Annotated in this window: 44 protein-coding genes, 1 tRNA gene and 1 riboswitch (1 of these 46 cut by a window edge); of the genes, 16 read left to right on the top strand and 29 right to left on the bottom strand. The window is 72.0% G+C overall.

Annotation, left to right across the window (positions count from 1 at the left end; genetic code table 11):
- Together ACZ6BG_RS24750 and ACZ6BG_RS24745 are read right to left on the bottom strand one after the other, a co-directional pair.
- Window positions 1–350 carry the 5' portion of a MurR/RpiR family transcriptional regulator gene (locus ACZ6BG_RS24750; RefSeq protein WP_469005050.1) on the bottom strand. It extends 484 nt beyond the left edge of the window, so only the first 350 of its 834 coding nucleotides appear in the window; its start codon is at window positions 348–350; the stop codon falls past the left edge of the window.
- Window positions 347–1,900 (bottom strand): aromatic amino acid ammonia-lyase, encoded by a 1,554-nt coding sequence (locus ACZ6BG_RS24745; RefSeq protein ID WP_469005048.1) that lies wholly within the window; start codon window positions 1,898–1,900, stop codon window positions 347–349. Before ACZ6BG_RS24745 ends, ACZ6BG_RS24750 begins: the two co-directional genes overlap by 4 nt.
- Before the next feature lie 272 nt (window positions 1,901–2,172).
- Here ACZ6BG_RS24745 and ACZ6BG_RS24740 point away from each other — a divergent pair, with 272 nt between their 5' ends.
- The 3 genes from ACZ6BG_RS24740 (at window position 2,173) to ACZ6BG_RS24730 (ending at window position 5,014) form a co-directional block, all read left to right on the top strand.
- Window positions 2,173–3,597: a purine-cytosine permease family protein gene (locus ACZ6BG_RS24740; protein WP_469005046.1), complete on the top strand. Its 1,425-nt coding sequence runs from the start codon at window positions 2,173–2,175 to the stop codon at window positions 3,595–3,597.
- A 126-nt stretch (window positions 3,598–3,723) separates the two neighbouring features.
- The gene (locus ACZ6BG_RS24735; protein WP_469005044.1) at window positions 3,724–4,497 is read left to right on the top strand and encodes a carbonic anhydrase; all 774 of its coding nucleotides are present in this window, start codon (window positions 3,724–3,726) and stop codon (window positions 4,495–4,497) included.
- Window positions 4,498–4,582: 85 nt separating this feature from the next.
- A complete protein-coding gene (locus ACZ6BG_RS24730; RefSeq protein WP_469005042.1) occupies window positions 4,583–5,014 on the top strand; it encodes a hypothetical protein in 432 nt (143 codons plus the stop codon).
- Window positions 5,015–5,344: 330 nt separating this feature from the next.
- Here ACZ6BG_RS24730 and ACZ6BG_RS24725 read toward each other — a convergent pair whose 3' ends face one another.
- Entirely contained in the window at window positions 5,345–6,736 is a 1,392-nt protein-coding gene (locus ACZ6BG_RS24725) for a cystathionine beta-synthase (RefSeq protein ID WP_469005039.1), read from the bottom strand.
- 266 nt (window positions 6,737–7,002) lie between these two features.
- Here ACZ6BG_RS24725 and ACZ6BG_RS24720 point away from each other — a divergent pair, with 266 nt between their 5' ends.
- The 3 genes from ACZ6BG_RS24720 (at window position 7,003) to ACZ6BG_RS24710 (ending at window position 10,712) form a co-directional block, all read left to right on the top strand.
- Window positions 7,003–8,016, top strand: coding sequence for an SGNH/GDSL hydrolase family protein (locus ACZ6BG_RS24720; RefSeq protein WP_468459831.1), 1,014 nt, complete (start codon window positions 7,003–7,005; stop codon window positions 8,014–8,016).
- 348 nt (window positions 8,017–8,364) lie between these two features.
- Window positions 8,365–9,585, top strand: coding sequence for an acetyl-CoA C-acetyltransferase (locus tag ACZ6BG_RS24715; protein WP_468482510.1), 1,221 nt, complete (start codon window positions 8,365–8,367; stop codon window positions 9,583–9,585).
- A gap of 311 nt (window positions 9,586–9,896) precedes the next feature.
- A complete protein-coding gene (locus ACZ6BG_RS24710; protein WP_469005033.1) occupies window positions 9,897–10,712 on the top strand; it encodes a hypothetical protein in 816 nt (271 codons plus the stop codon).
- Between the two features lie 13 nt (window positions 10,713–10,725).
- On the opposite strand, the gene ACZ6BG_RS24705 is transcribed toward ACZ6BG_RS24710, so the two are convergent.
- Window positions 10,726–11,037 carry a hypothetical protein gene (locus ACZ6BG_RS24705; protein ID WP_469005031.1) on the bottom strand — a complete coding sequence of 104 codons (312 nt, stop codon included), beginning with the start codon at window positions 11,035–11,037 and terminating at the stop codon, window positions 10,726–10,728.
- Window positions 11,038–11,138: 101 nt separating this feature from the next.
- Between ACZ6BG_RS24705 and ACZ6BG_RS24700 the strand changes: the two genes are divergently transcribed.
- Window positions 11,139–11,369 carry a DUF4287 domain-containing protein gene (locus ACZ6BG_RS24700; protein ID WP_030360679.1) on the top strand — a complete coding sequence of 77 codons (231 nt, stop codon included), beginning with the start codon at window positions 11,139–11,141 and terminating at the stop codon, window positions 11,367–11,369.
- Window positions 11,370–11,529: 160 nt separating this feature from the next.
- On the opposite strand, the gene ACZ6BG_RS24695 is transcribed toward ACZ6BG_RS24700, so the two are convergent.
- Together ACZ6BG_RS24695 and ACZ6BG_RS24690 are read right to left on the bottom strand one after the other, a co-directional pair.
- Window positions 11,530–12,453, bottom strand: a complete 924-nt coding sequence (locus tag ACZ6BG_RS24695) for a Bax inhibitor-1/YccA family protein (RefSeq protein ID WP_469005024.1) — start codon at window positions 12,451–12,453, stop codon at window positions 11,530–11,532.
- A 150-nt stretch (window positions 12,454–12,603) separates the two neighbouring features.
- Window positions 12,604–13,779 (bottom strand): 4-hydroxybenzoate 3-monooxygenase, encoded by a 1,176-nt coding sequence (locus tag ACZ6BG_RS24690; protein ID WP_469005021.1) that lies wholly within the window; start codon window positions 13,777–13,779, stop codon window positions 12,604–12,606.
- Between the two features lie 249 nt (window positions 13,780–14,028).
- Here ACZ6BG_RS24690 and ACZ6BG_RS24685 point away from each other — a divergent pair, with 249 nt between their 5' ends.
- Window positions 14,029–14,826: a VOC family protein gene (locus tag ACZ6BG_RS24685; protein WP_469005019.1), complete on the top strand. Its 798-nt coding sequence runs from the start codon at window positions 14,029–14,031 to the stop codon at window positions 14,824–14,826.
- A gap of 91 nt (window positions 14,827–14,917) precedes the next feature.
- Here ACZ6BG_RS24685 and ACZ6BG_RS24680 read toward each other — a convergent pair.
- Window positions 14,918–15,001 (bottom strand) — tRNA-Leu (locus ACZ6BG_RS24680).
- Window positions 15,002–15,473: 472 nt separating this feature from the next.
- Between ACZ6BG_RS24680 and ACZ6BG_RS24675 the strand changes: the two genes are divergently transcribed.
- Window positions 15,474–16,247, top strand: a complete 774-nt coding sequence (locus tag ACZ6BG_RS24675) for an ABC transporter ATP-binding protein (RefSeq protein ID WP_289949919.1) — start codon at window positions 15,474–15,476, stop codon at window positions 16,245–16,247.
- A 168-nt stretch (window positions 16,248–16,415) separates the two neighbouring features.
- Window positions 16,416–18,932: an ABC transporter permease gene (locus ACZ6BG_RS24670; protein ID WP_469005017.1), complete on the top strand. Its 2,517-nt coding sequence runs from the start codon at window positions 16,416–16,418 to the stop codon at window positions 18,930–18,932.
- A gap of 117 nt (window positions 18,933–19,049) precedes the next feature.
- Here the strand turns inward: ACZ6BG_RS24670 and ACZ6BG_RS24665 are convergent, their stop codons facing one another.
- The 15 genes from ACZ6BG_RS24665 to ACZ6BG_RS24595 form a co-directional block, all read right to left on the bottom strand.
- Window positions 19,050–20,411: a class I SAM-dependent methyltransferase gene (locus ACZ6BG_RS24665; protein WP_469005015.1), complete on the bottom strand. Its 1,362-nt coding sequence runs from the start codon at window positions 20,409–20,411 to the stop codon at window positions 19,050–19,052.
- A 234-nt stretch (window positions 20,412–20,645) separates the two neighbouring features.
- A complete protein-coding gene (locus ACZ6BG_RS24660; protein WP_385722961.1) occupies window positions 20,646–22,043 on the bottom strand; it encodes an NAD(P)/FAD-dependent oxidoreductase in 1,398 nt (465 codons plus the stop codon).
- A 556-nt stretch (window positions 22,044–22,599) separates the two neighbouring features.
- Entirely contained in the window at window positions 22,600–22,950 is a 351-nt protein-coding gene (locus ACZ6BG_RS24655) for a hypothetical protein (protein ID WP_469005010.1), read from the bottom strand.
- A gap of 183 nt (window positions 22,951–23,133) precedes the next feature.
- The gene (locus tag ACZ6BG_RS24650; protein WP_469005008.1) at window positions 23,134–24,108 is read right to left on the bottom strand and encodes a Ppx/GppA phosphatase family protein; all 975 of its coding nucleotides are present in this window, start codon (window positions 24,106–24,108) and stop codon (window positions 23,134–23,136) included.
- A gap of 233 nt (window positions 24,109–24,341) precedes the next feature.
- Complete coding sequence (locus tag ACZ6BG_RS24645; protein WP_469005003.1) at window positions 24,342–24,863, bottom strand: DUF501 domain-containing protein; 522 nt, start codon at window positions 24,861–24,863, stop codon at window positions 24,342–24,344.
- 85 nt (window positions 24,864–24,948) lie between these two features.
- On the bottom strand, window positions 24,949–25,440 hold the full coding sequence (locus tag ACZ6BG_RS24640; RefSeq protein WP_469005001.1) for an FtsB family cell division protein: 492 nt from the start codon (window positions 25,438–25,440) through the stop codon (window positions 24,949–24,951).
- Window positions 25,441–25,541: 101 nt separating this feature from the next.
- Window positions 25,542–26,828, bottom strand: coding sequence for a phosphopyruvate hydratase (gene eno, locus ACZ6BG_RS24635; RefSeq protein WP_469004998.1), 1,287 nt, complete (start codon window positions 26,826–26,828; stop codon window positions 25,542–25,544).
- Window positions 26,829–27,227: 399 nt separating this feature from the next.
- Entirely contained in the window at window positions 27,228–27,956 is a 729-nt protein-coding gene (locus ACZ6BG_RS24630; protein ID WP_469004996.1) for a transglycosylase family protein, read from the bottom strand.
- A gap of 4 nt (window positions 27,957–27,960) precedes the next feature.
- Window positions 27,961–28,144, bottom strand: a riboswitch (cyclic di-AMP (ydaO/yuaA leader).
- Window positions 28,145–28,347: 203 nt separating this feature from the next.
- Window positions 28,348–29,424 carry a LysM peptidoglycan-binding domain-containing protein gene (locus tag ACZ6BG_RS24625; protein ID WP_469004994.1) on the bottom strand — a complete coding sequence of 359 codons (1,077 nt, stop codon included), beginning with the start codon at window positions 29,422–29,424 and terminating at the stop codon, window positions 28,348–28,350.
- Between the two features lie 167 nt (window positions 29,425–29,591).
- Window positions 29,592–30,842, bottom strand: coding sequence for a cytochrome P450 family protein (locus tag ACZ6BG_RS24620; protein ID WP_469004992.1), 1,251 nt, complete (start codon window positions 30,840–30,842; stop codon window positions 29,592–29,594).
- 228 nt (window positions 30,843–31,070) lie between these two features.
- Window positions 31,071–32,060, bottom strand: coding sequence for a nucleoside triphosphate pyrophosphohydrolase (locus ACZ6BG_RS24615; protein WP_469004990.1), 990 nt, complete (start codon window positions 32,058–32,060; stop codon window positions 31,071–31,073).
- A gap of 83 nt (window positions 32,061–32,143) precedes the next feature.
- Window positions 32,144–32,806 (bottom strand): SurA N-terminal domain-containing protein, encoded by a 663-nt coding sequence (locus tag ACZ6BG_RS24610; protein WP_469004988.1) that lies wholly within the window; start codon window positions 32,804–32,806, stop codon window positions 32,144–32,146.
- A gap of 266 nt (window positions 32,807–33,072) precedes the next feature.
- Window positions 33,073–34,611 (bottom strand): serine/threonine-protein kinase, encoded by a 1,539-nt coding sequence (locus tag ACZ6BG_RS24605; RefSeq protein ID WP_469005278.1) that lies wholly within the window; start codon window positions 34,609–34,611, stop codon window positions 33,073–33,075.
- Entirely contained in the window at window positions 34,608–35,201 is a 594-nt protein-coding gene (locus ACZ6BG_RS24600) for a hypothetical protein (RefSeq protein ID WP_469004984.1), read from the bottom strand. The genes ACZ6BG_RS24605 and ACZ6BG_RS24600 overlap by 4 nt, the downstream gene beginning before the upstream one ends.
- Window positions 35,202–35,411: 210 nt before the next feature.
- Complete coding sequence (locus ACZ6BG_RS24595; protein WP_469005276.1) at window positions 35,412–37,610, bottom strand: N-6 DNA methylase; 2,199 nt, start codon at window positions 37,608–37,610, stop codon at window positions 35,412–35,414.
- Between the two features lie 343 nt (window positions 37,611–37,953).
- On the opposite strand from ACZ6BG_RS24595, the gene ACZ6BG_RS24590 reads away from it, so the two are divergent.
- Window positions 37,954–38,799 (top strand): hypothetical protein, encoded by an 846-nt coding sequence (locus tag ACZ6BG_RS24590; RefSeq protein ID WP_469004982.1) that lies wholly within the window; start codon window positions 37,954–37,956, stop codon window positions 38,797–38,799.
- 94 nt (window positions 38,800–38,893) lie between these two features.
- Here ACZ6BG_RS24590 and ACZ6BG_RS24585 read toward each other — a convergent pair whose 3' ends face one another.
- Window positions 38,894–39,637 (bottom strand): N-acetyltransferase, encoded by a 744-nt coding sequence (locus ACZ6BG_RS24585; RefSeq protein ID WP_469004980.1) that lies wholly within the window; start codon window positions 39,635–39,637, stop codon window positions 38,894–38,896.
- Between the two features lie 136 nt (window positions 39,638–39,773).
- Window positions 39,774–40,553, bottom strand: a complete 780-nt coding sequence (locus tag ACZ6BG_RS24580) for an HNH endonuclease family protein (protein WP_469004978.1) — start codon at window positions 40,551–40,553, stop codon at window positions 39,774–39,776.
- Window positions 40,554–40,793: 240 nt separating this feature from the next.
- On the opposite strand from ACZ6BG_RS24580, the gene ACZ6BG_RS24575 reads away from it, so the two are divergent.
- Both ACZ6BG_RS24575 and ACZ6BG_RS24570 read left to right on the top strand, forming a co-directional pair.
- Entirely contained in the window at window positions 40,794–41,225 is a 432-nt protein-coding gene (locus ACZ6BG_RS24575; RefSeq protein WP_469004976.1) for a nuclear transport factor 2 family protein, read from the top strand.
- 110 nt (window positions 41,226–41,335) lie between these two features.
- Window positions 41,336–42,712 (top strand): SGNH/GDSL hydrolase family protein, encoded by a 1,377-nt coding sequence (locus ACZ6BG_RS24570; RefSeq protein WP_469004974.1) that lies wholly within the window; start codon window positions 41,336–41,338, stop codon window positions 42,710–42,712.
- Between the two features lie 61 nt (window positions 42,713–42,773).
- Here the strand turns inward: ACZ6BG_RS24570 and mfd are convergent, their stop codons facing one another.
- From mfd to ACZ6BG_RS24555, 3 genes are all read right to left on the bottom strand, one after another.
- Entirely contained in the window at window positions 42,774–46,328 is a 3,555-nt protein-coding gene (mfd, locus tag ACZ6BG_RS24565; RefSeq protein ID WP_469004970.1) for a transcription-repair coupling factor, read from the bottom strand.
- Between the two features lie 275 nt (window positions 46,329–46,603).
- Window positions 46,604–49,189 (bottom strand): ABC transporter permease, encoded by a 2,586-nt coding sequence (locus tag ACZ6BG_RS24560; protein WP_469004968.1) that lies wholly within the window; start codon window positions 49,187–49,189, stop codon window positions 46,604–46,606.
- Window positions 49,186–49,974, bottom strand: a complete 789-nt coding sequence (locus tag ACZ6BG_RS24555) for an ABC transporter ATP-binding protein (RefSeq protein ID WP_030360651.1) — start codon at window positions 49,972–49,974, stop codon at window positions 49,186–49,188. Before ACZ6BG_RS24555 ends, ACZ6BG_RS24560 begins: the two co-directional genes overlap by 4 nt.
- A gap of 432 nt (window positions 49,975–50,406) precedes the next feature.
- On the opposite strand from ACZ6BG_RS24555, the gene ACZ6BG_RS24550 reads away from it, so the two are divergent.
- From ACZ6BG_RS24550 to ACZ6BG_RS24540, 3 genes are all read left to right on the top strand, one after another.
- On the top strand, window positions 50,407–52,086 hold the full coding sequence (locus ACZ6BG_RS24550; protein ID WP_469004966.1) for an MFS transporter: 1,680 nt from the start codon (window positions 50,407–50,409) through the stop codon (window positions 52,084–52,086).
- A gap of 111 nt (window positions 52,087–52,197) precedes the next feature.
- The gene (locus tag ACZ6BG_RS24545) at window positions 52,198–52,659 is read left to right on the top strand and encodes a DUF485 domain-containing protein (RefSeq protein ID WP_469004963.1); all 462 of its coding nucleotides are present in this window, start codon (window positions 52,198–52,200) and stop codon (window positions 52,657–52,659) included.
- 13 nt (window positions 52,660–52,672) lie between these two features.
- Window positions 52,673–54,247 (top strand): sodium/solute symporter, encoded by a 1,575-nt coding sequence (locus tag ACZ6BG_RS24540; protein ID WP_469005273.1) that lies wholly within the window; start codon window positions 52,673–52,675, stop codon window positions 54,245–54,247.
- A 224-nt stretch (window positions 54,248–54,471) separates the two neighbouring features.
- Here the strand turns inward: ACZ6BG_RS24540 and ACZ6BG_RS24535 are convergent, their stop codons facing one another.
- Window positions 54,472–55,431 (bottom strand): cellulose-binding protein, encoded by a 960-nt coding sequence (locus tag ACZ6BG_RS24535; protein ID WP_469004960.1) that lies wholly within the window; start codon window positions 55,429–55,431, stop codon window positions 54,472–54,474.
- A 303-nt stretch (window positions 55,432–55,734) separates the two neighbouring features.
- Window positions 55,735–57,083 (bottom strand): SUKH-4 family immunity protein (locus ACZ6BG_RS24530; protein ID WP_469004958.1); only part of this gene is annotated, 1,349 nt, incomplete at its 5' end.

Here is a 57,083-nt window from a genome sequence, read left to right as displayed (position 1 = left end):
CGCTCCACCGGCGCCGGGTCGGCGAGGAGTTCGGAGAGGTGGCGCAGGTTCTCGATCTCGGCCTGCACGGCCTGCTGGTACTCGTTGAGGTCGGCCTCCGCGCCGGCCTCGGCGGGGGCGACCTCCCGCAGGTGGCGGCGGAGCGCGGGGTAGCCGTCGAAGCCGAGGGCGACGGCGAACCGGGTCACCGACGGCTGGCTGACGCCGGCGAGTTCGGCGAGCTCGACGCTGGAGAGGAAGGGCGCGTCGGCGGCGCGCCGCACCATGCAGTGGGCGATACGCCGTTGGGTGGGCGTGAGCCGGTGCCCTTCGAAGAGCACCTGAAGCCGCGCCGCGGGACTGTCACTCATGCCGTACCTCGTCGCTCTGTCCACGTGAACCCCTCATCGCCGCCCGCGTCCCCGGTGTCCCCCGTGCCCAGGTGCTCCCACAGCTCCGTGAACCGGTCGAGGAGGGCGGCCGCTGCCGTCACATCATCCGTCAGCGAGCGGTCCGCGGTGTCCCGCTCCAGGACCTGGGCGGCGAGTTCGTACGCCCACGCCACCGGAAGCCCGGGCTCGAGGCGCAGCTCGCGCTGCCGCAACGCCCGTACCGCCGCGACCAGTTCGCACCCCACCACGAGCCGGTAGGCGCCGCACGCCCGCAGCGTCTGGCGCGCCGCGAGGGAGGCGAAGCTGGCCTGTTCCTCGACGCCCCGGGAGAGGACCGCGTGGCCGAGCGAGGCGGGGGCGGAGAACGCCCGCAGGTCGCCGAGGGCGGCGCCCGCCGCGTACTCCAGGATCATCACCCCGGACGAGGCGGGTTCCGCGTCGGCCAGGAAGGGGCGCAGACGGGTGAACGCCGGTTCGTTGAGGGTGGAGAGGCGGGAGCTGGACAGGCGCGCCGCCTGGGTCACCGCGAGCCTGAAGTGGTCGAGGGACAGGGCGAGTTGGGCCATGTAGAAGCCGCCGTGGTGATAGGCGGCCATGTCCGCGGGTGAGATCAGGGGGTTCTCGGCGGCCGCGTTGATCTCCACCGTCAGGACGTTCTCCAGGGCGTCGGCGGCGTCGTGCGCGGGCCCGTGGATCTGCGGGACGCAGCGGAATCCGTACGGGTCCTGGATCCGGCCGAGCGGCGGCGTCGGGCGGTCGGCGGCGCCGAGCAGTCGGCGCATGCGCTCGGCGACGGAGTAGGAGCCGGGGTGCCGCCGCGCCTCGTGGACGGGCAGCGCGTACGCCTCGTACGAGCCGTCGACCGCGAGCAGCGAGAGCGCCGCCACCACCAGGGTCGCGCCGAGCAGCCCGCGCAGCTCGTGCAGGGCGAGGGCGGACTGGCCGAGGGTGAGGGCGTTGCTGCTGATCAGGGCGAGCGCGTCGTTGTTGTCCAGGGGCTGGGGGTGGGGCGCCGCGCCCTGCCAGGGGTGTTCGCCGGCGAGGGCGAGGCCCATCTGGGAGAGGGCGGCGATGTCGCCGGTGCCGACGGACCCGAACTCGTTCACCTTCGGGTACGCCCCGGTCTCCAGCGCCTCGCACAGCGCGGTGACGACGCTCGGGCGCAGTCCGGCGCCGCCCGCGAGGAGCTGGTTGGCGCGCACGGCGAGCATCGCGCGGACCTCGCGGGCGGGCAGTTCGGCGCCGATGGCGCCCGCGTGGGAGCGCAGGAGCCTGAGGCCGTGGTCGGCGGCGGCCTCGGTGGGCACGTCCTCGGTGCGGTTGGCGCCGACGCCGGTGGAGCGGCCGTACACGCGGCCCCAGGAGGCGATCTGGCGGGCCGCGTGCCAGGACTCCTCGACGCGCTTCATGGCGTCGGTGCCCGCGACGGGCCGCGCGGCGGAGTCGGCGAGGCGGACGACGTCGACGACGGGCAGACCGAGCCCGTCGAGGACGACCACGTCCACGACTTGAGACGGCATCACGCGCATTTCCTCCTCAAACCGGACCGCCCATCTCGCCCGTCGAGCACTCGTTACCAGTGATTCACGCCGGAGCATTGACAACCTATTCAGGTACCGAGAACTCTGCATGACGATATACAGCCGGGCAAGGGACTCACACGTCGTGCCCCCCGACGCCGACCGCACGGCCGATCCGGCGGCCCACAAGGCCCGCACCCGCCTCGGCGACGTCCTCACGAAGAAGCAGCGAAGAAGCAGCGAAGAAGAACCGAAGCAAGAGGAACTAAGGGGTTACGAGCATGGCAGAGTCCCTGGTGGAGCGGCGCTCCATCGACGTGGTCCCCGACGCGGAGCGGCACGGCACCGCGTTCAGCCAGTTCACGCTCTGGCTCGGCGCGAACCTCCAGATCACGGCCGTGGTCACGGGCGCGCTCGCGGTCGTGTTCGGCGGGGACGTGGTGTGGTCGGTCATCGGCCTGCTGCTCGGCAACGTCCTGGGCGGCGCGGTGATGGCGCTGCACTCGGCGCAGGGCCCGAAGCTCGGGCTGCCGCAGATGATCCAGTCCCGGGCGCAGTTCGGGGTGCGCGGCGCCGTCGTACCGCTGCTGCTCGTCATCCTCATGTACGTGGGCTTCTTCGCGAGCGGCAGCGTCCTCGCGGGACAGGCCACGGCGGAGCTGACGCACACGAACGACACCACCGGCATCGTGCTGTTCGCGGCGGTCACGGCGGTGATGGCGGCGGTCGGCTACCGCGTGATCCACGCGCTCGGCCGGGTGGCCAGCGTGATCTGCGCGCTCGCGTTCATCTACCTCGGCATCCGCCTCCTGGACCGCGTCGACCTCTCCTCGCTCCTCTCCGACGCCCACTTCGACCTGCCGATGTTCCTGCTCGCGGTCTCCCTGTCCGCCTCCTGGCAGCTGGCGTTCGGCCCGTACGTCGCGGACTACTCGCGCTATCTGCCGCGGACGACGTCGGGGCGGGCCACGTTCTGGTGGACGCTGTCCGGCTCGGCGCTCGGCGCGCAGTGGTCGATGACGTTCGGGGTGCTCGTGGCGGCGAGCGCGGGCGGGGCGTTCATGGGCAACCAGGTCGAGTACGTCGTGGGGCTCGGCGGCACCGGTCTGGTCGCCTCCTTCCTGTACTTCGTGATCGCGCTCGGCAAGCTGACCATCAACGTCCTGAACACCTACGGCGGGTTCATGTCGATGGTGACGAGCGTCAGCGGCTTCCGCGGCCAGAAGGAGCTGTCGCCGCGCGGCCGTTCGGCGTACATCGCGCTCATCATGGTCGCGGGCACGACGGTCGCGCTCCTCGGCAAGGACAGCTTCCTGACGTCCTTCAAGGACTTCCTGCTCTTCCTGCTGACCTTCTTCACCCCGTGGTCGGCGATCAACCTGGTCGACTACTACCTGATCTCCAGGGAGCGCTACGACATCCCGGCCCTGTCCGACCCGCACGGCCGCTACGGCGCGTGGCGCTGGGACGCCCTCACCGTCTACGGCGTCGGCCTCCTCGCCCAACTCCCCTTCCTCGTCACGCACTTCTACACCGGCCCGCTGGTGGACCCGCTCGGCGGCGCGGACATCTCCTGGATGGTGGGGCTCGCGGTCCCGGCGCTCCTGTACTGGGCCGTGGCGCGGCGGAACACGGCGCACATCCCGGAGCGGACGCTGTACGGGACCGCGGCGCCGGTTCAAGAGCCGGTATCGCACACGTCATGATCTGACGCGAAATCAACAAAGCCCGGATCAAGGGGAGTTGGCGCCCCGCGGGTGCTGCGTACCCTGAACCGCCGCACGCCCCCGCTGCCGCCCGAGCCACCCCGCTCCGGACCCGAAGGACGCGTCATGCCCGCCACCACCCCGCCGATGTCCCCCACCACCCCGCCCAGATCCCCCACCACCCCGCCCAGACCCCCCGCCCCCACCCGCAGGTCCCCGGCCAACCGCCGGGCCTTCCTGACGGCGACGGCCGCCACCGTGCTCACCTCCGCCACCGCCGTGGCCTCCGCGGCCCCCGCCCCCGCCCGCCCGGCCTCGGACCGGACCCGCCCCGCCACCGCCCAGGACGCGCTCGCCGCCCTCCTCGAAGGGAACCGGCGCTGGGCGAAGATCCGCTCGCACCATCCGCACGAGGGCAGGGCGCGGCGCGTGGAGGTCGCCCACGAGCAGCACCCGTTCGCGACGGTCCTGTCCTGCGTGGACTCCCGGGTGCCGCCGGAGCTGATCTTCGACCAGGGGCTCGGCGATCTGCTGTGCATCCGCACGGCGGGCGAGGTCCTGGACGAGGCGGTGCTCGGCTCCCTCCAGTACGGGGTGGCCGAGCTGCGCATACCGCTGCTGCTCGTCCTCGGGCACGAGCGGTGCGGGGCGGTGGCGGCGACGATAGAGCAGTTGCGCACCGGCAAGCAGGTGCCCGGGCACCTCACCCGGCTCGTCGAGGGCATCGGCCCGTCCGCGTGGGCCTGCCGGGACGAGCCCGGCGACTGGGTCGACCACACCGTGGCCGCGCACGCCCGGCGCATGCGGGACGCACTGCGCGCGGACACCGCGTTCCGGCCCGCCACGGTCCTCGCCGCCCGCTACGACCTCGACTCCGGTCTGGTGCGCGTACTGCCCTGACCTGGGGCCCATAGGGCTTGGCCCAGTGCCGAAAGGGGGGCTACCCCCACTGTCGGCGCGGCGGACCTTGCGTACCGTATGGGCTATGGAAGCCCCACGTGACGCCGAACTCAAGAAGGAACTCGACGCCGCCTTGCACGCGCGCAAGGACCTCGGCGAAGAGTACGAGTCCGCGCTCGTCGACTCGTTCCTCGAAAAGGTCGAGAAGCGCCTCGACAGCACGATCGACCGCCAGATGCGCCGGCACCTGGCCGAGCAGCAGATGATCGTGGCCCGGGGCGCGCGCAACCCCGCCAGCGGCATCGACTCCTGGGGCGAGCGCTTCGGCTTCGGCGTGGTCTCCCTGATCCTCGCCATCCCGCTCTCCGCGATCGGCGTGGTCAACGCGGACCTGCCCGGCCTGTTCGTCACGTGGTTCGGCATCGTCGGCGTCAACGCAGTCCACGCGGCCCGGGGCACGGGCCTGCTCTCGTCGCTCCGCCGCTCACGCAAGTCGGAGTCGGAGTGGTCGGACTAGCTCCGAGCGCGAGCCGAGCCCGGACGGAGAGAGCGCGTAGCGCGGGGACCGCCGCACCCCCGGGGCGAACCCGGAGGGCGGGACGACGGCGGTCCCCGCGAGGGACACGGGCCGGGTCAGGACCGGGCGCCGCGTCCGGGGCGTCGCTGGAGGTCCGGGAGCCGCTCCGGAAGTCCTGACGCCGACACCCACCAAGGTGCCGTACGCGTGTTAAGCGGGTGCTGCGCGGACGTGTCGCCTTCGTACCGCTTCCGCGAAGTTCCCCCACCAGGGGGCCGGTTGCGGGCGGGGCCGACCCGCGACCGACCGCGCCCGCAGCCGGAGAACCGCCTACGCCCCCTGCTGCTCCGCGAGGAACGCCAGCAGGTCCTGACGGCTCACCACACCCGTCGGCTTGCCCTCGACGAGGACGATGGCGGCGTCGGCGGAGCCGAGGACCGACATCAGGTCGGCGACGGGCTCACCGGAGCCGACCTGCGGCAGCGGGTCGGACATGTGCTTCTCCAGCGGGTCGCCGAGCGAGGCCCGCTGGGCGAACAGCGCGTCGAGCAGCTCGCGCTCGACGACGGACCCGATGACCTCGGCGGCCATCACGTCCGGGTGACCGGCGCCGGGCTTGACGATCGGCATCTGCGAGACGCCGTACTCGCGCAGGACCTCGATGGCCTCGCCGACGGTCTCCTCGGGGTGCATGTGCACGAGGGAGGGCAGCTCGCCGCCCTCCTTGCGGCGCAGCACGTCACCGACGCGCGGCTGGTCGCCCGCCTCCTCCAGGAAGCCGTAGTCGTTCATCCACTCGTCGCTGAAGATCTTGCTCATGTAGCCGCGCCCGCTGTCGGGAAGGAGCACGACCACGACGTCGTCCGGACCGAGGCCCTCGGCGACCCGCAGCGCCGCGACGACCGCCATGCCGCAGGAGCCGCCGACGAGCAGACCCTCCTCCTTGGCGAGGCGCCGGGTCATCTGGAAGGAGTCCTTGTCGGACACGGCGACGATGTCGTCGGTGACGTTCCGGTCGTAGGCCGTCGGCCAGAAGTCCTCACCGACGCCCTCGACGAGGTACGGCCGCCCGGACCCGCCGGAGTACACCGACCCCTCGGGGTCGGCACCGACGACCTTGACCTTGCCGCCGGAGACCTCCTTCAGATACCCGCCGGTGCCGGAGATCGTGCCGCCGGTGCCGATGCCCGTGACGAAGTGGGTGATCTTCCCCTCCGTCTGCTCCCACAGCTCGGGGCCGGTGGAGTGATAGTGCGAGAGGGGGTTGTTGGGGTTGGAGTACTGGTCCGGCTTCCAGGCGTCCGGGATCTCGCGTACGAGGCGGTCGGAGACGTTGTAGTACGAGTCCGGGTGCTCGGGGTCGACGGCGGTCGGGCAGACGACCACCTCGGCGCCGTACGCGCGCAGCACGTTGATCTTGTCGGTCGACACCTTGTCCGGGCACACGAAGACGCACTTGTAGCCCTTCTGCTGGGCCACGATGGCAAGGCCGACGCCCGTGTTGCCGCTGGTCGGCTCGACGATCGTGCCGCCGGGGCGCAGCTCGCCGCTGGCCTCCGCCGCCTCGATCATGCGCAGCGCGATGCGGTCCTTCACGGAGCCGCCGGGGTTGAAGTACTCGACCTTGGCGAGGACCGTTGCCTTGAGGCCCGCGGTCACGTTGTTGAGCCGCACCAGCGGGGTGTTGCCGACGAGGCTGATCATCGAGTCGTGGAAATGCACCGTGGTCTCCGTTTTTCCGGGGTATCCGGGCTGCGATGTCGTGGACGCCCGCCGTGACGGACGAGCCGCGTGGGCCGCAGGTGTCGTACGGCCCCCACCGGCCCGCGCCCGGGGACGCCGCACGAGGTTTTCGGTGCCGTCAGCCTACGGCTCCGACTCGCCCGTTCACCTCCGCTCGCGATTGGCCGACCGGCCCGACGGGGCAATGACTGGATGTACGGGACGAAATGGGCTCCACACGACTTTGACTGGGGTGACGGCGGAGCATGTCGAGGGCGAGGGTGGCGCGGCGCATCGCCGCGGGCGCGGCGTACGGCGGCGGAGGCATCGGGCTGCTCGGCGCGGCCACGGTCGGGGTCGTCCTCGCCGAGGTGCAACTGGCCAAGCGATCGGTGGGCAACGGCGGGTACGGGGCGCCGCCGCGGGCGAACGGGCGGTACGGGGCGGCGTTCGCCGAGCGCTCCGAGTGCGGGGAGCCGCTGCGGTTCGCCATGCTCGGCGACTCCACGGCCGCCGGCCAGGGCGTGCGCCGGGCGCAGCAGACCCCGGCGGCGCTGCTCGCCTCCGGTCTTGCCGCGGTGGCGGAGCGGCCGGTGGACGTGCGGGTGGTGGCGCAGCCCGGGGCGCAGTCCGACGACCTGGAGCGACAGGTGTCGCTGGTCCTGTCCGACGAGACGGGCTGGGTGCCCGACGTGTGCGTGGTGATGATCGGGGCGAACGACGTCACGCACCGGATGCCCGCGACGCAGTCCGTGCGGTTCCTGTCCGCGGCGGTCCGCAGGCTGCGCACCGCCGGGGCGGAGGTGGTCGTGGGGACGTGCCCCGACCTCGGCACCATCGAGCCCGTCTACCAGCCGCTGCGGTGGCTGGCCCGCCGGGTCTCGCGGCAGCTCGCCGCCGCGCAGACGATCGGGGTGGTGGAGCAGGGGGGACGGACGGTGTCCGTGGGTGATCTGCTCGGCCCCGAGTTCGCGGCGAACCCGCGGGAGCTGTTCGGGCCCGACAACTACCACCCCTCGGCGGAGGGGTACGCCACCGCGGCGATGGCCGTCCTGCCCACGCTGTGCGCGGCGCTCGGCCTGTGGCCCGAGGAGGAGCGTCCCGACGTGTCCCGCCGCGAGGGCTTCCTGCCCGTGGCCCGGGCGGCCGCCAAGGCCGCCTCTGAGGGCGGCACGGAGGTCACCGGCGCCATGCCCACGGGCCCCCGCGGCCCCTGGGCCCTCCTCAAGCGCAGGCGCCGCCGCCGCATCCAGGAACCGGACCCGTCACCGATTCCGTAGTGGCCTCGCGGGTGCGCCCCAGTCCCGCCCCTTCCCGAAACCGGGGCTCCGCCCCGGACCCCGCTCCTCAAACGCCGGAGAGGCTATATATCTCGCCGGTGCGGCAAGATTTCAGCCCGTCCGGCGCTTGAGGACGAGGCGCGGAGCGCCGATCAGCCGGGTCCAGGGGGCGCAGCCCCCGGTTTCGGAGAAGGGGCGGGACCGGGGCGCCCCCGCGAGGCTGAGCGTGCGCTTAGAAATGCGGCCCGCGTCACAGCTCCCGCCCCGTGACCGACAGCGATACGTGCAGGTAACTTCCCAGGGAGTCCTGCCCTGCCCCCAGGGCGCCCCCGCCAGTAGGAGCCCGTGATGCCCGAAGCCGTGATCGTCTCCGCCGCCCGCTCCCCCATCGGCCGCGCCTTCAAGGGCTCCCTGAAGGAACTGCGCCCGGACGACCTGACCGCCACGATCATCGAGGCCGCCCTGGCCAAGGTGCCCGCGCTCGACCCGAAGGACATCGACGACCTGATGCTGGGCTGCGGTCTGCCCGGCGGCGAGCAGGGGCACAACCTGGGCCGGATCGTCGCCGTGCAGATGGGGATGGACCACCTCCCCGGCTGCACGATCACGCGCTACTGCTCCTCCTCGCTGCAGACCTCCCGGATGGCACTGCACGCCATCAAGGCGGGCGAGGGCGACGTCTTCATCTCGGCGGGCGTGGAGATGGTGTCCCGCTCGGTGAAGGGCACCAGCGACGGCCAGCCCGACACCCACAACCCGCTCTTCGCCGACGCCGAGGCCCGCACCGCGGCCCGCGCCCAGGAGACCGGCACCGACTGGCACGACCCGCGCGAGGACGGCCTGGTCCCGGACGCGTACATCGCGATGGGCCAGACCGCCGAGAACCTGGCCCGCGCCAAGGGCGTCACGCGCGCGGACATGGACGAGTTCGGCGTCCGGTCCCAGAACCTCGCCGAGGAAGCCCTGAAGAACGGCTTCTGGGAGCGGGAGATCACCCCGGTCACCACGCCCGACGGCACCGTGGTCAGCAAGGACGACGGCCCGCGTGCGGGCGTGACCCTGGAGGGCGTGGCCGGGCTCAAGCCGGTGTTCCGCCCCGACGGCCTGGTCACCGCGGGCAACTGCTGTCCGCTGAACGACGGCGCCGCCGCCCTGGTGATCATGAGCGACACCAAGGCCCGCGAGCTCGGCCTGACCCCGCTGGCCCGGATCGTGTCGACCGGCGTCTCCGCCCTCTCTCCCGAGATCATGGGCCTCGGCCCGGTCGAGGCCAGCAAGCAGGCGCTCAAGCGCGCCGGCCTCGGCGTCGGCGACATCGACCTGGTCGAGATCAACGAGGCCTTCGCCGCCCAGGTGATCCCCTCCTACCGCGACCTGGGCATCCCGCTGGAGAAGCTGAACGTCAACGGCGGCGCCATCGCCGTCGGTCACCCCTTCGGCATGACCGGCGCCCGCATCACCGGCACGCTGATCAACAGCCTCCAGTTCCACGACAAGCAGTTCGGCCTGGAGACGATGTGCGTCGGCGGCGGCCAGGGCATGGCGATGGTCATCGAGCGCCTGAGCTGAGCGGCGGCCCCGCCGGAGTGACGCCCTGAAGCGGCGGCTCCGGCACCCTGAGTGGCCGCTCGTCTCACGAGCCGGGACGCGGCGGCCACTTCGACCCCTCCACTCATTCGTGACCCAATCTCCCCCAGGATGTGACCAATCTCCTGGGGAAGGAACAACTGCCCAGGTCAGCACGGATGCGCAAATAAACACCGGGCCGAAAGTCCTGTCCAATTCGTGACGTAATGCACTGACAGCGGGATGGTGCAGGCTTCAAGCTGATGTAGGAAGTCGGGGGTCGACTTGAAACCGGGAGTACGTCAGTGAGCGCCATGCATCTTGCCTTGCTGCTCTCCGCGGCCGCTGCCACGGCCGTGGGCACCGCCACCCTGCACACCGTGCGGGGCCTGCGGCAGCAGATCACCGAGCTGCGCACCGAGCTGGCCGAGAGCCGCGGTGCGGCCGTCAGCCGCGTCTCCGTGCCCGCGGCCCGTACCGCGGTGGACACCGAGGAGATACGCGCGGCGGTCGCCGAGGCCCTCGCCGAGGAGCGCGAGCGCGAGCTGGCCGAGGCGCGCGCGTTCTGGGCCGCCCAGGAGGCGCGGGACATCGCGGACACGCCCTCGCTCCTCAGCGGCCTGCCCGAGGGCATCGCGGACGAGCTGTTCCTGCCGCGCCAGGCCGATCTCGCGGGCCTTGAGTCGGAGAGCCTGGAGCCGGTCGTCGAGCCCTTCGCCGACCCGGCCGGGGCCGCGGACGAGTTCGCCGCGGACTCCCCGGAGCTGGCCGCGGCCCGCCGCCGCCACCCCTCGCACCCCGACTTCGTGCCGGTGCAGTCCGTCGCCCACGGCGACCACGAGCGCACCGTGGCCTGCCTGGAGGAGCTCGCGGACGCCCGCACGGCGCTCGCCGACGTCCGCCCGGGGCCGCTGGGCACCCTGGACGTCTATGTCTTCACGGACGGCACGACGCTCTGCATGACCCCGGGCCACCGGGAGACCGCGGAGCTGCTCGCCGCCGCCCTGCGCGACGGCCAGGCCCCGGTCCTGCTCGGCGGCTCCGGCGTCTCGGGCGCGTACGCCCTGACGTTCGCGTGCGGCGCGGAGAACGTCTACATCCTGGCCGACCGCGTGATCGCCAGCGTCTGACGGCGGATTCCGGTCAGATCCCGGCCCGCCCCAGGGCCTGCTCCACCAGCTGAACCGCCTCCGCGAGTTCCCCCTCGTCGGCGAGCACAAGGGCCAAGTCCCGCCCCGCGACGGTGACTTGGTCGGCCGCCGCGAACATTCCGGCGTCCGGCATCCGGCGCGGCTCACTGCCCGGCGCCTCCCGCGCCTGGGTGCGCAGGGCCAACTCCCTCGCGAGCTCCAGCGCTTCGGCCGCCGCCCCGCGCTGCAGTCTGGACTGCGGGGCGGCCCGCAGCCGGTCCGCGAATCGGTCAACGGCCGTGATCAAAGGCGTCGTATCGAGCACTGTGCGACCCTACGCGTCGAGCAGGGACTGTTGCCAATACCCGAACGCTCAGGCACGGTGGCGTGAAGGACGGACCACATCGAACGCGTCCGGAGGCGCCGATGTCCCAAGTCTTCTCCGAGGAGACCCACCGAAATCTGCTCGCGCGAATCCCCCACTGCACAGGTCGTGAAGTCTCCGACTGGCTCCGCACCGTCGACGAGGGCCCCTCTCTCTTCCGCTTCGAGGAGAAGGTCAGCTGGCTCCGCGGCGAACACAACCTCGCGTACGGCCATGCCAAAGCGATCATCCACGAGTACGACCTGCGCCGCGCCGCACGCAAACTGCTCTGACCCCGACCCCTCGTTCCCCCGCGAAGACAGACAGACAGCGCAAGACCTCGAACGTGGACACTGACAACGCAGACAGCACGGACAACAACGAAGGGCCCGCGGAAGGCGTTCCGCGGGCCCTTCGGCCGTGCTCAGGACGTCAGCCGCCCAGGGGCGGCCGTCAGTCGTTGCCCTGCAGGATCGCGATGAGCCGCAGGAACTCCATGTAGATCCACACCAGCGTCATCGTGAGGCCGAAGGCGGCGAGCCAGGCCTCCTCACGCGGAGCGCCGTACGCGATGCCGTCCTCGACCTGCTTGAAGTCCAGGGCCAGGAAGCACGCGCCGAGCAGGATGCCGATGATGCCGAACATGATGCCGAGGCCACCGCTGCGGAAGCCGAGGCCGTCGCCGCCGCCGAACACGGCGAACAGCAGGTTCACCGCCATCAGCAGGACGAAGCCGAGGGCGGCCGCCATCACGAAGCCGTAGAAGCGGCGGTTCACGCGGATCCAGCCGGCCTTGTACGCCACGAGGACGCCGAGGAAGACCGCCATCGTGCCGAGCACGGCCTGCATGGCCGCGCCGCTCGCGATGCGGTTGTCGACGACGCTGGAGACGACGCCGAGGAAGACGCCCTCCAGAGCGGCATACGCCAGGATCAGCGGCGGCGAGGCCTTGCGCTTGAAGGCCTGCACGAAGCCCAGGATCATCGCGACGAGACCGGCGCCGACCGCGATGCCGATCGACCTGCTGAAGTTGGCGTCGTCCACGGGCAGCAGCGCCCAGGCGAGCGCGGCCGTGACGACGAGGACGCCGAGCGTGGTGGCCGTGCGCATGACGACGTCGTCCATCGTCATGCGGCCGGTGGTCACCGGGGTCTGGGGCGGGGCGCCCTGGAGGTCCTGCTGGGCGTACGGATTGTTGGCGTACGGGTTGGCGGGGGCCTGCTGGCCCGCGCCCGCGTACGGGTTGCCTTGCGCGTACGGATTGGCCTGCGTCCCGACGGCTGCGGCTCCCCCGGCCTGCGGCTGCGCGTTGAAGCCCGCATAGCCGTTGTCGCGGCTGAACCCCCGTCGCGAGAAGACCGGGTTACTGCTCCTCATCTCACTCCTCCATGGCCACCGTGCGTGGCTTTGGTTCAAGAGTAATGGGCTGGCAAAGATCCAACCCTAGTGCTCAGGGAGGATCTTTCCCCATCTGTTACGAGGAACGCTCGCCGAGGCTCCGGTGTTCCGGCGGCTCCCGGCGCCCGCTCAGTCGAACGGCAGGCCCGTGTAGCTCTCGGCCAGGTCCGTCGCCGCCGCCCGCGAGGTGGCGATCCGGTCCAGGTGGGCCAGCTGGAGCCGGTCGTCGAAGGGGGTGGCGTCGGGGTCGCGGTGCAGCAGGGCCGTCATCGCGTACGCGAACCGCTCGGCCTGCCAGACCCGGCGCAGACAGGTCGCGGAGTACGTGTCGAGGCCCGTCGGGTCGCCGCCGGCGTGATGGGCGACCAGGGCGCGGGCGAGGGTGACGACGTCGCCCACGGCGAGGTTGAGCCCCTTGGCACCGGTGGGCGGCACGATGTGGGCGGCGTCTCCGGCGAGGAAGAGCCGGCCGTGCCGCATCGGCTCGTGGACGTGGGAGCGCATCGGAGTGACGGACACGTCCGTGATCGGGCCGCGCGCGAGCCGCCAGCCGTCGTCGGTGGCGAGCCGCAGGTCCAGCTCGTCCCAGACCGCCCGCTCGCTCCAGTCGGCGGCCCGGGTGCCCTCGGGGACCTGGAGGTAGAGGCGGGAGACCGTCGGCGAGCGCATGCTCAGGAGGGCGAAGCCGCGGTCGTGGCGGGCGTAGACCAGCTCGTCGTGGGAGGGCGGCGCGTCGGCGAGGACCCCGAGCCAGGCGAAGGGGTACCTGCGCTCGTACGTCCGCGAGAGCGCGGCGGGCACCGCGGCCCGGGACACGCCCCAGTAGCCGTCGCACCCGGCGACGTACGCGCAGTCGAGGACGCCCTCACGGCCCTCGTGGCGGTAGCGCACCCGCGGCGCGTCGGTGTCGGCGTCCTCGACGGCGAGCGCCTCGGCGCCGAAGAGCAGCGGGCCGCCGCCGCGGAACCGCAGGGCGATCAGGTCCTTGCACACCTCCGTCTGGGCGTAGACGGTCACCGACCGGCCGCCGGTCAGGGAGGGGAAGTCGACGCGGTGTCTGCGGCGGTCGAAGCGCAGCTCGATGCCGGTGTGGCGCAGGCCCTCGCGGTCCATGCGGGTGCCCGCCCCGGCCGCGCGCAGCGCGTCAGCCGTGCCCTGCTCCAGGATCCCCGCGCGCTGGCGCCGCTCCACGTAGGCGCGGTCGCGGCTCTCCAGGACGACGGATTCGATGCCCGCGGCGTCCAGGAGACGGGCGAGCAGGAGGCCCGCGGGGCCCGCTCCGATGATCGCGACGGTGGTGCGCATCACGGGAGTGTCGGGCCGCCCGGGGCGGGTGTCAACGGTGGGTCGGCGCGCCGGGGCCGACTCCGCGCCCCCGGTGCCCCCTGCACTCGTGGCGCGGTTGTCAGTGGCTGCTGCCATGCTGAGAAGTGCCCAGGAACCCAGGAATCCACGGCCGCGGGCGGCGCGCCCGGGCCCGTGCGGAACGGCTCCCGCGCCCGGCACGGCGCGGCGCGGCGGGACGGTTCCACCGAACCTTCGAAGGGCAGGACCATGCTTTCCACCGACTTCGTCCCCGGCGCCCCGAACTGGCTGAATCTCGGTGTCCCGGACACCGATGCGGCGGTGTCCTTCTACTCCGCCGTCTTCGGCTGGGAGTTCCAGTCGGCGGGTACGGAGGGCGGTGGGTACGGCTTCTTCGTGCAGGACGACAAGACCGTCGCCGGGCTCGGCCCGCTCACCGAGGAGGGCGCGTCCCCGGCCTGGACGCTGTACTTCCACACGGCGGACGCGGACGCCACCGCGAAGGCCGTCGAGCAGGCGGGCGGCACGGTGCGGGTGCCTCCGGGGGATGTGTTCAGCTTCGGCCGGATGGGCCAGTTCAGCGACCCGGCGGGCGCGGACTTCGCCGTCTGGCAGCCGGGCGACACCAAGGGCGTGGACCTCGTCAACACGCCGAACTCGCTGACCTGGGCCGAGCTGTACACCACGGACGCGGCGGCGGCCAAGGACTTCTACCGCGCGGTGTTCTCCTGGCAGCTGACCGACATGGAGATGGGCCCGGACATGACGTACACCGTGCTGACCCCCTCGGGTGGCACGGAGGAGAACAGCCACGGCGGCCTGATGCAGCTCCACCAGGACAACCTGGACGCGGGCTCCGGCCCGGAGTGGCATCCGTACTTCGAGGTGGCCGACTGCGACGCGATCCACACCAAGGGGCTTGAGGCCGGGGGCACGACGCTCATCCCGCCGATGGACGCGCCGGGGATCGGCCGGATGGCCATGCTGACCGACTCCGCCGGAGCGCCCTTCGCGATCATCAAGAGCGAGCAGGCTCCGCCGAGTTGACGGGCCGTCATGCAGCGGCGCGCCCTGCGCGCGCCGCACGTGCGCGTACGGGACGCGCCCTGCCCGTGCGTGCGGGAAAGGAGGGCGGAGGTGCCCGGAACCGGACTTGAACCGGTACGCCCGCTAAGGGGCAGCGAGGTTTAAGCTCGCCGTGTCTGCATTCCACCATCCGGGCAGGTGCGTGGGCTCCGCAACAAGGCTTCGACCCTATCGGGAGGCATCCCCCGAACAGCGGAACGACAGCCCGACGTTGTCTTATTTTATTGACGTCTGAGGGTGCATCAGCACGCGGTACTGGCCGGTGGTACTTGCCATCGGCCTTGTGGGCGGGGGCACGTGCGGGTGAGGGAATTGACGGAATTTAGCCGTGCACGAGCGACACGTCCGCGCCGCGTCCCCGCGCCCCTTTAGCGCCCCCTCATGGCCCCTGCCGTGGCCCTTGCGCGAAGGCCTCGTGAACACCCGCGCAAGAGGGCCCGCCCCGATCCCGAGTAGGGGGCGCCCGTCATCCCCAGGTATGACATGCCCCCACCGAGTCCGACCGGAGTCGCCCCCAGGAACCGGAACAGCGGCTGACTCCACGGGGCCGTTCCGCCGTGACGATGGAGTACGTACCCCACTCGCCGTCCCGACAGGAGCCCCCGCCCGTGACCACCACCACTTCCTTCGCCGCCCGCGCCACCCAGGTGGCCGCCCGCGCCACGGATCTGTCCAAGGTGTACGGCCAGGGTGAGACCCAGGTGGTCGCTCTGGACCATGTCTCCGTGGACTTCGGACAGGGCGAGTTCACCGCCATCATGGGCCCCTCGGGCTCCGGCAAGTCCACGCTGATGCACTGCGTGGCGGGCCTGGACAGCTTCAGCGGCGGCTCCGTGCGCATCGGGGACACCGAGCTGTCCACCCTCAAGGACAAGCAGCTCACCAAGCTCCGCCGGGACAAGATCGGTTTCATCTTCCAGGCGTTCAACCTGCTGCCGACGCTGACCGCCCTGGAGAACATCACGCTCCCCATGGACATCGCGGGGCGCAAGCCGAACAAGCAGTGGCTGGAGCAGGTCATCTCCATGGTGGGTCTGGCCGGGCGCCTCTCCCACCGGCCCACCGAGCTGTCCGGCGGCCAGCAGCAGCGGGTGGCCGTGGCCCGTGCGCTCGCCTCCCAGCCGGAGATCATCTTCGGGGACGAGCCGACCGGAAACCTGGACTCGCGGTCCGGCGCCGAGGTTCTCGGCTTCCTCCGGAACTCGGTGCGGGAGCTGGGGCAGACCGTCGTCATGGTGACCCACGACCCCGTCGCCGCCTCGTACGCGGACCGCGTGATCTTCCTCGCCGACGGGCGGATCGTGGACGAGATGATCCAGCCGACCGCCGATGGGGTCCTCGACCGGATGAAGGACTTCGACGCGAAGGGCCGGACCAGCTAGCGCTGGTCGGCCCCGCTGGTTGCCTCTCCGCCGCGAGCGCTGCGCGTGTCTTCGGACTGCCGGTCCGTTGTGGCTGGTCGCGCAGTTCCCCGCGCCCCTCTGGGGCGCCACCTGGGCCTCGAACGCCCCGCCCTGACCTCCGATCGCCCCCCTCACCTGGATCTCACCATGTTCCGTACCGCCCTGCGCAACGTGCTCGCGCACAAGGCCCGGCTGTTGATGACCGTGCTCGCCGTCATGCTCGGCGTCGCGTTCGTCTCCGGCACCCTGGTCTTCACCGACACCTTCGGCTCCGCCTACAAGAACAAGTCCGCGAAGAGCTTCGACCACGTCTCCGTCGCCATCAAGCCCGACGGCGGCTCCCGGGACGACGGCCAGGAGGCCAAGCAGCCGGACCGGCTGACGGACTCCCTGCTCACGCGGGCCGGGAAGCTGCCCGGCGCCCAGTCGACGCTCGGCAGCGTCTCCGGCTTCACCGCCCTCGCCGACAAGGACGGCAAGCTGGTCGGCGGCGAGTGGGGCACCACGGGCTCCAACTACTTCCCCGGCAAGGACGGCAAGGACCCGCGCTACGACTTCGCCGACGGCGCGGCCCCGAAGTCGGCCGGTGACATCGCCCTGGACAGCCGTACCGCCGACCGCACCGGCTACAAGGTCGGCGACACGGTCCGCTACTCCACCGACGGACCGGTGAGGACCGCCAAGGTCAGCGGCATCTTCGACACCGACGACGGCAGCGTCGTCGCGGGCGGCAGCCTCGTCGTCTTCGACAACGACACCGCGCGCGAGGTCCTCGGCAAGTCCGAGTACGACGAGATCGACGTGAAGGCCGCCGCCGGCACCAGCGAGTCCGCCCTGAAGGCGTCCGTCGAGAAGATCCTGCCGAAGGACACCGAGGCCGAGACCGGCACCTCGCTGAAGGACGAGCAGGACCGCATGATCGAGCAGAACACCAGCTCCATGAGCCAGGTGCTGCTGATCTTCGCCGGTATCGCGCTGTTCGTCGGCATCTTCATCATCGCCAACACCTTCACCATGCTGGTCGCCCAGCGCACCAAGGAACTGGCCCTGATGCGCGCCGTCGGCGCGTCCCGCCGTCAGGTCACGCGCTCGGTCCTCATCGAGGCGTTCATCGTCGGCCTGGTCGCCGCCGTCGCGGGCTTCGCCCTCGGCATCGGCGTCGCCGTGGGCCTGGAGTCCCTGATGAACGCGGGCGGCGCCTCACTGCCCGACGGCCCCCTGGTCATCGGCCCGACGACGATCGTCACGGCACTGATCATCGGCGTGGTCGTGACCATGCTCGCCGCCTGGCTGCCCGGCCGCCGCGCCGCGAAGATCCCGCCGGTCGCCGCGATGAACAGCGTGCACGCCTCGCCCACGGTGCGCGGCCTGGTCGTACGCAACACCATCGGCTCGCTCCTCGTCGCCCTCGGCGTGGTCATGCTGTTCATGGAGGACAACTACGTGAAGTCCGGGGGCGCCGCGACGATCCTCGTCGGCGTCATCGTCCTCACGCCGCTGCTCTCGCGCCCGTTCATCGCCGCCGCGGGACCGCTCCTGAAGCCCTTCGGCGTCACCGGCAAGCTGGCCCGCCTCAACTCGGTCCGCAACCCGCGCCGCACGGCCTCCACCGCGTCGGCCCTGATGATCGGCCTGACCCTCATCACCGCGATGACCGTCGTCGCCGTCTCCATGGGCAGCGCCATCAACAAGATGGCCACGGACTCCCTGAAGGCCGACTACGCCGTCTCGATGGCGAACTTCCAGCCGCTGACCCCCAAGGTCCACGAGCAACTGGCCAAGCTGCCCGAGGTCGAGGCCAGCAGCGCCCTGCGCACCACCTGGGGCGAGGCCGACGGCCGCGACACCCGGATCTCCGGCGTCGACCCCAAGGCCTTCGACAAGCTCGTCGGCCTGGACTTCACCAGCGGCTCCGCGGCCGGACTGAAGGGCAACGCCGTCCTCGTCGACAAGGAGACGGCCGACGCCAAGGGCCTGAAGGCCGGTGACACGGTCCCGGTGAAGTTCGACGACGACAAGACCACCCGGCTGAAGGTCGCGGGCGTCTACAAGTCCAACGAGATGCTCGACGGCCTCTTCACGCCCACCCCCGTCGTCACCCCGCACCTGTCGAAGATCCAGGACCAGCAGGTCCTGCTGAAGATGAAGGGCGGCGCCTCCGACAAGGCCGAGGACGCCATCGTGAAGGCCCTCGGCGACAACCCGGCCATCAAGATCCAGGACAAGGACGACATCAGCAACGAGGTCGGCGGCGCCATCAACATGCTCCTGAACATGCTGTACGGCCTGCTGGCCATGGCGATCCTCGTCGCCGTCCTCGGTGTCATCAACACCCTGGCGATGTCCGTCTTCGAGCGGAAGCACGAGATCGGGATGCTTCGTGCGATCGGGCTCGACCGGGCGAAGATCAAGCAGATGGTTCGGCTCGAGTCGGTCGTCATCTCGCTGTTCGGCGCGGTGCTCGGTGTCGGCCTCGGTCTCTTCCTCGGGTGGGTCGCCGGAGACAGCATCTCCGGCACCGTGACCACGTACTCGATGGAGGTGCCCGTGGGCCGGATCGCGATCTTCCTCGCCATCGCGGGTGTGGTCGGTGTCCTGGCCGCGGTGTGGCCCGCGCGGTCCGCTGCGCGGCTGAATCCGCTGCAGGCCATCAAGTCGGAGTGACGCTTGCGCTGAGCTGGAGCGGCGTGGGGCCCGGGGTGAGTTTCACCCCGGGCCCCGCTGCCGTCATACGGGGGCTTCGCCCCCTGGCCCCCCTTGTTGCCGCTTCGCGGCTCGTCCTCAAACGCCGGACGGGCTGGGGTCTGCCTGCTGCGGGCTTGAGTCCTCGGCATGCGGGACAGGGGCACCTCGCCAGTCCCTGGCTCGCAGGGGCATCCCCGAATTGCCCTTCAGCGGTGTGCGGACCGCCAGGACCTGGTTGACCCCTATGCGGTTGTTCTCGAAGGCCAGGGCCGATGCCGCCATGTAGAGGCGCCAGATGCGGGCGCGGCCGGGGGAGGTCAGGCGGACCGCCTGGGGCCAGTGGGACTCCAGGTTGGCGACCCAGTGGCGCAGGGTGAGGGCGTAGTGCTCGCGGATGGACTCCACGTCGCGCACCTCGAAGCCCGCGCACTCCAGGAGGCCGACGGTGGTGCCGAGGGGGGCCAGCTCGCCGTCGGGGAAGACGTAGGCGTCGATGAACTCGTCCACGGAGTACGCCGACTCGTCGGCCTTGGGGCGGCGGGCGATCTGGTGGTTCAGGAGGCGCCCGCCGGGCTTCAGGAGGGCATAGAGCTCGCCCGCGTAGTCCAAGTAGCGCTCGGCGCCGACGTGTTCGGCCATGCCGATGGAGGAGATGGCGTCGTACGGGCCGTCGCGCACGTCGCGGTAGTCCTGGACGCGGATCTCGATGCGGTCGGTGAGGCCCTCCTGGGCGATGCGCTTCCTGGCGAACGCGGCCTGCTCCTGCGAGAGCGTGACGCCGACGACCCGCACGCCGTACTCGCGGGCGGCGTGGATGGCCATGGAGCCCCAGCCGCAGCCGACGTCCAGGAGCCGCATGCCGGGCTTCAGGTCGAGCTTGCGGGCGATGAGGTCGAGCTTGTCGCGCTGGGCGTCCGCCAGGGTCGCGTCCGGGGACTCCCAGTAGGCGCACGAGTAGACCATCGAGGGGCCGAGCACCAGCGCGTAGAAGTCGTTGCCGACGTCGTAGTGGTGGCTGATGGCCTTCTTGTCGCTGCCCTTGGTGTGCCGGTGCGGCCTGCCGGGCCTGCGCATCTCCTCGCGCGGCACGGGCGGCGGCACGAACGGCGCGGCGAGCGCGAGCAGGGCCCGCGCGGCGGCCCTGACCTGCGGGTCGCGCAGCTTCTCGGTGAGGCTCGGGGCGTCGTCGGAGCGCTCCCAGATGAACTCGGCGAGCAGGTCGAGGGCCGCGTACAGATCGCCCTCGACATCGATGTCCCCGGCCACCCAGGCCCGCGCGAGCCCCAACTCGCCCGGCTTCCACAACAGGCGGCGCAGCGCGCGGCGGTGGCGTACGACGAGGGTGGGGGCGCCCGGCGGCCCCGCTTCCGAACCGTCCCAGGCCCGGATCCGAACCGGCAGCTCGGTTCCCACCAACTGCTCGGCAAGATTCTGCAGCCGCAGTGCGGCGTCCTGCATGGCGCACACCTCCGTGATCACATCCCGGAACGGAACGGTCCAACACCACGTAAACACCAACGGGCGGCGCGCGCAGTCCCGTTGCACCGTTACGAATACGCAAAATGCATGTAGCAGGCATCTAGGGGCGGCAGGGAACGCCGAAAGGGCCCCCGCACCACGGATGGCGGGGACCCTTTCACGCTGTACTGCGGGTCTTGCTGCGGGCCGTCGGACGACCCTTGGCCCGAGCCGTCAGGAGGCGGCCTTCTCCTCGACCGGGGCGGCCGGGACCTCGGCCTTGACCGCGGGCTTCGGGGCCGGCTTGGCGGCCTCGTAGAACTCCTCGCGCGGCGTCTCCATGGCGCCGAGCGAGACGACCTCGCGCTTGAGGAACATGCCGAGCGTCCAGTCCGCGAAGACGCGGATCTTGCGGTTGAACGTCGGCATCGCCATGCCGTGGTACGCGCGGTGCATGTACCAGGCGAGACGGCCCTTGAGCTTGATCTTCATCTTGCCCATGACGATCATCGCGACGCCCTTGTGCAGGCCGAGACCCGCGACCGCGCCCTTGTTGGCGTGGCTGTACTCCTTCTGCGGGAAGCCCCGCATGCCGGAGATCACGTTGTCGCCGAGGACCTTGGCCTGGCGCAGGGCGTGCTGGGCGTTCGGCGGGCACCAGGCGTTCTCGTTGCCCGCCTTGCGGCCGACGACGTCCGGCACCTGGGCGTTGTCGCCCGCGGCCCAGATGTAGTCGGTGCCCTGGACCTGGAGGGTCGTCTGGGTGTCCACGTGACCGCGGGGGCCGAGCGGCAGACCGAAGCGCGCGAGGGCCGGGTTCGGCTTGACGCCGGCGGTCCACACGATGGTGTTGGAGTCGACCTCGAGGCCGTTGTTGAGGACCACGTGGCCGTCCACGCAGGAGTCCATGCCGGTCTTCAGGTAGACCTCGACACCGCGGCCCTCAAGGTGCTCCTTGCCGTAGGCGCCGAGCTTCGGGCCGACCTCGGGGAGGATCTTGTCGGCGACGTCGACGAGCAGGAAGCGCATGTCCTCGCGCTTGACGCTCTTGTAGTACTTGGCCGCGTCGCGGGCCATGTCCTCGACCTCGCCGATGGTCTCGGCGCCGGCGAAGCCGCCGCCGACGAAGACGAAGGTGAGCGCCTTGCGGCGGACCTCCTCGTCCGTCGTGGAGTCGGCCTTGTCGAGCTGCTCGAGCACGTGGTTGCGCAGGCCGATGGCCTCCTCGATGCCCTTCATGCCGATGCCCTGCTCGGCGAGGCCGGGGATCGGGAAGGTGCGGGAGACCGCGCCCATCGCGATGACCAGGTAGTCGAACGGCAGCTCGTACGCCTCGCCGACGAGCGGCGCGATCGTGGCGACCTTGCGGTCCTGGTCGATGGTGGTGACCCGGCCGGTGAGGACTTCCGCCTTGGGCAGCACGCGTCGCAGCGGGACGACGACGTGCCGAGGCGAGATGCTGCCGGCCGCAGCTTCGGGGAGGAAGGGCTGGTACGTCATGTACGAGCGCGGGTCGACGACCGTGACGGTCGCCTCTCCGTAGCGCATCTTCTTCAGAATGCGTCGAGCTGCGTACAGGCCTACGTACCCACCGCCTACTACGAGGATCCTGGGACGCTCCGTGGTGCTCATGCCATCGAGTATCCACCCCCTCCCCGGGGGTCGCTCGTGCGCCCCTTCACAAGCATGGGTGGGGCCTCTGCTACACTTCGCCGCCCACGTGACGGAGGTCATGACCGCACGAGGGAACCACCGCCCCACGCGAGTCGTTGTCAACCCCTCGTGAGCTGCCGCTCCTGGCTCCGGCGCCCGGTGGACCACCCTCTGGTTCACACCCCGGCAACACCCCGGAAGCACTCCCGGCGCCCGCCTTCGGGCCCGCACCCCGCCCGTTCCCGGGCCGAACTCCTCAAAACCTCGCCCAACAGGGCCGATTTCCTTGTGAAGAACTTCACGAACTTTCTCGACGGAACCCCGGAAGGAACCATTCCAACCCCCCTCCGGGCCGCTCAGAAGTAGTCCGACACGCTCAGCCGATCAAGGTACGGGCCCCTCTCGGGCGATCGACCGGGCGATCCCGTCGGCGGTGGACGCACGCTGCTCCCCGCCTCCGAGGGGGCTGGGAGCAGCGCCCTGTGCGAAAGAGTACTTCTGACTGCGGGTTCCGAACGGCCTACGGTTTTGGACCCTACTTCAAGAGGGCGACGAACAGCCCGAGGATTCCGGCGATCTCCGCGGCCACCGAGAGCCGCAGGCGCCAGGGGTTGTCCTCTCCCCGCGGCGGCGGTGAAGGAGAAGCGCTCCCGGCGCCGCCCTGGCCCATGCGCGGATAGCGGGCCGGTGGGGACGTTCTGGGGACGGCGCCATACCGCCGGAAGAAGTCCGCCGCGGACTCAGGCGAACGCTGCTGGCCGCGGCGCCCTTCTTGGATCTTCTTCGTCACTTCCCGCACGAGAAGCACCGTGGACGCGGCAAGCCAGACCACCACCGCCCACCACAACGGCACCGTGTAGACATGCGTCCCCACCGTCACTTCCATGGTTCCCCCGAAGCGCCGTCCGCGCCGCGCAGCCACTCCGTCGCAGCTGCCATCCCACCGACTATGCCCGCGCTGGGGTCACCCTCACGCCTGAAAGCGATTCCCTCCGGTAGCGATTCCCTCCGGTACATGACGACGGCCCCGATACGTTCAAAGAACGTATCGGGGCCGCGTAGCCGCAGGTCAGATCCCTCGCTTACCTGCCTCGACCTCTGCTGCCACTTCGAAGGCAATGCCGTCGAGGATGTCGTGCTCGCTCACGACCAGCTCGGCGGCCCCGGCCCGCTCCATGATCGCGAGCAGGACGAGGACGCCCGCGGCGATGACGTCCACGCGGCCCGGGTGCATCACGGGGATCGCCGCGCGCTCGGCGTGCGTGGAGCGCACCAGCATGTCGGCGATCTCCGCCACGCGGGCGTAGGGGAAGCGGGAGTGGTGGATCGCGGCGGAGTCGTACGCGTCCAGGCCGAGGGCGATGCCGGCGACCGTGGTCACCGAGCCCGCGAGGCCCACGAGGGTGTGGGCCTCGCGCAGCGGGACCGTCTCCTCCGCGAGGTCGAGGGCCGCCTCGATGTCCGCGCGGATCGCGGCGAGCTGGGCCTCGGTGGGTGGGTCGGCGGAGACCACGCCGTCCCGGACGAGGTGGCGCTCCGTCATCCGCACGCAGCCGACGTCCACGGAGCGGGCCGCGCGCACGTGGTCGTCGCCGACGACGAACTCCGTGGAACCGCCGCCGATGTCGACGACGAGGTACGGGCCCGGCATGTCCGCGTGGCCCTTCAGCTCCCTGGTCGCGCCCGTGAAGGAGAAAGCGGCCTCCTGGTCGCCGCTGATCACCTCCGGTTCGACGCCGAGGATGTCGAGGACGCCGCGGACGAAGTCGTCGCGGTTCTCGGCGTCGCGGGAGGCGGAGGTGGCGACGAAGCGGAGGCGCTCCGCCCCGTGTTCCTTGATGACCTCGGCGTATTCGCGGCAGGCCGCGAACGTCCGCTCCAGCGCCTCGGGGGCGAGGCGGCCCGTCTTGTCGACGCCCTGGCCCAGCCGGACGATCTCCATCCGGCGGTCCAGGTCGACCAGTTCACCGGTCCGCGGGTCGGCGTCGGCCACGAGCAGACGAATCGAGTTGGTACCGCAGTCGATGGCTGCCACGCGGGTCATCGGGGTTCTCCTTGTCGTTCGGGGCACCGTCGGCCGTGGGCTGTGCCCGTGCCGCCCCTGGCGGCCCAGTTGCCCACAGCGGGGAGGACGACAGCGACCCGGTCGCCCACGGCGAAGGTACGGCCCAGGGCAGGTAGTAAAGGCGGGTGGGTGGGGAATGCCCGCCGCGGAGCGGTGGGCCGGGGTGACCCCGGTGCCGGGCCGGTGCGGGCCGGGGGCGGGGCCAGGCCGAGCTAGTCCTGCGATGCGCCCACGCAAGGCCCCTTGCGCCACCACTCGGGCAGCATCGCGATGGCCTCGTCGCCGAGGGGGTTCACGCCGGGGCCCGCGGCCAGGGAGTGGGCCACGAGGACGTGCAGGCACTTCACGCGGTCCGGCATGCCTCCGGCCGAGGGGAAGCCTTCGAGGACCTCGATGGAGTCGCGCCGCGCGATGTAGTCCTCGTGGGCGGCCCGGTACGCGGCGGCCAGCTCGGGGTCGGTCGCGAGCCGCTCCGTCATCTCCTTCATGACGCCGTTGGCTTCGAGCGTCCCGATCGCGGACGCGGCCCGCGGGCACGTGAGGTAGTACGTCGTGGGGAACGGCGTGCCGTCGGGCAGCCGCGGCGCCGTCTCGACCACGTCCGGGTTGCCGCAGGGGCAGCGGTGGGCGATCGCGCGCAGACCGCGCGGCGGGCGCCCGAGCTGCTCCTGGAACGCGGTGATGTCGGCGTCCGTGGGCGCGGTGGGCTCGGTCTGGGGCGGGGGCGTCTGCATGCCTGTCTTTCGGTTCGTTCGGTTCTGCGGCGAGGTTCAAGGGTGGACAAGGTAGCGGGGACGGGCGGCGCGGCGGGCGGACACGTCAGTCGTCGCCCCGCTCGGCACGGTCGGCGCTGTCCACGCCGTCCCAGACGTTCGCGTACCAGGGCCGGTCCGCCGCCGCCTCGTCACCGCGGTGGTCCGCCGCGGCCGCGGGGTCGATGACGGTGAACCCGGTCTCGCCCGGCATCACATAGTGCAGCCGGTCCCGGACGCGCTGCTCGGCGTACGCGTCGTCCTGCCAGCGGGCCTTCTCGTCGCGGAGGCGCTCCACGTTCTCGCGGTGCTCGGACTGCTTCTGCCGCTGCTCGGCGATCTCGGCGCGCTGGGACACGTACTGCCTCATCGGATAGGCGAGCGCCACGACCAGCGAGCACACGACGAGCACGAGGAGCGCGGCCCGGCCGGTGAGCCGGGAGCGGCGGGCCTGCCGCTTGGTCTGCGAGCGGTAGACGCGCTCGGCGGTCTGCTCGCCGAGCAGCCGCAGCCGGGTCGCCGTGGAGAACCGGTCCTTGTCCCGGACTTTCCCGGCCATGTGTCTCGCCTCCCCAGTACGCGCGTACGTCCCCGCACACGGTACGGGACCGAGTACGGGGACGTACGTACGACTGGCTAGGGCTTGGCCTGCGAAGCGGCTCAGCCCTTGAAGCGGGGGAACGCGCTGCGGCCGGCGTACACCGCCGCGTCGTCGAGGATCTCCTCGATGCGAAGCAGCTGGTTGTACTTGGCGACGCGGTCCGAGCGGGCCGGGGCGCCGGTCTTGATCTGGCCGCAGTTCACGGCGACGGCGAGGTCGGCGATGGTGACGTCCTCGGTCTCGCCGGAGCGGTGCGACATCATGCACTTGAAGCCGTTGCGCTGGGCCAGCTCGACGGCGTCGAGGGTCTCGGTCAGCGAACCGATCTGGTTGACCTTCACCAGGAGGGCGTTGGCGGAGCCCTCCTCGATGCCGCGGGCCAGGCGCTCGGGGTTGGTGACGAAGAGGTCGTCGCCGACGATCTGGACCTTGTCGCCCAGCTTGTCGGTGATGACCTTCCAGCCCGCCCAGTCGTCCTCGAACAGCGGGTCCTCGATGGACACGAGCGGGTACGCCTCGACGAGCTCGGCGTAGTACTCGGTCATCTCGGCGGCCGAGCGGGACTTGCCCTCGAACTCGTACTTGCCGTCCTTGTAGAACTCCGACGCGGCGACGTCGAGCGCGAGCGCGATCTGCTCGCCGGGGACGTAACCGGCCTGCTTGATGGCCTCGACGATGAGGTCGAGGGCGGCGCGGTTCGACTCCAGGTTCGGCGCGAAGCCGCCCTCGTCGCCGAGGCCGGTCGACAGGCCCTTGGTCTTCAGGACCTTCTTCAGCGTGTGGTAGACCTCGGCGCCCCAGCGCAGCGCCTCGGAGAAGGACTCCGCGCCGATCGGGGCGATCATGAACTCCTGGATGTCGACGTTGGAGTCCGCGTGGGACCCGCCGTTCAGGATGTTCATCATCGGAACGGGCAGCAGGTGCGCGTTCGGGCCGCCCAGGTAGCGGAAGAGCGGCAGGTCGCTCGCCTCGGAGGCGGCGTGCGCGACGGCGAGGGAGACGCCGAGGATGGCGTTGGCGCCGAGCGAGCCCTTGTTGTCGGTGGCGTCGAGGTCGAACATCGCCTGGTCGATCAGGCGCTGCTCGGTGGCGTCGTAGCCGACGAGCTCCGGGCCGATCTGCTCGATGACGGCGAGGACGGCCTTCTCGACGCCCTTGCCGCCGTAGCGGTTGGCGTCTCCGTCACGCAGTTCGATGGCCTCGAAGGCGCCGGTGGAGGCGCCGGACGGAACCGCGGCGCGGCCGGTGGACCCGTCGTCGAGGCCGACCTCGACCTCGACCGTGGGGTTGCCTCGGGAGTCCAGGATTTCCCGGGCTACGACGACGTCGATGGACGGCACGAGCATCTCCTTCTGGGATGTGACGCTAGGGGCGCATGGCGTGCACCACTGGGGGCGCGGGCTTGCGCATGGCTTGCATGGTCTTCATCGGCCCTGCGTCTCCTGAGCCTAACGGGCCCGGGAGCTTCGGCCAGCCGACCGCCCGCCCCGTGGGACGGCCATCGGGCCAATTCCCTGGGAATCAGGACGGAACCACAGGTTCTTACCGGCCGGTAGCTTCGCCCTGGGCGTACTTCGGGGTTGCCTGGGCGCCCGGCCGGGCCGCCCCGGACAGCACCTCGCCCCGGTGCGTACGGGGGATACGCGCACCGGGGCGAGGGAGACCCGTGGGGACGGGGGCGCTCCGCGGGACGGAGCGGGGGCCCTGTCCGGACGGGCCGGACAGGGCGCGGGCCGGGCTCGGCCTCAGCTGAGGTGCAGCTGCTGGCCCGGGTAGATCATGTCGGCGTCGGAGATGATGTCGCCGTTGAGCTTGTACACCTTGTGCCAGCCGCCCTTGACGTCGTGCTCGTCGGCGATCTTGGAGAGGGTGTCGCCGGTCTTGACCTTGTACTCGCCGTCGCCCTTCTTCACGACCTTGCCGGTCGGGGTCTGGACGGTCTTCTTCGACTCGGTCTGCGGGGCGGCCTGCTGCGGCTTCGGCTGCGGCTTGGCCTGCTGCTGGGGCTGCGCCTGCTGCTGCGGCTGCTGCTGGGGCTTGGCCTGCTGCTGCGGCTGCTGCTGGGGCTTCTCGGCGGCGCCGCCGTTGTACGCGGCGCCCGTGAGGCCCACGCCACAGCTCGGCCAGGCACCCTTGCCCTGGCCCGCGAGGACCTTCTCGCCGATCTCGATCTGCTGGGCCTTGGTGGCCTGGTTGGCGGTCGCGGCGTACTTGGTGCCGCCGTACGCGGCCCAGGTGGAGGCCGAGAACTGCAGGCCGCCGTAGTAGCCGTTGCCGGTGTTGATGGACCAGTTGCCGCCGGCCTCGCACTGGGCGACCCGGTCCCACTGGTCGGCGGTCGCGGCGTTCGCGGTGCCCGCGGCCATCAGCGGGGCGGCGACAGCGGCGCCGGTGACACCGACGACGGTGGCCGCGCGGGTGGCCTTGTCAACAGCGGTCGGACGACGGTGCTTGCCCTTGCCGGAAAACAGCATGGAGTGATCCCCTCACCGACGCCTGCGAGGTGAGCTGTCGGGTTCGGGCGGGTGAGTGCCCGGCCGTACGGCTTCCGTACGACTTCACCCCTAGCCGGTCCTGCGCGTCGCGCGGCCGCTGGCCGCTCAACGCGTGGGCCCGGCGCTTACCTTGGGTCCCCCGCTCCTGCCTTCGGCGCTCGAAGCGACGACTGTTCCCGTCCGGCCGTTGGCAGGATTCGGCGTACCGACCGGCGGGGCCCGCTGTGGCGAGCGGTCACGACCGTAGACAGGCAATCACCGGAATTTCAAAGACGATCAGGGCTTCTGAGACCCATCTCTCACTTGCCTCTCACCGTCTTTAAACCGGACATTCACCGCGAACTGCCAGTCAATTTCCGCTCCGCGACGCCTACTTCCGGTCCGCCTCCGCGGCCTGTTCCTCGCTCAGGTCGAGTCGCTGACCGGGGAGGATGAGATCCGGGTCACCGCCCACGGTCCGCTTGTTCTCGGCGTAGAGGGTGGACCAGCCGCCGTCAAGGTCGTGCCGGTCGGCGATCTGCGAGAGGTTGTCGCCGGAGCGGACCGTGTAGGTGCCCGCGGGGTCATGGGCGTCACGCGCGTCGCGCCCTTCACCACGCGACGCGTGGCGGCCCGCGGAGCCCGCGCCGCCCTTCTCCGCCTCGTCGGCGCTGGAGCCGCGGTGGCGGCCCGACGGGAGGCCGGAGGAGTCCTCGGAGCCCTCCGCGGAGCCGTCGGCGCCCGACGGCTCACGGCCCGCTTCGGACTCGGCGTCGGGCGAAGTGGTGCCGCGGTCGCCGGACTTGCCGTCCTCGTCCGCCGAGCCCTTCTCGCCCTTCTGTCCGCCCTTGTCGCGTTCGTCACTCTTGTCGGCCGAACCGTCGCTGTCGGGCTTGCGGTGCTTGCCGGTCTCCTTGGACTTGCCGTCCTCGGCGTCCGCGCCGCGCTCCTCGCCCTTCGCGTCGGCGTCCTTGTCGGCCTTCCCCTCGCCCTTCTCGCCGTCCTTGTCGCCCTTGGAGTCCTTGGCGTCGCCGGACGGCTCCGCGGGCTTCGACGGGGCGACCGGGAGGCCCGGGTCGACGTCGGCGGCCGCGCCGCCCTTGCTGAGGCCCGCGGCCGGGCCGCAGTTCGGCCACGCGGCGGGGCCCTGGTCGGCCAGGACCTTGTCGGCGACGGCGATCTGCTGGGAGCGGCTCGCCTGGTCGGCGCTCGGCGCGTACGCGAGGCCGCCGTAGCTCTCCCAGGTCTCCTGCGTCAGCTGCAGGCCGCCGTAGTACCCGTCGCCCTTGGCGCTCCAGGCGCCGCCGCTCTCGCACTCCGCGACCTTGTCCCACGTCGAGGCGTCGGCCGCGTGCGCGCCCGTGGCGCCGAGCAGCGGGATGGCGATGGCGGATCCGGTGACGCCCGCCGCGACGACGATCGCCGGGGCCTGGCGGGGACGGCGGTGACGGCCTTGGCCGGAGAGCATGCACGTGCCTTTCGAGCGACGACAAGAACAGCTGCGACACGTGGTGCCAAGGGGTGCCGAGCCGTCGTGAACGTAGCCGCAGTCGAACGTCAGTCACAAGTCGATGCAGCGCAGATCACGTGAAAGTCACAGTCTTGACGGTACGTCAGGAACGTGCCGGTCCCCCGTCAGCGGCCGGGCGGCGTGAACGTCACCGGCAAGGTCCGCAGGCCACGCATGATGAGCCCGCCGCGCCACCTCAACTCCTCCGGATCGACGGCGAGTTGCAGGTCCGGCAGCCTGCGGAGCAGCGTCGCGAGCGCCGTCTGGCCCTCCAGGCGGGCCAGCGGGGCGCCGAGGCAGTAGTGGATGCCGTGGCCGTATCCGAGGTGCTGGTTGTCGCTCCGGGACAGGTCGAGGAGGTCGGGGTCGGGGAAGCGGGCCGGGTCTCGGTCGGCGGCGGCGAGGACGACGAGGACGGGGTCGCCCGCGGCGATGTCCTGGCCGCCGACGCACAGCGGTTCGGTGGCGAAGCGCCAGGTGGCCAGCTCCACGGGCCCGTCGAAGCGGAGCAGTTCCTCGACGCCGGTCTCCAGGAGGCCGGTGTCCCCGTCGGCGAGGGACTGTTGCAGCCGGGCGCGCTGCTCGGGGTGGGTGAGCAGTGCGTACGTACCGTTCCCGATGAGGTTGACCGTTGTCTCGAAACCGGCGAAGAGGAGGATGAAGGCCATCGCGGCGGCCTCGTTCTCCGTGAGGTGCTCGCCGTGGTCGGAGGCGCGGATGAGACCCGAGATCAGGTCGTCGCCGGGGTCGTTGCGCTTGCGGTGGATCAGGTCGGCGAGATAGCCGCGCATCTTCTTGACCGAGCGTGCGACGCCGCCGCGCGGGCCGCCGCCGTGCCGGATCATCATGCCCGCCCAGTCCCGGAAGTCGTCCTGGTCCTCGCGCGGGACGCCGAGCAGGTCACAGATCGCGTAGATGGGGAGAGGGAAGGCGAACTCGTGGATGAGGTCGGCTTCGCCCTTCGCTGCGAACCCGTCGATGAGCTGGTCCGTCAGCTCCTGCACGCGGGGCGCGAACTCGGCCACCCGGCGGGGTGTGAACGCCTTCGACACCAGGCGGCGCAGGCGGGTGTGGTCCGGTGGGTCGATGTTGAGCAGATGCGTCATCAGCTCGGCCTTGCGTTCGCCCGGGATGCCCGTCTTGCCCTTCGCGTGCGCGGGTTCGTCGTGGTGCGCGGGGTTCTTGGACAGCCGCTGGTCGGCGAGGGCCTGCCGGGCGTCGGCGTAGCGGGTGACCAGCCAGGCCTCCACTCCGCTCGGGAGAGTGGTCCTGTGCACGGGGGCGTGGTCGCGGAGCCAGGCGTACGCGGGGTAGGGGTTGGACGCGAACTCCCACGTGAACAGGTCCGGGGCGGGGGGCTGGGGCTGGTCTTGCATGGGTCGACGGTATCCGGCTGCGGGCCTCGCGGGGCGCCCCAGTCCCGCCCCTTCTCCGGTCCCGGGGCTCTGCCCCTGGACCCCGGGGGTGGGACTCCCCTTCGGGTGGGACGGGGCGCCGCCGATCGGCCTTCGGCCTCGTCCTCAAACGCCGGACGGGCTGAAAACTTCGCCGGGGCGGGCCGATAGGTGACCGCCCGGGGCCGATAGGTGAGCGACGCGGGCTGGCTACTTGCCGGGGCGGTCGGCCTCCGCCGTCAGGATCGCGTCCCTGTATGCCCGGGCCGCCGCCCTCAGCGCCGCCTCCGGGTCCGTGCCCTCCGACTCTGCTCGGAGGGCCATCGCCAGGAGGTCGTATCCGATGCCCTCTCCTGTCGGCAGGGGGACCTCCAGGCCCGCTGCGCGGACTCGGGAGGACAGCTTCGCGGCCAGGGCCAGGCCGGGCTGGCCCAGGGGGATGCCCTCGGTGACGGAGTCGCGTTGCTTCTCCACCGCCTTGGTGCGCAGCCAGTGGGCCTTGACCTCTTCCGGGGTGGTCGCCGTCTCGTCGCCGAAGACGTGGGGGTGGCGGTGGATCAGCTTGTCCACGATGGTGCCCGCGACGTCGTCGAGGGAGAACGGCGCGTCCTCGTCCTCCTCGGCGACGCGCGCGTGGAAGACGACCTGGAGCAGGACGTCGCCCAGCTCCTCGCGCAGTTCGTCCGTGTCGCCGTCCTCGATGGCCTCGACCAGTTCGTACGCCTCCTCGATGCCGTACTTCGCGAGGCTCTGGTGGGTCTGGCGGGATGACCAGGGGCATTCGACGCGGATGCGGTCCATGACCTGGACCAGGTCGAGGAGGCGGGCGCCCGGCAGGTCGTACGAACCGGGGAGCAGCTCCAGGTCCGGCATCGAGACCCGGCCCGAGCCCGCGAGCCGCGCCAGACCGTCGGTGAGCGGGCGGTCGCCCTCGGCCGTGGCGATCACGAGAACCGTGCGGCCGCCTGCGCACGCGCGCACCAGCTCCTCGGCGGTCGGCGAGGCCTGCTTGACCTCGACGCCCGCCTCGCGGAGATACGGCAGCTGCGGGTGCGCGGCGTCGGCGCACAGGACCTCGTCGGCGTCGTGCAGCAGCCGCCAGGCCGTCCAGGACAGCAGGCCGGGGGCGACGCGGTGGCTGGTGGTGAGCAGCACGACTCGGCCGGTCTCGATCTCGTTCACGCCTCGAACGTAACCCATCCCACTGACAGTGCCGGCGGCGCTGACGACGCCGACAGCGGCGCCGGTCACCGTCCCGGTTCGGCCCCGCCCCGCGCCGGCGGCTAGACCTCCGCCCGCGCCGAGCCGCCGCCCGACACCTCCCGCACCCACGGCGTGCGCAGGTCCGCGCGCTTGCTGGTCTTGACGTCCCAGGTGCCGTACCGCGGGTTCAGGTCGACGTCGAGCTTCTTGGAGGTCTTGGACAGCGTGGCCCAGAAGGCGTTCTGGCCGTCCTGGGCGTTCATGTCGGCGCCGAGGGCGCGGGCGAGCTTCTGCGCCTCGATCTCCGTGCGGATGCTGTCGTCGAGGTGCTTGGGCGCGACGCTGTACTGCTGGAGCCAGCCCGCCTCCAGGGCCTTCCTGCCGCCCGCCTGCTTCTCCAGTTGGCCGCGCATGGTCTGGATCTCCTTGCGCGTGACGCCCACCCCGGCGTCCCGCGCGGCCCGGTGCAGGACCTTGTCGAGGACCATGGTGTGCAGGGTGCTGCGGGTCAGGCCGCCGGTCTTGGCGATGACCTGCTCGTACTGCTTGTCGTCCGGCAGGGCGGCCCGCTGTGCGGAGCGCACCTCGTTCACCCGGTTCTCCAGTTGCGCGACCGTGATGCGCTGGTCGCCGACGACCGCGGCGGCGCCGGGGTGCGCGTCGTTGCCGCAGGCGGTCAGGAGCGGGGCCGCGAGCAGGGCTGCGGCGGAGAGGACGAGCGCGGAGCGACTGCGGCGGTGCAAGTGGGCCTCCCGGTGGAGAGATTGAAGACTGGGAGCGGCGCGCAGCGCCTCCACCAGGGGTGGTGGTCGGGCGACGGGCGGGCGCACAAAGTCTTGCGGTGATCGATGGTAGGCAGTGGTGACCGGCTCGGCCACCCATTCGACCAACGATTCGCAAGGAGTTGGGGCACCGGCTGGGGGCCGATCCACCGGACGGGCCCCGGGTGCCGCCGTCGCACGGCAGGACCCGGCCCGCCCTCGGGCGGCCCGCCCTCAAACGATCCGCCCTACCCCCGCACCTGCCCCAGCCATTGCAGCGTCCGCCGGATCTCCGCGGGGAACGGGTGTCCGATGCCGTGCACCCGCTCGGCGTCGAGCACGAGGCGGCCCAGCGTGTCGTGCGCGGCGGAGCGGTCGCCGAGGGCGAGCAGGAGCTGGCCGATGCGGCGGCGGATCTCCAGGGACTGGCGGATGTCGTCGGTGGCGTACTGGTTCTCGTAATAGGGGAGCAGCGTGCGGTACTCGGCGAGGGCCGCCGCCGGTTCGCCGAGTTGCTCCAGGCACTGGGCGGCCTCGTAGCGGAACTGGAGGGACTGCGGGTCGGCGTGGCCGGACTCGGCGGCGCGCTGGTCGGCGAGGCGGCGCAGCTCGGGCAGGGCGCGGCGGTACTGGCCGTCGTCCATGAGCGTGGCCGCGTACTGCTTGCGCAGGGTGCGGACGACGGGTGAGTGCTCGCCGTGCTGGGCGGCGGCGGCCGGCAGGATCGCGCCGAGGGTGTCGACGGCCTGCGTGATGCGGCCCTCGCCGAGGAGGCGCTTGACCTCGTCGACGGCGGCGGCGACGTCCTGGCCGCGGGCGGGGCCGGGCGGTTGGGTCTGCGGGGCGGGCGCGGGGGTCGCGGCGCGGTCGGGCCAGGGGGCGTGCGGGCGCAGGAACGGGCGGGTCGGGTCGAGGGGGCGGCCGGTCGGCACGGAACGGCCCGGAAGCAGCGGCACGAGTTCCTCGTACACGTCCTGGGCGCTCGCGGGGCGGTGCTGCGGGTCCTTGGCGAGCATCCGCAGGACGAGGGATTCGAGGGCTTCGGGGACCTCGGGGCGCAGCCTGCGCACCGGCAGGGGCGGCTCGTAGAGGTGGCGGTGCAGCACCCCGAGGGCGGTGGAGCCGGAGAACGGCACGTCGCCGCTGAGGAGTTCGTGCAGGAGCACACCGAGCGCGTACAGGTCGGTGTACGGCCCGACGGCGCCGCCCATGGCCTGCTCCGGCGCCATGTACGAGGGGCTGCCGATCGGGGAGCCGGTGTGGGTCAGGCGGGTGGTGTCGGTGTCCATGACCGAGGCGATGCCGAGGTCGAGGATCGTGAGGGTGCCGTCCTGGCGCACCATCACGTTCCGCGGCTTCAGGTCGCGGTGCACGATCGGCACGGCGTGCACCGCGGAGAGCACGGCGCACAGTTGCGCGGCGACGGCGACGGCCCACTGCCAGGGGTAGGGGGTGTGCTCGGCGAGGTGGTCGCCGAGGTCCGCGCCGTCCACGTACTGCATGACCAGGTACAGGTCCTCGTCCTCGGTGCCCGCGTCGTGCACGGTGACCAGGCCGGGGTGGTCGACCTGGGCGGTGACGCGGCACTCGCGCAGGAAGCGGCGGCGCAGCTCGTCGGCCTCGGCGCCCGCGACCTTGTCGGGCCGGAGCAGCTTGACCGCGACCCGGCGGTCCAGGCGCTGGTCGTACGCCGTCCACACCTGGCCCATGCCGCCCTGGCCGATGAGCGTGGAGAGTTCGTAGCGACCGGCGATCAGACGGTGGTCCGTCCCGCCTGCCACGGTCAGTTGCCGCCTTCCTGCTTGCGCAGATAGTCACTGAGCTCGTCCAGCTCGGCCCGGACCTGGTGGATGCGGGCGGGCGCGGGGCGCGCGGGCGGCGGGGGCGTCGGGGTGTGGGCGGGCGGGGACGGCAGGGGTGCCGGGCCGGGGTGCGGGGCGGGGCCGGTCTGCTGCGGGTAGCCGTAGGCCTGCTGGGGGCCGGTGGCGTAGCCCATGGCCTGCGACTGGTGGTAGAGCACGCGGGCCTGCGCGTCGGCCTGCTGGAAGTGGCGGATCTCCAGGATCAGGTAGTACGTCACGGCGGCCACGAGGGTGCCGAGGAGCAGGCCCACGCCCAGCTCGCCGCGCCAGGTGGTGATCTCCTCGCCGGGGTCGTTGGCGATGAAGGCGACGGCCGCGACGTCGAGCGTGATCACCGCCCCGAACGCCGCCCAGTCCCGCGCCCTGCGCGTCACGAGCGCGAGCCGCAGGACCGGCGCCGCCGCGAGGAAGCCGCAGGTCACGACGGCGAGCACCACGAACATGACGCGCAGCGTCACCGTCGGTCCGCCGGAGGGGGCCGGCGGGTGCTGCGGCCCGTAGCCGTGGCCGTGCATGGCTGCTCCTGATACCTGACGCGGCCGCACGCGTCCTGCGGGGCGGCGCTCTGGGCGCGCCCCGCAGGCGTACGGCCGACGAACGAACGAATGCAGAATCGAGCGTATAGGCCGACTCGGACAACCGGTCCCGGGTTGTACCGAACCGTTGCCGTACTGGTCATGTCGCCGCTGCGGCACGCTTCTGCCGACACTTCGGCTCCATCGGCCTCACGGCGACACGCTGCCGTCGGTCAGTCCGTCGTGCATCCCGCGCACCAGTCGCTCGCCGAGGCGGCCCGCGAGGCGCAGCGCGTCCTCGAAGGCGGCGAGCTCCCGGAACCGCTCGCCGTAGCCGCGCTGTTGGGCGGGCGGAAGCCGGGGCAGTTGCAGTCGGCGCACGTCGAGCCGGGCCGAGGTGGAGGCGTAGCTGCTCGCCTGGCGGTTGTTGGCCGTGCCGCGCAGGAATCCGGCGAGGAACCAGGGGTCGAGGGCGGCCTGGTCGGGGCGCAGCAGGACCAGGCCGCGCCCGGGCACGGCGCCCGCGGTGGCCTCGTCGATGACGCGGGCGGCGGCGGTGCCGCCGAGCACGGGCACGACGACGTCGCCCGGGGCGGTGAGCACGGGGGCGTCGGGCGTCTGGGCGGGGGCGTCCTGGAGGGACGCGCCGGGGGTGGAGGGCTCGGCAGCGGAGGGCTCGGCGGTGGGGGGCTCGGTGGTGGAGGGTGCGGTGGCGGTCGGCGGGGCGGGGGCGGGCGCGGTTCCGGCGAGGACGTCGTGTTCGGTGAGGACGGGTACGTCGGCGAGGGCTCCGGCGGTCGTCGCCTGGCCCGGGTGGATCGACAGGGCGCCCGCGCGGGCGAGTTCGCCGATCGTGGTGAGCGGCCAGCGGGCCGCGTCCGGCGGGCCGGGGGCGGCCTCCGGCGGGGTGAGTCCCGCGGTCAGGCGCAGTGTCTCGTCGAGCAGGGCGCGCACGTCGCGCAGTTCCTCGGCGCCGCCTTCCGCGGCCCGGGGCGGCAGGCGGCGGGCGGGCGCCAGGTCGACCTCGTCGTCGAGGAGTCCGAGCACCGGCACGGACAGCGCGAAGCCCGGCTCCTCCGCGAGCGTGCCCTCGCGCTCGAACCGGCGGAACGCGCCGAGCACGGCGTCCCGCACCGGCGTCCAGGCCTGCCGGTCCCGCCCGTCGGTGTGCTTGCCGTCGGCCGCGGCGGCGCTCCCCCCGGCCTCGACGAGCAGCACCTCGGGGGCGCTCGGCGCGTCGGGGCCCGGCCTGCGCAGGACCCAGACGTGCAGCGGCAGATGGTACGGCGGCGCGGCACCGGCGGGCAGCGCGATCACGGCGCGCAGGGCGCCGCGGCGCAGCAGGTCGGCGCGGACGCGGCGGCCCGAGCGGCGGGACGCGGCGGCGGGCGGCATCAGGACCACGGCGCTGCCGCCGTCGCGCAGGCGCGCCAACGCGTGCTGCACCCAGGCCAGTTCGGACTCGGTGCGGGCCGGGAAGCCGTACTCCCAGCGCGGGTCGTAGGCCAGCTCGTCGTGGCCCCAGTTGCGGTCGTTGAACGGCGGGTGGCACAGCACGACGTCGGCCGCGAGGTCGGTGAACGCGTCGGCGCGCAGGGTGTCGGCGGCGGCGGTGCGCACGGTCGCGGCGGAGCCGAGGGCGAGCCGCAGGGCGGTGAGGGCGGCGAGGTCGGGGGCGCTGTCCTGGCCGTACAGGCGGCAGTCGGCGCCGTCCCTGCCGGGGCCGGGGGCGGCGGCGCGCAGCAGGGCGCCGGTGCCGCAGGCCGGGTCGAGAACGGTACGTCCGGCGCGGTCGGCGCCCGCGAGGGCGGCCATCAGGTCGGCGGGGCCGTGCGGGGTGAGGGTGTACTGGCGGGGGTTGGCGTCCAGGTGGCGGCCGAGCAGGAACTCGTACGCGGTGGGGGCGCCGAGTTCGGCGGCGAGATCGGCGACGGAGCGCAGCAGGGGGGCGGACGGCAGGAGTTCGGGGGGCGCGGGGGCGCGCACGGCGCGGGTGGCGGACGGCGGGCCGAAGCGCGGGGTCAGCACGCCCTCGATGAGGTCCGGGAGCAGCCGGGCCATCCGCTCGTCCGACACGGCGCTCGCCGCCAGCCAGTCGGGGTGGCGGTCGTGCACGAGGAGCAGGGCGCAGCCGGCGTGCAGGAGGGCGGGGACGGGGCCCGCCGGGTGTCCGGCGAGCTGCTGCCAGACGCGTTCGCGCAGCGGTACTTCGGAGAGCTTGCCCTGGCCGCGCAGCCAGCCCTCGACCTCGCCGAGCGCGAAGGACGGGCTGGTGTCGGTGCCGCCCACGGGCTTGGGGAAGTCGGCGTGGCGGCGGCGCCAGTTGCTGACGGCGGCGCGGCCTACGCCCGCGAGGCGGGCGATGCCGGCGGCGGTGACCTCGGTGGGGTCGGCGGCGGTCGCTTCGATGGGGTCGGCGGTGCTGTTCGGGTGCGAGGCGCCGGTCGCGTCGGTCGTACTCGCCGTGTCCGCCACGTATGCCGTCCCCTCGGCCGCGCCCCGCGCACGCGGCACCCCGTTCCCCTGCCGCGTCGGCCCGCTGGTCGTCACTGGCCCGCCCCTCGTCGTCCGGTCCCGCTCGCTCCCCGTGCGCCGCCTTCTCCCCGACGGCGCGCGAACCGAGCTTACCCAGCCGAGTGGAACGAACCCCTTTCACATGCGTTAACCATCCCTTCACTGTGAATCGTGTTGACTCGGTTCACAGAAAGCTGCTCTCATAGGCGCTCCGAACGAATCCCTGGGGGGACCTCTCATGCAGCACCGTTCGCGCGCTCGCCGCGCCACCCTCGCCGCGCTCTGCCTCACCGCGACGGCGGCCGTCACCCTGACGGCCTGCGGCAGCGACAAGGGCGGCTCCTCCCCCTGGGACGCCGCGAAGAAGTCCGGCGACTCGCAGTCGGGCGAGGACAGCAAGGACGGCAAGGACGGCGGGGCGAAGTCCGGCGGCGGGGCGAAGGGCCCCTTCCCCGGTCTGTCGGGGCCGGACATCGTCGACAAGTCCGTGGCGGCGACGACCGGCGCGAAGTCGCTCACCCTCAAGGGCAGCGCGCCCGACGACGAGGGCGGCGTCATCGACATGGACATCGCGCTCAACACCCGCGGCGAGTGCGCCGGTTCGATGAGCATGAAGGACCAGGGCTCGGTCGACCTGATCGTGAACCGCAGCACCGTGTACATGCGGCCCGACGCGGAGTTCATCCGCTCGGAGACCAAGGACCAGCCGGAGGCCGAGACCTCCGCGGCCGTGCAGCTGATGGCCGACCGCTGGTCGAAGTCCAGCGCGACCTCGTCCGACGCCAAGGGCATGGCCACGTTCTGCGACCTCGACCTCATCCTGGCCGAGTTCAAGGACGTCAACTCGATCGCGCGGCGCGGCGAGCAGACGTCCGTCGACGGCACCCCGGCCCTCGCGCTGCGCGAGGACGAGGGCAAGGACAAGTACACGATCTACGTCGCGACCGAGGGCAAGCCGTACCTGCTGAAGATCGTCAACGACACCGCGAAGCGGTCCGAGTCCCTGACGTTCGGCGACTACGACAAGCCGGTGGACACGACGCCCCCGAGCGGGGACGTCCTCGACCTCGACAAGATGAACTGAGGGAAGGCCCGGCTCGCCTCACAGGGCGTGCCGGGCCTCATCACGTGTGCCTGGCCCCACCATGCATGCCTGGCCCCACCATGTATGCCGCGCCTCACAGGACGTGCCGCACCCACACGTTCGGCTCCACGTACACCGCGTACCCGCGCCCGGGCTCGCAGTGCACCGGCACCAGGGCCCCCGGCACATCGACGAGTCCCTCCTCGTCCAGCGGCAGGCCCGTCCACGTACGCCACCGCTCCAGCGGGCCGGAGACCGTCATCGACGCCGGGGCCACCTTCTCGATGACACCGCCCGCGCGGACGTGGACGCGCAGCCACGGGTCGTGCGGCAGGCCGTCCGCCCGGGTGCGCCACGCGTACTCCTCGATCGGCGTCGCGGGCTCCAGGTGCTTGGCGTTGGGCCGCACCGGCGCGACGACCTCGCCGAAACCGCGCCCGCGCGCGTTCTCCCGCAGGGCCGCGAGCACCCGGCCGGAGACACCGTGCCCCTGCGCGTCCGGGGCGACCGTGATCTCGATGGCGCTGACGGTGTCCGGCTCCCGGCCCCGCCTGAGGTCCGAGAACGCCCACAGCATGACCGCGTCCCAGCCGTCGCCGGGCAACTCCCCGCGCCCGTCCGCCCCCAGCGCGAACGGCACGCTGAACGCCCGCGCCACGACCTTCCCCCCGGCGTCGGTGGCGACCAGGACGTGCTCCGGCCACTCCACCGGGATCCGGCCCATCAGCGACCAGGCGATGGGGTCGTACTGCACGAACTCGACCCAGGTGTCGTCCATCGCCCACATCGGGTCGGCGAGTTCGGGCCGCTCGGCGAGCGAGGTGATCTTCAGGTCCATGCCCGCACGCTAACGGCCGGGCCACGGCGGGGAAACCGAATTAGCGCGCGGCCGCGCGGGCGAAGCCGCAGGTCACGGCGGCGCGGGTCGCGGCCGAACCACACCCGCACCTCACCGCACCTCACCTCACCTCACCTCACCGGGCCCGGAACCGCTCCGGCGCCGCCGTCGGGTTCCCGCCGCCCGGCAGCTTCTCCTGCGGGCAGCGCGCGAGCACCTTCCGCATCGCGTCCCGCTCGGCGGCGGTCACCCACAGGCCGTACTTCTTCTTCACGGCGACCTGCCGCGCCACGTACGCGCAGCGGTAGGACTTGTTCGCAGGCAGCCACGTCGCCGTATCGCCGTCGCCCTTGCCGCGGTTGGGGCCCGCGTCGACGGCGAGGAGGTTCAACGGGTCGTTGGCCAGGGCGATGCGCTTGCTCGGGCGCCAGCTCCCCGCACCCTTCTGCCAGGCGTCGGAGAGGGCGACGACGTGGTCGATGTCGACGCGGCTGCGCCCGCGTGTGAACGTCACGTCCTTGCCGGTGTACGGGTCCGGGGCGAGGGTGCCGGACACCACCGTGCAGTCGCCGCCGCGGAACTTCACGGCGTCCAGGTCCCGCTTGAGTATGTCGTCGCGGGTCCCACAGCCGTTGGAGTCGGTGTCGGCCCAGGGGCTGCCGAACCGCGCGCGGTCGTAACCGGTCTTCGGGGCACGGCCCTTGACGGCGAGCGAGTCGACGGCGGCGAGCGCGCCGCGGGCGCCGGAGCCGGGTGCTCCGCCCGCGTCGCCGTCCTTGCCGTCCTCGCCCTTGCAGGCGGAGAGAGCACCGCCGAGCACGAGCAGGGCGACCGCCGCGCCCGCGCGCCGTCGCCTCCCCCGTCGACTTCCCGCCGGGCCGCCGAACGTCACGGTGTCCCCGAGCCTCACAGTCATGTCCTCCCCTGAAACGGCCCCACGGTAGCGGCCAAGTGGTCCAGACCATACCGCCCTTCGGGGCCCAACCCGCACATTCCCGACAGGGCGTCGAGGCCGGGACCGAGGCGCCCGCGAGGCCATGACCGACGTGGCACCGGCGTCACGACCCACGGAACACCCGGCCATTACCCCGCGGCGGCCCGGCCATTACCCCCCGAGTAATCGACCACCCCGCACCCACCCGGCAAGCTCCTGTCCATGGAAACCACGGAGACGCCCCAGACCACCGCCGAAGCCACCCGCACCACCGTCCAGGCCTTCCTCACCGCCCGCCTCGCCGGGGACACCGCGCGGATGACGGAGCTGTTCGCCGACCAGGTCGACTGGCTGCTCGCCGAGAACCCGGCCTGCCCCTGGATCCGCCCGCGCGCCACCGGCGCCGAATGCGCCGCCCAGGCCGAGGAGTTGGCGCGGTACACCGTCGCGGAGGACTCCCGCGCCTCCCTGGACACGTTCCTGGTCGACGGACACGACGCCGTCCTCATGGGGCACCTGTCAGGAACCGTGCGCGCCACCGGCAAGTCCTTCGAGGGCCCCTTCGCGCTGCGGCTGACCGTCGAGGACGGGCGGATCACCCGGCACCACCTCTACGAGAACAGCCTGTCCATCGCGGCGGCCTGCACTCCCTGACGTACCGCCAGGGCACCCTGTCCCGGGAATAGCCGGAGCCCGACTCCGCTTGAGGGCAGTGACCTTGCCGGAGGATCCGGGCGGGGCACGGAGAAGTGGGGGCGGGAGACATGACGGGACGCATCAGGTCCAAGGGTTCGGCGCGCCGTGCGGGCGCCGCGCTGCTCGCGACGGCCACGCTGGCCGCGCTGCCCGTCGTCGGCGCGCAGGGGCTGACCGGCCCCTCCGGCGCCGCGGCGGCCGAGCACGACAGCACCACGGCGGCCGAGCACGACAGCACCGCGTACAAGAGCAGAACCGCGCACAAGAGCAAACACGGCATGCACAAGGGCGGTGCCTGGCAAGGCGGTTGGGCCGCTTCGCCGCAGGCACCGACCGAGGTCTTCACGCCGAACTGGTCCAAGGAGGGCTTCGCGCAGCACAGCGTCCGGCAGGTCGTCCGGGTCAGCAAGGGCGGTACGAAGGCCCGCATCGAGCTGTCGAACCGGTACGGCAAGACGCCGCTGCGCATCACCGGCGCGACCATCGCCCGCACGGCCGAGGGCGCCGGGGTCGAGGGCGGTTCGGTGCGGAAGCTGGCCTTCGGCAAGGACGGGTCGGTGACGATCCCGGCGGGCGGCAAGGTCTACAGCGACGGCGTCCCGTTCCCCGTCAAGGCGTTGGAGTCGCTGACCGTCACGCTGTACCTGGCGGAGCCGACCGGCCCCACCACCTTCCACATGCAGTCCTCCGCCACCAGCTACCGCGCCCAGGGCGACCACACCGCCGACCAGGGCGGCGCCGCGTTCACGGAGACCAGCGACTCCTGGTACTACCTGTCCGGCGTCGAGGTCAGCGGCGGGGCGGGCGCGCGCAGGGACTCCGTGGTGGCCTTCGGGGACTCCATCACCGACGGCGTCGGCTCCACCGTGAACACCGACAACCGCTACCCCGACGAGTTGGCGGAGCGCTTCGCCGCCGCGGGCAAGCCGCGCAGCGTCCTCAACCACGGCATCTCCGGCAACCAGGTCACCAACGACACCTCCTGGGCCGGCGAGAAGGGCGTCGCCCGCTTCAAGAAGGACGTCCTGAGCGAGCCGAACGTCGGCACCGTCATCGTCCTCGAAGGCATCAACGACATCGGCGGCAGCGGCCCCTCCTACCCCGGCGGCCCCACCCCCGAGGTGTCGGTCCGCAAGCTCATCGACGGCCACCGCTCCCTGATCCGCCAGGCCCACGCCCGCGGCATCAAGGTGGTCGGCGCCACGCTGACACCCGTCAAGGGCTCGTTCTACGACACCCCGGCCAACGAGGCCAAGCGCGACGCGGTCAACGACTGGATCCGCAACTCCGGCGCGTACGACGAGGTGGTCGACCTCGACCGCGCCCTCGCCGACCCCGCCGACCCCGACCGCATGGCGCCCGCCTACGACTCCGGCGACGCCCTGCACCCGAACGACGCCGGATACCGGGCCATGGCCGCCGCCGTGGACCTGCGCACCCTCTGAGCCCGTCGGGCCCGGCCGAGTCCCGCCGGACTCGGCCGGGCCGCGCGCCCTGCCCCAGGCCCTATCCCAGCACGGACGTCAGGAACTCCCCGACCCAGCCCAGCAGTTCGCGCCCGACCAGCGGCTTGCCGCCGATCTTCGCGGTCTTCGGGCGCGGCACCAGGACCTGGTGGGTGGCGGGCTTGATGACCGTGCCGGGGTAGAGGCGCTTGAGGCGCAGCTCCTGGGACTCGGCCAGCTCCACGGGCGCGAAGCGGATGTTGGTGCCCTGCAGGACGATCTCGCCGACCCCGCACGCCCGCGCCAGCATGCGCAGGCCCGCCACCAGGAGGAGGTTCTCCACCGGCTCCGGCAACTTGCCGTAGCGGTCGGTGAGTTCCTCGCGCACCGCCTTGATGTCCGCCTCCGTGTTGGCGGAGGCGATCGAGCGGTACGCCTGGAGGCGCAGGCGCTCGCCGGGGGCGTAGTCGTGCGGGACGTGCGCGTCGACCGGCAGCTCGATCTTGACCTCCAGGGGCGGCTCCTCCTCCACCCCGCCCTCAAGCGATGCGCGGTAGTCGGCGACGGCCTCGCCGACCATGCGGACGTAGAGGTCGAAGCCGACGCCCGCGATGTGGCCGGACTGCTCGCCGCCGAGGAGGTTTCCGGCGCCGCGGATCTCCAGGTCCTTCATCGCCACGTACATGCCCGCGCCCATCTCCGTGTGCTGGGCGATCGTCGCGAGGCGTTCGTGGGCGGTCTCGGTCAGCGGCTTCTCCGGCGGGTACAGGAAGTACGCGTAGCCGCGCTCGCGGCCACGGCCGACGCGGCCGCGCAGCTGGTGCAGCTGGCTCAGGCCGAAGTTGTCGCCGCGCTCCACGATGAGGGTGTTGGCGTTGGAGATGTCGATGCCGGACTCGACGATCGTCGTCGAGACCAGCACGTCGAACTTCTTCTCCCAGAAGTCCACGACGACCTGCTCCAGGGCCTGTTCGGACATCTGGCCGTGGGCGGTCGCGATGCGCGCCTCGGGCACGATGTCGCGCAGCCTGGCCGCCGCCCGGTCGATGGACTCGACGCGGTTGTGGATGTAGAAGACCTGGCCCTCGCGCAGGAGTTCCCTGCGGATCGCGGCGCCGATCTGCTTCTCCTCGTACGGACCGACGAAGGTCAGGACCGGGTGCCGCTCCTCCGGCGGGGTCGTGATCGTCGACATCTCGCGGATGCCGGTCACGGCCATTTCGAGCGTACGGGGGATGGGGGTCGCCGACATCGTCAGGACGTCGACGTTCGCGCGCAGCTTCTTCAGCTGCTCCTTGTGCTCGACGCCGAACCGCTGCTCCTCGTCGACGACGACCAGGCCCAGGTCCTTGAACTTGGTCTCGGAGGAGAACAGGCGGTGGGTGCCGATGACGATGTCCACCGAGCCGTCCCGCAGCCCCTCCAGGGTCGCCTTGGACTCGGTGTCCGTCTGGAAGCGGCTGAGCGCCCGGACGTTCACCGGGAACTGCGAGTACCGCTCGGAGAACGTGCCGAAGTGCTGCTGGACGAGGAGCGTCGTGGGCACGAGGACGGCCACCTGCTTGCCGTCCTGGACCGCCTTGAAGGCCGCGCGGACCGCGATCTCCGTCTTGCCGTACCCCACGTCGCCGCAGATCAGGCGGTCCATCGGGACCGACTTCTCCATGTCCTCCTTGACCTCGGCGATGGTGGTGAGCTGGTCGGGCGTCTCCGCGTACGGGAAGGCGTCCTCCAGCTCGCGCTGCCAGGGCGTGTCCGGGCCGAAGGTGTGGCCGGGCGCCGCCATCCGCGCCGAGTACAGCTTGATCAGGTCGGCGGCGATCTCCTTGACCGCCTTCTTCGCGCGCGCCTTGGTCTTCGTCCAGTCGGCGCCGCCGAGCCGGTGCAGGGTCGGGGCCTCGCCGCCCACGTACTTGGTGATCTGCTCCAGCTGGTCGGTGGGGATGTAGAGCCGGTCGCCGGGCTGGCCGCGCTTGGCGGGGGCGTACTCCACGACCAGGTACTCGCGGGTCGCGCCCTGGACCGTGCGCTGCACCATCTCGATGTAGCGGCCGACGCCGTGCTGCTCGTGGACGATGTAGTCGCCCGGTTCGAGGGTCAGCGGGTCGATGGTCTTGCGGCGCCGGGCGGGCATGCGCTGCCCGTCCTTGCCCGCCGCCTTCTGGCCGGTGAGGTCGGTCTCCGTGAGGACGGCGAGCTTCAGCGCCGGGTCGACGAAGCCGTAGTCGATGGAGCCGCACGCCACGTGCACCACGGCCGGGGTCAGCTCGGTGAGGTCGGCGTCCAGGCGGGCCGCGATGCCCTCGCCGCCCAGGACCTCGGCGGTGCGGGCGGCCGGGCCGTGGCCCTCCGTGACGTACACCGTGCGCCAGCCGTCGGCGAGCCAGCCCTTGGTGTCGGCGAGGGCCTTCGCGGTGTCGCCCCGGTAGGTCTCCGGGGCGTGCATGCCGAGCTTGAGGGTGTCGGCGTCCGCCAGGTCCTCCGGCTCGGGCGTCTCGTCGGCGGCGAACGGGCTCACCGACCACCACATCATGCCCAGCTCACGGGCCCGGTCCCGGACGTCCGCGATGCCCCACAGCGAGGCCGCGCCCACGTCGATCGGGGCCTGGCCTCCGCCGGCCGTCGCCGCCCAGCTGGCCTGCAGGAACTCCTGGCTCGTCGCCACCAGGTCCGCGGCGCGCGTGCGCACCCGCTCCGGGTCGCAGACCAGCGCCATCGAGCCCTTCGGCAGCACGTCGAGCAGCAGCTCCATGTCGTCCACCAGGACCGGGGCCAGGGACTCCATGCCCTCGACCGCGATGCCCTCGGCGATCTTGCCGAGCAGCTCGCCCAGCTCCGGGTGCTGCTCGGCCAGCGCGGCGGCCCTTCCCCTGACCTCCTCGGTGAGCAGCAGCTCACGGCACGGCGGCGCCCACAGGCCGTGCTCCGCGATCTCCAGGGAGCGCTGGTCGGCGACCTTGAAGTAACGGATCTCCTCGACCTCGTCGCCCCAGAACTCCACCCGCAGGGGGTGCTCCTCGGTGGGCGGGAAGACGTCGAGGATGCCTCCTCGTACGGCGAACTCGCCGCGCTTCTCCACCAGTTCCACGCGCGCGTACGCCGCCGCGGCCAGGGCCTCGACGGTCTCGTTCAGGTCCGCCGACTCGCCCGTGCGCAGCGACACCGGCTCCAGGTCGCCGAGGCCCTTGACCTGCGGCTGCAGCACGGAGCGCACCGGCGCCACGACCACCGACACCGGGCCCGTCTCCGGGTCCGCCGCATCGTCCAGGCGCGGGTGCGCGAGGCGGCGCAGGACCGCGAGGCGGCGGCCGACGGTGTCCGAGCGGGGGGAGAGCCGCTCGTGCGGCAGCGTCTCCCACGACGGATACTCCACGACCCCCTCCGGCGGCAGCACCGTCCGCAGCGCCGCGGCCAGGTCCTCGGCCTCGCGGCCCGTGGCCGTCACCGCGAGGACCGTACGGCGGGCCTCCCGCGCGAGGGCCGCCACGGCGAAGGGCCGGGCGGCCGGGGGGCCGACGAGGTCGATGTGGTGCCGGTTGCCGTCGGCCGCGGCCTTCACCGCTTCGGTGAGGGCCGCGTCCTCGACGACGACGTCCAGCAGTCCGTGCAGGCTCATGAAGGGGCATCCAGTCCGGGGCGTAGAACGGGGGCAGAGAACGATGCGGACAACGCGAACAGCCCGACTCGTCGCACGGGCCGGGGGTGTCCAGGGTACGACGGCCGGGCGGCGCTCACCTTCTGGCGCGGGGTGGCGGGGCCCTGCCGGGGGCTCCCCGATCCCGCCCCTTCCCGAACTCCGGACGGGCTGAACAGGGTCCGGGTGACGCAAGGGCCGGGGTCAGGGGAACATTCCCCTGACCCCGGCCCTCCCCCGTTCCCCCGTCGTGGTGGCTAATCCGTGGCGATCGCGTTCAGGACGTTCATCCGGCCCGCCCGGAAGGCGGGGATCAGCGCGGCGAACAGTCCGACGAAGGCCGAGCCGATGAAGACCGTGACGATCGTCGGCCAGGGGATCTCCAGGACCTTCAGGCCCTCCAGGGCGAGCAGCTTCTGGGCCGTGGCGCCCCAGCCCATGCCCAGGCCGAGGCCGAGGAGGGCGCCGAAGAGGGCGATGACCACCGACTCCAGACGGATCATGCGGCGCAGCTGGCGGCGGGAGAGGCCGATGGCCCGCATCAGGCCGATCTCCCGGGTCCGCTCGACCACCGAGAGGGCGAGGGTGTTCACCACGCCCAGGATGGCGACGATGATCGCGAGGCCGAGGAGGCCGTAGACCATGTTCAGCATCTGGCCGACCTGGTCCTTCAGGCTCTGCTTGAAGTCGGTCTGGTCCTGGACCTTGTACTGCGGGTAGGCCGCCAGGGCGTCCTTCAGCGCCTTGTACGCCTGGTCCTGCTTGCCGTCGGCCGCCTTGGCGAAGGCGATCTCGGTCTGCGGCATCCGGTCGGCGGGCACATAGCGCTCGACCGTCGCGATGTTCACGTACATCGCGCCCTTGTCGAACGACCCGTCCTCCGACGTGATCGCGGCGAGCTTCAGCTCCGCGGTGCGGCCGTGGTCGAAGGCGACCTTCAGCTCGTCGCCGACCTTCAGGTGGTGCTTCTTGGCGAAGTCCTCGCCCACCGACATCGCGTTCCTGCCGTAGGCGGCGGACTGCTCTCCGGCGACGGTTTCGCGGCGCAGGTCCTTGGCGTACGTCGGGTCGGCGGCGCTGAGCTCCGCGCCCTTGCTGGTCTTGCCGTCCGGCAGGGTGAGGTCGGCCTTGATCTCCTTGTTGCGGGTGAAGTGCGAGATGTACGGAGTCTTCTTCAGCTTCTGTTCCGCCTTGGCCGTGATGCTCTGCGAATCGGCCTGGATGATGAAGTCCGCGCCCACCGACTTGTCCAGCTCGTCGGTGGCCGAGGCGACCATCGAGGAGCCGACCACGGAGAGGCAGGCCACCAGGGCGAGGCCGATCATCAGGGCGGCGCCCGTGGCACCCGTGCGGCGCGGGTTGCGCAGCGCGTTCCGCTCGGCCATGCGGCCGACGGGGCCGAACATCCGCAGGATCACCGCGCTGATGACACGGACCACGAAGGAGGCGAGGACCGGGCCGATGACCACGAAGCCGATGAGGGTGAGGACGACGCCGCCGCCCAGGAACAGGGAGCCCTCGCTGGCCTTGTCCGCCTGCCCCGCGGTGTAGAGACAGAAGCCTCCGGCGCCGGTGAGGACCAGGCCGATGAGGGCGCGCAGGGCGCTGGACTTTCCGTCGGCGGGCGTACCCACTTCGCGCAGCGCGGCCATCGGGGAGACCTTGCCGGCCCGGCGCGCCGGGAGGTACGCGGCGAGGACGGTGACGATGATGCCGAGCGCCACGCCCGCCACGGGGGTCGTCCAGGCGATGGTGAGGTCCTTCGTGGACAGTTCCATGCCCATGCCGGACATCAGCTTCATCAGGCCGATCGCGAGGCCGATGCCCGCGCCGACGCCGAGGACGGAGCCGATGACGCCGAGGAGCAGCGCCTCGACCAGGACCGAGCGGTTGACCTGCTTGCGGCTGGAGCCGATGGCCCGCATCAGGCCGATCTCGCGGGTGCGCTGGGCGACCAGCATCGAGAAGGTGTTGATGATCAGGAAGATGCCGACGAGGAAGGCGATTCCGGCGAAGCCGAGCATCGCGTACTTCATGACGTCCAGGAAGCCGCTGACGGACTTGCGGTTGTCGTCGGCGCTCTCCTTCTGCGTCTTGACCTTGTACGCCGAGGCGTCCCCGGCCAGCGTCCTGGTGACGTTCTCCTTCACCTGCTGGTCGCTGAAGCCGCTCGCGGCGCTGACGCTCAGGTGGGTGAACCTGCCGGTGGCGCCGAGCAGTTCGCGCTGGGCGGTCGCGGTGTCGAAGTAGAAGACGGCCGCGCCCGGGTTGGTCACCTTGAAGGTGGCGATGCCGGAGATCTTCGCCTTGAAGTCACCGGCGGCGGTGATGGTGCGCAGTTCCTCGCCGATCTTGAGGCCGTGCTTGTCGGCGGTGTCGGCGTCGACCATCACCTCGGTGGGTCCGCGCGGGGCGTGCCCGGAGGTGATCTCCATGGAACGCAGGTCGTTCTTCGTCCAGTTGCCCGCGAGGGTGGGGGCGCCGGAGGACGGGCCCATGTTCTTGTTGTCGGAGTCGGCGACCGTGACGCTGTCGCTGGTGATGGCGCCCTCGACGGACTTCACGCCGTCGGCCTTCTTCACCTGGGCGATGGCGGCGGCGGGCAGCGACTCGGGCTTGCCCGTCTTCGGCCCGTCGTCACCGGCGTCGCCGGCGCCCTTGGGCTGGACGGTGACGTCGGACGCCGTCGCCGCGAAGAGCTTGTCGAAGGTGGTGGACATCGTGTCCGAGAAGACGAGCGTGCCGCACACGAAGGCCACCGAGAGGACCACGGCGATCGCGGAGAGCGCCATGCGTCCCTTGTGCGCGAGGAAGTTGCGCATGGAGGTCTTGAGGACGGTCATGACGTGCGCCCCCGGGCGTCGAAGTGCTTCATGCGGTCCAGGACCTGGTCCGCGGTGGGGTTGTACATCTCGTCGACGATGCGGCCGTCCGCGAGATACAGCACCCGGTCCGCGTACGACGCCGCGACCGGGTCGTGGGTGACCATCACGATGGTCTGGCCCAGCTCGGTCACCGAGCGGCGCAGGAAGCCGAGGACCTCGGCGCCGGCGCGGGAGTCCAGGTTTCCGGTCGGCTCGTCGCCGAAGATGATCTCCGGGCGGGACGCCAGGGCGCGGGCCACGGCGACGCGCTGCTGCTGGCCGCCGGACAGCTCGGTCGGGCGGTGCTTGAGGCGACCGGCGAGGCCGACGGTCTCGACGACCTGGTCCAGCCAGCCGCGGTCGGGCTTGCGGCCCGCTATGTCCATCGGGAGCGTGATGTTCTCGATGGCGTTGAGCGTCGGCAGCAGGTTGAACGCCTGGAAGATGAAGCCGATCCGGTCCCGGCGCAACTGCGTGAGCTTCTTGTCCTTCAGGCCGGTGATCTCGGTCTCGTCCAGATAGATCTGCCCGGAGGAGACGGTGTCGAGGCCCGCGAGGCAGTGCATCAGCGTGGACTTGCCGGACCCGGACGGGCCCATGATCGCGGTGAACTGCCCGCGGGCGATGTCCACGTCGATGTGGTCGAGGGCGACGACCCGGGTCTCGCCGGTGCCGTACGCCTTGACGACCTGGCGTGCCCGAGCCGCCACGGCCGTACGCCCTCCAGTACCCCCGTGCCTGGGAGTGGTCACAGCCGTTGTCACGGTAAGTCTCCTATGTGGGTGAAGAGATGAGCCCGATCACATGCCGCTCGCTCACGCTGATCAGTCTGGTCCGCGGGGGGTGTCCGGCGCCCTGGTGCGCAGCGCAGTCTTTTGCTGGGGAAAACCCCACCCCCGACGCTGAGGTTCGTCTCAGTGCCGCGGGCCCGTGCTCCGTGCCCCGCGGCATAAAGCCAATCTAAGGACCAGGTCAGACCCGTTCGTCCTCCGTCGGTACCAACGTCTCCCTGTCCGTAGTACGGAGGTCCCCCTAGGGGTTCTCCACCCGGCGGTGGAGCGGTTCTCAGGGTCACTCCACCCTCCCGCCGACCGAGATCCCGCCCTACCAGCCGAGAGTCCCTCCACCCTCCCCCGAGGGCCCCGCCGGTGAGAAAGTGACCCGAGGCAATAGGTGCAGGGGGAAGGAATCTTGGGATGCCGAGTACTGAGCCGCGTACCGAGCCGAGTACCGACAAGCGCGGGGCCGTCGTCGCCGCGCTCATGCTCGTCATGGCGCTGGCCGCACTGGACGCCACCATCGTCTCCACGGCCGTCCCGCAGATCGTCGGCACGCTCGGCGGCTTCTCCGTCTTCTCCTGGCTGTTCTCCGGCTATCTGCTGGCCGCCACGGTCACCCTGCCGGTGTACGGCAAGCTCTCCGACACCTTCGGCCGCAAGCCCGTCCTGATCGCCGGCAGCATCCTGTTCCTGCTCGGCTCGGCGCTGTGCGCGCTCGCCTGGAACATGGGCGCCCTGATCGCCTTCCGCGTCGTCCAGGGCCTCGGCGGCGGCGCCCTCCAGGGCACCGTCCAGACCCTCGCCGCCGACCTGTACCCGCTCAAGGAGCGCCCGAAGATACAGGCCAAGCTGTCGGCGGTGTGGGCCACTTCGGCGGTCGCGGGCCCCGCGGTCGGCGGCCTCGTCACGGCGTACGCGGACTGGCGCTGGATCTTCCTGATCAATCTGCCGGTCGGCGCGGTCGCGCTCTGGCTGATCGTGCGCCACCTGCACGAGCCCGCCCGCACGACCGCGACGGCCGGGCCGCGCGGCGACGTGTGGAAACGCATCGACTGGCCCGGAGCGCTCGCCGTCTTCGCCGCCGGGGGCCTCCTGCTGACCGCGCTCGTGCAGGGCGGGGTCGCCTGGGCGTGGCTGTCGGCGCCGTCGCTCGCGCTGTTCGCCGCGGGGCTGCTGTGTGTCGCCGCGGTCGTCGTCATCGAGCGGCGCGCGGCCGACCCCGTCATACCCGGCTGGGTGTGGCGGCGGCGCCCCATCGCCGCCGTGAACCTGGCGCTCGGCTCGCTCGGCCTGGTGATGGTGGCGCCCACGGTCTTCCTGCCGACGTACGCCCAGTCGGTGCTGCAACTCGCGCCCATGGCCGCCGGGTTCGTGCTCTCCGTGATGACCCTGAGCTGGCCGGTGTCGGCGGCGCTCAGCCAGCACGTCTACCGGCGCATCGGCTTCCGCAACACGGCGATGCTCGGTATCGGCGCCGCGGCCTGCGTCCTGTTCGCCTTCCCCCTGCTGCCCTACCCCGGCTCGGCCTGGCAGCCCGCCCTGCTGATGCTGCTGCTCGGCGCGGCGCTCGGCCTCTTCCAGCTCCCCCTGATCGTCGGCGTCCAGTCGACCGTCGGCTGGGCGGAGCGCGGCACGACCACCGCCTCGGTCCTGTTCTGCCGCCAGATCGGCCAGACGATCGGTGCCGCGCTGTTCGGCGCGGTCGCCAACGGGGTGCTCAGCGCGAAGCTCGGCGGCGCGGGCTCCCTCGACGCGGTGGCGAAGGCCCTGGACGACCCGGACTCGGTGGCGGACGCGGACCGGCTGCGGCGCGCGGTGGACGCGGCCGTCGACGCCGTGTACGTGGGCGCGGCGTGCGCGGCGGTGGTGTGCCTGCTCGTGCTGCTCTTCGTGGCGCCGCGCCGGTTCCCCGTGATCCAGGAGGCACCGGCGGAGTCCGGCGCGCCCGAGGGGCCGGGGGCACCGGCGGCGCAAGGGGCGCCGGGCAGAGGGGACGCGCCCCGCCCGCCCGACGAACCGCGTGCCCCTGACACTCAACTACCGCCCCAAAAGCCCAGGTTGACCCATTCGCCGCTCGACGAAACCCATACCGACTGATCAGTATGGCGAAAACCCCGCGCGCCCCCTCTACCAGCAAGTAGCGTTCTCGGCCCTCGCTCCCTCGCGGTCCGCACCGGACCGAAGCCGCGCTTGGAGAGGAGAACCGGGATGACCCACCCTCCGCACGAAGCATCCCCGCACCACCCGCACCACCCCCCTCATCTCCCCCACACCTCGTCCCCCTCCTACGCCACCTACCCCTGGCAGCCCGTCCCCCCACCGCCCGCGCCACCACCACCCCGCGCGGCACCCCGCCACCCCGCCCTCGGCAACCACCGTGACCTGCGCGTCCTGCGCACCGCCTACCGCAGACAGCGCCGCGTCGCCACGCTCACCGCGCTCGGCTACTTCACGCTCTTCCTGATCCTCTCCGGCTGCGCGCCGTCGCTGATGAACAGCGAGGTCTCCGGCGGCCTGACGACAGGCCTGCTCCTCGGCCTCGTACAACTGCCGGTGATGTGCCTCGCCATAGCGCTGTACGAGTTCACGGCGCGACGACGCCTCGACCAGCTCGCCGCGCGCCTGCGCAAGCTGGCGGAACTGGAGGCGAACCGTGAACACCGCCGCTGACGCGACCCAGAGCATGACCCTGGTGGCGTTCACGGCCACCGTCACGCTGACCCTGCTGCTGTGCGTGATGACGGGCCCCGACCGCGACGGGCTCGGCGAGTTCTACACCGGGTACGGCGGCCTCACGCCGCTCAGCAACGGCCTGGCCATCGCGGGCGACTACATCTCCGCCGCGTCCGTGCTCGGCACGACCGGCGTCATCGCGCTGCTCGGCTACGACGGTGTGGTCCTCGCCCTCAGTACGTCACTGTCGCTGATGCTGCTGATGTTCCTGCTTGCCGAACCGCTCAGGAACGCGGGCAAGTTCACGATGGGGGACGTCCTGGCACGCCGGATGCCGGGCCGGGTGGTGCGCGTGACCGCGTGCGCGGCGACGCTGGCCGCGCTGCTCCCCCTCATGCTGGTCCAACTGGCGGGCGCGGGCGATCTGCTGGCGTTCATCCTCGGGTTCTCCAGCCCCGGCCTGAAGACCGGGTGCGTGATCGCGCTCGGGGCGCTGATGATCAGCTACGCGGCGATCGGGGGCATGAAGGGCACCGCCCTCATCCAGATCCTCAAGATCGTGATCCTGCTCGGGTCCGGGACGGTGGTCGCCGTACTGATCCTGCGGCGCTTCGACTGGGACCCCGGAGCGCTGCTCGCCGCCGCGCAGCGGGGCAGCGAACTCGGCCCCGCCTACCTCCGGTCGGGGCTGCAGTTCGACGGCGGCCCGGCACCGCGCCTGGACATGATCAGCTCCGAGCTGACGGTGGTCCTCGGCGGGGCGTGCCTGCCGCACATCACCATGCGCATGTACACGGCGCGCGGCGCCCCCGAGATACGGCGTTCGCTGTCCTGGGCGGTGTCGTCGGTCGCCCTCTTCGTCCTCGTCATCACGGTGATCGGATTCGGTACGACGGCGATGCTCGGGCGGGCCGCGGTGTCGGCGCACGACGCGCAGGGCAACACGGCGTATCTCCTGGGCACGCGCGCGGTGTTCGGCGCGGACGCGTCCGGCGCCGAGACCCTCCTCTTCACCACGGTCGCCACCGCCATCTTCCTGACCCTGCTCGCGTCCGTGGCCGGGATGATCCTGGCCTGCGCCAACTCCCTGGCGCACGACGTGTTCGCGGCCTGCCGCCGCGATCTGCCGCCCCGCAAGGAGATGACGCTCGCCCGCGGCTGCGCGCTCGCCGTGGGCGCCCTCGCGATCACCCTCGCCGTCCTCATCCAGGACCGCAGCCTCCAGCCCCTGGTGACCCTGTCGTTCTGCCTGGGCGCGTCCGTGCTCGCCCCCGCGCTGATCTACACCCTGTTCTGGCGCCGCTTCACCCGGGCGGGCCTGCTGTGGACCCTCATCGGCGGCACGCTCGGCTGCGCCGTCCTCATGACCGGCACCAACCTGGTCTCCGGCTCCCCCAACGCCGCCTTCCCCACCCACGACTTCAACTGGTTCCCCTTCACCACCCCCGGCATCGCCTCCATCCCCCTGGGCTTCCTCCTCGGCTGGCTGGGCACGATCACGTCCCGCCCGTCGGTCCAACGGGAGCAACGGGGCCGGTACGAGGCGGTGGAGCCGTTCATCCTGGCGGGGGCGCGGGGGCGGTGAGTGGGGACGGGTGGCCCCGGCGGGGGCATCCAACCCGCCCCCGGCCGGGGCGGCCCCGGCGGGGCGAGGTCCCGGCAGGGCGGGGTCCCGGCGAGGTGGGCGAGGGGCGGACTGACGATGACTGTCCGGTCGACGGCGAACGGGTGGGCGGGTGGGGCGCATCCGCCGCGCAGCGGCGGCACAGGGAATCCACCCCGCAGACGAGCGACGACAGCCAGGCAGACTCAGGAGCCCGAGCCCGAGCCCGGGTTCGGCCCAGGAACAGTCCCAGGACCACCGGGCCGAGCCCCGTCCTCCTGGGCGCCCCGCCCGGTAAGCGCGGAGAGGCTGCTGCGGACGTGGTCCATGTGCGCCCGCACCTCGTCCCACCGCTCCCCGTGCTCCCGCAGGATCCGCTCCGTCTCCCGCCCGACCCGCTCCTGCCGCATCCGCGCCCGCGCGAGCACATCCGCGGCGCGCGCCTCCGCGTCCTCCTGCCCGTGCCGCGCGGCCTCCTCGGCCTGGGCCCTGGCCCGTTCGGCCTCGGCGAGGCGGGCCTCGGCGGCGGCGACGAGGGACGCCTCGCGCGCCTCGACCTCGGCCTCCCGCTCGGCGATCTCCCGCTCGGCGGCCTCCCAGCGTTCGGCGTGCTCCTTCTCCAGGTCGGCGAGGAGCCCGCTGGTGCGCTGCCGCATGTCCCGCAGCGCGGCCAGCGCCTCGCCGCGCCACTGCTTCACGTCCGTACGGGCGGCGACCCGCACCTCGTCGGCTGTGGCGCCGTCCGCGAGCAGCCGCTGCCGGGCCCGTTCCTCCGCCTCGCCGCACACCGAGTCGGCGTACGCCCGCGCGGCCCCGGCGAGCGCCGCCGCGCCCGCGGCGGTGGCCTCCTCGGTCTCGCGCGCCGCGGCCGCCGCCGCGTCCCGCACGGCCGCGGCCTCCTCCTCGGTCAGCGCGAGGAGGTACTGCGCGCGCTGCCCGAGCGTCTCGTACGTCTGCGGAGCGAGCCGCTCGACGACCTCGCGCATGCGCGCGGCCTCCGCGTCCATCTCCTTCGCGAGGACGGTGAGGCGGGCGGCCCGCTCCCACGCCGCGTCGCGGTCCCGGGACAGGGCGTCGGCGTAGGCGTCCACCTGCCCGGGACGGTAACCGCGCCCGCGCACGGCGACGAAGCCATGAGGTGATACCGACACACCGCTGCCGCTCATCCTTGATCCCCTCTTTCGCCCACACAGACTCTCGCCGTCGCGCCGACCGCGTACAACGCGATTGGCGCACATCTTGATGGATCAAGCGGAAGTGGTCATAACGCGACACTCCGCCCATCCCATCCGGTCAAGGATGCGTCAATTGGGGTCAGAAGTCGGAATCGGGTTGTCGTTCCGCAGTACGACGAAGCTCTGAGCGAGCCCGTCGAGCCACCCGCGTACGCGAGCGCGCACGAGCGAGGCGCCCGGCCTGATCCCCAGGTCGGACGCCTCGTTCAGCTGTTTCCCGGTGCCTCGTACGAGTTACAGGAGTCCGTCCCACATCTGCTCGAGGAGCACCGACCACCAGCTCTCCGGCGAGGCGAGCGCGGCCGGGTCGAGCGCGGCGAGCTGGGTCTGGAAGTCGACGGTCCAGCGGCCCGCCTGCTCCTGGTTGAGCCCGTAGCGCAGCCGCCACATGCGGCCGAGGAGCCCGAGGCAGCGGGTGAACTCGGGCAGGCCCGTGTTCACGAACTGCGGCGGCACGGGGGCACCGCCGGGACCCGCCTCGACCGGCACGGCCACGATGTTCGCGGTGCCGTACTGGACGCAGATCGCCCGCCCGAAGTCACTGCCCATGACGAGGTACGAACCGGCGTCCGACGCGGGCTGCACCCCCCGCTCCTGCGCCATCTCGGCCAGCGTCGGCACCGGCCGCCCCGGCTGGGCCTGCGCCCAGAAGAACGGCCCGAAGTCGACCGGGAGCCCGGCCACGACGAGCGTGTGCGCCACCACGTCCGGCACGCCCTGGCGGGACACCGCCCGCTGGTCGAACCGGAAGACGCCGGGGCCGAACGCCCCCGCGAGCTCCTGGGCCACCCCCTCCGGCGGCACCGCGGGCGCGGGCGGCACCTGCGGCAGCGGCGCGCGCACCGGCGCGGGGCGCGCCGGGCCGTCCGCGACCTGGTGCAGCTCGCCCTGGTGCGCGAGCAGTTGGTGCATGCCCTGCTGGCGCGAGGCGTGGTCCTTGCCGTACGGCGCGATCGAGGTGATGCGCGCCTGCGGCCAGGTCTCCCTGATCATCCGTGCGCAGTACGCGCCCGGCAGGTCGCAGGACTCCAGTTCGGTGTGGAGTTCGAGGACCTGGTCCGGCGGGATGTTCATGGAGCGCAGCTCGTGGAAGATCTGCCACTCCGGGTGCGGTGTCCCGGGCGCGGAACGCCGGATGACCTGCTGCTCGGACCCGTCGGGCGCGCGATAGCGCAGCACGGCCTGGTAGCCGGGGCCGACGGTGGGCTGACCGGTCGGCGGCTGGGGGTAGCCGTACGGCTGGCCGGGGGCCATGCCCTGGGCGGGCGGGGGCATGCCGGGGGCACCCGGGCCACCGGGCACGCCGGGAGGCAGGGGCGCGCCGGGGGCGCCGGGCATTCCGGGAGCGCCGGGTGCGCCGGGCGGCATGGGTGCGCCGGGGCCGCCGACGGCCGGGCCCGCGAGCATGGTGGCGGCGTGGTGGACGCCGCCGCCCGGGGCACCGGGGGCTCCGGGCGCGCCAGGCGCACCGGGGGCTTGCGGCGCACCAGGGGCACCAGGGGCACCAGGGGCACCGGGCGGGCCGGGCGGCTGCGGAGCACCGGGCGCACCGGGCGGGCCGGGCGGCTGCGGAGCGCCGGGAG

It is taken from the genome of Streptomyces sp. NPDC041205 (assembly GCF_055591765.1).
This window is presented reverse-complemented; position numbering and strand designations above follow the sequence as displayed.

What these genes read in the sequence shown, in the direction of transcription:
- ACZ6BG_RS24745 (WP_469005048.1), bottom strand. Translation starts at nt 1,900, where the DNA reads ATGCGCGTGATGCCGTCTCAAGTCGTGGACGTGGTCGTCCTCGACGGG.
- ACZ6BG_RS24740 (WP_469005046.1), top strand. Translation starts at nt 2,173, where the DNA reads ATGGCAGAGTCCCTGGTGGAGCGGCGCTCCATCGACGTGGTCCCCGAC.
- ACZ6BG_RS24735 (WP_469005044.1), top strand. Translation starts at nt 3,724, where the DNA reads ATGCCCGCCACCACCCCGCCGATGTCCCCCACCACCCCGCCCAGATCC.
- ACZ6BG_RS24730 (WP_469005042.1), top strand. Translation starts at nt 4,583, where the DNA reads ATGGAAGCCCCACGTGACGCCGAACTCAAGAAGGAACTCGACGCCGCC.
- ACZ6BG_RS24720 (WP_468459831.1), top strand. Translation starts at nt 7,003, where the DNA reads ATGTCGAGGGCGAGGGTGGCGCGGCGCATCGCCGCGGGCGCGGCGTAC.
- ACZ6BG_RS24715 (WP_468482510.1), top strand. Translation starts at nt 8,365, where the DNA reads ATGCCCGAAGCCGTGATCGTCTCCGCCGCCCGCTCCCCCATCGGCCGC.
- ACZ6BG_RS24710 (WP_469005033.1), top strand. Translation starts at nt 9,897, where the DNA reads ATGCATCTTGCCTTGCTGCTCTCCGCGGCCGCTGCCACGGCCGTGGGC.
- ACZ6BG_RS24700 (WP_030360679.1), top strand. Translation starts at nt 11,139, where the DNA reads ATGTCCCAAGTCTTCTCCGAGGAGACCCACCGAAATCTGCTCGCGCGA.
- ACZ6BG_RS24695 (WP_469005024.1), bottom strand. Translation starts at nt 12,453, where the DNA reads ATGAGGAGCAGTAACCCGGTCTTCTCGCGACGGGGGTTCAGCCGCGAC.
- ACZ6BG_RS24690 (WP_469005021.1), bottom strand. Translation starts at nt 13,779, where the DNA reads ATGCGCACCACCGTCGCGATCATCGGAGCGGGCCCCGCGGGCCTCCTG.
- ACZ6BG_RS24685 (WP_469005019.1), top strand. Translation starts at nt 14,029, where the DNA reads ATGCTTTCCACCGACTTCGTCCCCGGCGCCCCGAACTGGCTGAATCTC.
- ACZ6BG_RS24670 (WP_469005017.1), top strand. Translation starts at nt 16,416, where the DNA reads ATGTTCCGTACCGCCCTGCGCAACGTGCTCGCGCACAAGGCCCGGCTG.
- ACZ6BG_RS24665 (WP_469005015.1), bottom strand. Translation starts at nt 20,411, where the DNA reads ATGCAGGACGCCGCACTGCGGCTGCAGAATCTTGCCGAGCAGTTGGTG.
- ACZ6BG_RS24660 (WP_385722961.1), bottom strand. Translation starts at nt 22,043, where the DNA reads ATGAGCACCACGGAGCGTCCCAGGATCCTCGTAGTAGGCGGTGGGTAC.
- ACZ6BG_RS24655 (WP_469005010.1), bottom strand. Translation starts at nt 22,950, where the DNA reads ATGGAAGTGACGGTGGGGACGCATGTCTACACGGTGCCGTTGTGGTGG.
- ACZ6BG_RS24650 (WP_469005008.1), bottom strand. Translation starts at nt 24,108, where the DNA reads ATGACCCGCGTGGCAGCCATCGACTGCGGTACCAACTCGATTCGTCTG.
- ACZ6BG_RS24645 (WP_469005003.1), bottom strand. Translation starts at nt 24,863, where the DNA reads ATGCAGACGCCCCCGCCCCAGACCGAGCCCACCGCGCCCACGGACGCC.
- ACZ6BG_RS24640 (WP_469005001.1), bottom strand. Translation starts at nt 25,440, where the DNA reads ATGGCCGGGAAAGTCCGGGACAAGGACCGGTTCTCCACGGCGACCCGG.
- eno (WP_469004998.1), bottom strand. Translation starts at nt 26,828, where the DNA reads ATGCTCGTGCCGTCCATCGACGTCGTCGTAGCCCGGGAAATCCTGGAC.
- ACZ6BG_RS24630 (WP_469004996.1), bottom strand. Translation starts at nt 27,956, where the DNA reads ATGCTGTTTTCCGGCAAGGGCAAGCACCGTCGTCCGACCGCTGTTGAC.
- ACZ6BG_RS24625 (WP_469004994.1), bottom strand. Translation starts at nt 29,424, where the DNA reads ATGCTCTCCGGCCAAGGCCGTCACCGCCGTCCCCGCCAGGCCCCGGCG.
- ACZ6BG_RS24620 (WP_469004992.1), bottom strand. Translation starts at nt 30,842, where the DNA reads ATGCAAGACCAGCCCCAGCCCCCCGCCCCGGACCTGTTCACGTGGGAG.
- ACZ6BG_RS24615 (WP_469004990.1), bottom strand. Translation starts at nt 32,060, where the DNA reads ATGGGTTACGTTCGAGGCGTGAACGAGATCGAGACCGGCCGAGTCGTG.
- ACZ6BG_RS24600 (WP_469004984.1), bottom strand. Translation starts at nt 35,201, where the DNA reads ATGCACGGCCACGGCTACGGGCCGCAGCACCCGCCGGCCCCCTCCGGC.
- ACZ6BG_RS24590 (WP_469004982.1), top strand. Translation starts at nt 37,954, where the DNA reads ATGCAGCACCGTTCGCGCGCTCGCCGCGCCACCCTCGCCGCGCTCTGC.
- ACZ6BG_RS24585 (WP_469004980.1), bottom strand. Translation starts at nt 39,637, where the DNA reads ATGGACCTGAAGATCACCTCGCTCGCCGAGCGGCCCGAACTCGCCGAC.
- ACZ6BG_RS24580 (WP_469004978.1), bottom strand. Translation starts at nt 40,553, where the DNA reads ATGACTGTGAGGCTCGGGGACACCGTGACGTTCGGCGGCCCGGCGGGA.
- ACZ6BG_RS24575 (WP_469004976.1), top strand. Translation starts at nt 40,794, where the DNA reads ATGGAAACCACGGAGACGCCCCAGACCACCGCCGAAGCCACCCGCACC.
- ACZ6BG_RS24570 (WP_469004974.1), top strand. Translation starts at nt 41,336, where the DNA reads ATGACGGGACGCATCAGGTCCAAGGGTTCGGCGCGCCGTGCGGGCGCC.
- mfd (WP_469004970.1), bottom strand. Translation starts at nt 46,328, where the DNA reads ATGAGCCTGCACGGACTGCTGGACGTCGTCGTCGAGGACGCGGCCCTC.
- ACZ6BG_RS24560 (WP_469004968.1), bottom strand. Translation starts at nt 49,189, where the DNA reads ATGACCGTCCTCAAGACCTCCATGCGCAACTTCCTCGCGCACAAGGGA.
- ACZ6BG_RS24550 (WP_469004966.1), top strand. Translation starts at nt 50,407, where the DNA reads ATGCCGAGTACTGAGCCGCGTACCGAGCCGAGTACCGACAAGCGCGGG.
- ACZ6BG_RS24545 (WP_469004963.1), top strand. Translation starts at nt 52,198, where the DNA reads ATGACCCACCCTCCGCACGAAGCATCCCCGCACCACCCGCACCACCCC.
- ACZ6BG_RS24540 (WP_469005273.1), top strand. Translation starts at nt 52,673, where the DNA reads ATGACCCTGGTGGCGTTCACGGCCACCGTCACGCTGACCCTGCTGCTG.
- ACZ6BG_RS24535 (WP_469004960.1), bottom strand. Translation starts at nt 55,431, where the DNA reads ATGAGCGGCAGCGGTGTGTCGGTATCACCTCATGGCTTCGTCGCCGTG.